The 57,671-nt window shown below is 61.0% G+C and carries 45 protein-coding genes, 2 tRNA genes and 3 pseudogenes (2 of these 50 only partly in view); 11 read left to right on the top strand and 39 right to left on the bottom strand.

All coding sequences use genetic code 11. The features are described from left to right. The 11 genes and pseudogenes from GJU48_RS02530 to rnr form a co-directional block, all read right to left on the bottom strand. Window positions 1-2,384, bottom strand: partial view of a circularly permuted type 2 ATP-grasp protein gene (locus GJU48_RS02530; protein WP_094950954.1) — the 5' portion only. The gene continues 103 nt to the left of window position 1, outside the view; the window shows 2,384 of its 2,487 coding nt (coding positions 1-2,384); its start codon is at window positions 2,382-2,384; its stop codon lies off the left edge, out of view. 158 nt (window positions 2,385-2,542) lie between these two features. Further along, the gene (locus tag GJU48_RS02525) at window positions 2,543-5,833 is read right to left on the bottom strand and encodes a transglutaminase family protein (RefSeq protein ID WP_094950955.1); all 3,291 of its coding nucleotides are present in this window, start codon (window positions 5,831-5,833) and stop codon (window positions 2,543-2,545) included. Between the two features lie 386 nt (window positions 5,834-6,219). Next, window positions 6,220-6,759 (bottom strand): annotated as a pseudogene (locus GJU48_RS02520) (NAD synthetase); the annotation flags it as partial. Window positions 6,760-7,125: 366 nt separating this feature from the next. Then, window positions 7,126-9,429, bottom strand: a complete 2,304-nt coding sequence (locus GJU48_RS02515) for a YgiQ family radical SAM protein (RefSeq protein WP_094950958.1) — start codon at window positions 9,427-9,429, stop codon at window positions 7,126-7,128. A gap of 180 nt (window positions 9,430-9,609) precedes the next feature. Beyond that, the gene (gene dnaB / locus GJU48_RS02510) at window positions 9,610-11,004 is read right to left on the bottom strand and encodes a replicative DNA helicase (RefSeq protein WP_064450415.1); all 1,395 of its coding nucleotides are present in this window, start codon (window positions 11,002-11,004) and stop codon (window positions 9,610-9,612) included. Window positions 11,005-11,114: 110 nt separating this feature from the next. Beyond that, complete coding sequence (rplI, locus tag GJU48_RS02505) at window positions 11,115-11,561, bottom strand: 50S ribosomal protein L9 (RefSeq protein ID WP_003171376.1); 447 nt, start codon at window positions 11,559-11,561, stop codon at window positions 11,115-11,117. Between the two features lie 18 nt (window positions 11,562-11,579). Further along, window positions 11,580-12,473 carry a YybS family protein gene (locus GJU48_RS02500; protein ID WP_094950959.1) on the bottom strand — a complete coding sequence of 298 codons (894 nt, stop codon included), beginning with the start codon at window positions 12,471-12,473 and terminating at the stop codon, window positions 11,580-11,582. A 36-nt stretch (window positions 12,474-12,509) separates the two neighbouring features. After that, window positions 12,510-12,740 carry a 30S ribosomal protein S18 gene (gene rpsR / locus GJU48_RS02495; protein ID WP_003171373.1) on the bottom strand — a complete coding sequence of 77 codons (231 nt, stop codon included), beginning with the start codon at window positions 12,738-12,740 and terminating at the stop codon, window positions 12,510-12,512. A 28-nt stretch (window positions 12,741-12,768) separates the two neighbouring features. Then, window positions 12,769-13,191, bottom strand: coding sequence for a 30S ribosomal protein S6 (gene rpsF / locus GJU48_RS02490; RefSeq protein ID WP_003217491.1), 423 nt, complete (start codon window positions 13,189-13,191; stop codon window positions 12,769-12,771). A 326-nt stretch (window positions 13,192-13,517) separates the two neighbouring features. Beyond that, a complete protein-coding gene (gene rlmB / locus GJU48_RS02485) occupies window positions 13,518-14,273 on the bottom strand; it encodes a 23S rRNA (guanosine(2251)-2'-O)-methyltransferase RlmB (protein WP_094950960.1) in 756 nt (251 codons plus the stop codon). Beyond that, entirely contained in the window at window positions 14,270-16,903 is a 2,634-nt protein-coding gene (gene rnr / locus GJU48_RS02480; RefSeq protein WP_094950961.1) for a ribonuclease R, read from the bottom strand. Before rnr ends, rlmB begins: the two co-directional genes overlap by 4 nt. Window positions 16,904-17,127: 224 nt before the next feature. On the opposite strand from rnr, the gene GJU48_RS02475 reads away from it, so the two are divergent. From GJU48_RS02475 to GJU48_RS02460, 4 genes are all read left to right on the top strand, one after another. Next, window positions 17,128-17,214 (top strand) — tRNA-Leu (locus GJU48_RS02475). Between the two features lie 176 nt (window positions 17,215-17,390). Then, window positions 17,391-17,477: transfer RNA gene (locus GJU48_RS02470), tRNA-Leu, on the top strand. Window positions 17,478-17,635: 158 nt separating this feature from the next. After that, window positions 17,636-18,661: an iron ABC transporter substrate-binding protein gene (locus GJU48_RS02465; RefSeq protein ID WP_094950962.1), complete on the top strand. Its 1,026-nt coding sequence runs from the start codon at window positions 17,636-17,638 to the stop codon at window positions 18,659-18,661. Next, window positions 18,661-20,226, top strand: a complete 1,566-nt coding sequence (locus GJU48_RS02460) for an ABC transporter permease (RefSeq protein WP_094950963.1) — start codon at window positions 18,661-18,663, stop codon at window positions 20,224-20,226. The genes GJU48_RS02465 and GJU48_RS02460 overlap by 1 nt, the downstream gene beginning before the upstream one ends. 83 nt (window positions 20,227-20,309) lie before the next feature. Here GJU48_RS02460 and GJU48_RS25580 read toward each other — a convergent pair. The 13 genes and pseudogenes from GJU48_RS25580 to GJU48_RS02400 form a co-directional block, all read right to left on the bottom strand. After that, window positions 20,310-20,825 (bottom strand): annotated as a pseudogene (locus GJU48_RS25580) (methyl-accepting chemotaxis protein); the annotation flags it as partial. Between the two features lie 390 nt (window positions 20,826-21,215). Continuing rightward, window positions 21,216-21,269: pseudogene (locus tag GJU48_RS25575) on the bottom strand (hypothetical protein); the annotation flags it as partial. 1,114 nt (window positions 21,270-22,383) lie between these two features. Further along, window positions 22,384-23,673 carry an adenylosuccinate synthase gene (locus tag GJU48_RS02450; RefSeq protein WP_094950965.1) on the bottom strand — a complete coding sequence of 430 codons (1,290 nt, stop codon included), beginning with the start codon at window positions 23,671-23,673 and terminating at the stop codon, window positions 22,384-22,386. A gap of 54 nt (window positions 23,674-23,727) precedes the next feature. Next, window positions 23,728-24,915: an ATP phosphoribosyltransferase regulatory subunit gene (locus GJU48_RS02445; RefSeq protein WP_094950966.1), complete on the bottom strand. Its 1,188-nt coding sequence runs from the start codon at window positions 24,913-24,915 to the stop codon at window positions 23,728-23,730. Between the two features lie 293 nt (window positions 24,916-25,208). After that, window positions 25,209-26,075, bottom strand: a complete 867-nt coding sequence (hflC, locus tag GJU48_RS02440) for a protease modulator HflC (protein WP_094950967.1) — start codon at window positions 26,073-26,075, stop codon at window positions 25,209-25,211. Continuing rightward, entirely contained in the window at window positions 26,075-27,250 is a 1,176-nt protein-coding gene (hflK, locus tag GJU48_RS02435; protein ID WP_094950968.1) for an FtsH protease activity modulator HflK, read from the bottom strand. The genes hflC and hflK overlap by 1 nt, the downstream gene beginning before the upstream one ends. Before the next feature lie 96 nt (window positions 27,251-27,346). After that, window positions 27,347-28,648, bottom strand: coding sequence for a ribosome rescue GTPase HflX (gene hflX, locus GJU48_RS02430; RefSeq protein WP_094950969.1), 1,302 nt, complete (start codon window positions 28,646-28,648; stop codon window positions 27,347-27,349). A 12-nt stretch (window positions 28,649-28,660) separates the two neighbouring features. Then, window positions 28,661-28,921, bottom strand: coding sequence for an RNA chaperone Hfq (hfq, locus tag GJU48_RS02425; protein WP_094950970.1), 261 nt, complete (start codon window positions 28,919-28,921; stop codon window positions 28,661-28,663). Between the two features lie 93 nt (window positions 28,922-29,014). Then, window positions 29,015-29,986, bottom strand: a complete 972-nt coding sequence (miaA, locus tag GJU48_RS02420; protein WP_094950971.1) for a tRNA (adenosine(37)-N6)-dimethylallyltransferase MiaA — start codon at window positions 29,984-29,986, stop codon at window positions 29,015-29,017. Then, the gene (gene mutL, locus GJU48_RS02415) at window positions 29,986-31,899 is read right to left on the bottom strand and encodes a DNA mismatch repair endonuclease MutL (RefSeq protein ID WP_094950972.1); all 1,914 of its coding nucleotides are present in this window, start codon (window positions 31,897-31,899) and stop codon (window positions 29,986-29,988) included. Before mutL ends, miaA begins: the two co-directional genes overlap by 1 nt. Further along, a complete protein-coding gene (locus GJU48_RS02410; protein WP_094950973.1) occupies window positions 31,899-33,320 on the bottom strand; it encodes an N-acetylmuramoyl-L-alanine amidase in 1,422 nt (473 codons plus the stop codon). The genes mutL and GJU48_RS02410 overlap by 1 nt, the downstream gene beginning before the upstream one ends. Window positions 33,321-33,337: 17 nt before the next feature. Continuing rightward, window positions 33,338-33,808, bottom strand: coding sequence for a tRNA (adenosine(37)-N6)-threonylcarbamoyltransferase complex ATPase subunit type 1 TsaE (gene tsaE / locus GJU48_RS02405; RefSeq protein WP_094950974.1), 471 nt, complete (start codon window positions 33,806-33,808; stop codon window positions 33,338-33,340). Further along, entirely contained in the window at window positions 33,796-34,656 is an 861-nt protein-coding gene (locus tag GJU48_RS02400) for an NAD(P)H-hydrate dehydratase (RefSeq protein ID WP_094950975.1), read from the bottom strand. Before GJU48_RS02400 ends, tsaE begins: the two co-directional genes overlap by 13 nt. Before the next feature lie 63 nt (window positions 34,657-34,719). Here GJU48_RS02400 and queG point away from each other — a divergent pair, with 63 nt between their 5' ends. After that, window positions 34,720-35,784 carry a tRNA epoxyqueuosine(34) reductase QueG gene (gene queG, locus GJU48_RS02395; RefSeq protein ID WP_094950976.1) on the top strand — a complete coding sequence of 355 codons (1,065 nt, stop codon included), beginning with the start codon at window positions 34,720-34,722 and terminating at the stop codon, window positions 35,782-35,784. Here queG and GJU48_RS02390 read toward each other — a convergent pair. Continuing rightward, the gene (locus tag GJU48_RS02390; protein ID WP_169875734.1) at window positions 35,781-36,398 is read right to left on the bottom strand and encodes a trimeric intracellular cation channel family protein; all 618 of its coding nucleotides are present in this window, start codon (window positions 36,396-36,398) and stop codon (window positions 35,781-35,783) included. The two genes, queG and GJU48_RS02390, sit on opposite strands and share 4 nt — an antisense overlap. A 190-nt stretch (window positions 36,399-36,588) precedes the next feature. Next, on the bottom strand, window positions 36,589-37,131 hold the full coding sequence (gene orn, locus GJU48_RS02385; protein ID WP_003188046.1) for an oligoribonuclease: 543 nt from the start codon (window positions 37,129-37,131) through the stop codon (window positions 36,589-36,591). 108 nt (window positions 37,132-37,239) lie between these two features. Here orn and rsgA point away from each other — a divergent pair, with 108 nt between their 5' ends. Beyond that, window positions 37,240-38,271: a small ribosomal subunit biogenesis GTPase RsgA gene (gene rsgA / locus GJU48_RS02380; RefSeq protein ID WP_094950977.1), complete on the top strand. Its 1,032-nt coding sequence runs from the start codon at window positions 37,240-37,242 to the stop codon at window positions 38,269-38,271. 49 nt (window positions 38,272-38,320) lie between these two features. Here the strand turns inward: rsgA and motB are convergent, their stop codons facing one another. Together motB and motA are read right to left on the bottom strand one after the other, a co-directional pair. Further along, complete coding sequence (motB, locus tag GJU48_RS02375; protein WP_094950978.1) at window positions 38,321-39,349, bottom strand: flagellar motor protein MotB; 1,029 nt, start codon at window positions 39,347-39,349, stop codon at window positions 38,321-38,323. Between the two features lie 3 nt (window positions 39,350-39,352). Further along, window positions 39,353-40,204, bottom strand: coding sequence for a flagellar motor stator protein MotA (gene motA, locus GJU48_RS02370; RefSeq protein WP_053254041.1), 852 nt, complete (start codon window positions 40,202-40,204; stop codon window positions 39,353-39,355). A gap of 166 nt (window positions 40,205-40,370) precedes the next feature. On the opposite strand from motA, the gene GJU48_RS02365 reads away from it, so the two are divergent. Genes GJU48_RS02365 through asd form a run of 3 tightly spaced genes read left to right on the top strand, consistent with a single transcriptional unit; the run spans window position 40,371 to window position 43,656 of the window. Continuing rightward, on the top strand, window positions 40,371-41,906 hold the full coding sequence (locus tag GJU48_RS02365; RefSeq protein ID WP_094950979.1) for an HDOD domain-containing protein: 1,536 nt from the start codon (window positions 40,371-40,373) through the stop codon (window positions 41,904-41,906). A 57-nt stretch (window positions 41,907-41,963) separates the two neighbouring features. Next, a complete protein-coding gene (locus GJU48_RS02360) occupies window positions 41,964-42,779 on the top strand; it encodes a rhodanese-like domain-containing protein (RefSeq protein WP_094950980.1) in 816 nt (271 codons plus the stop codon). A 16-nt stretch (window positions 42,780-42,795) separates the two neighbouring features. Continuing rightward, window positions 42,796-43,656, top strand: coding sequence for an archaetidylserine decarboxylase (asd, locus tag GJU48_RS02355; RefSeq protein ID WP_094950981.1), 861 nt, complete (start codon window positions 42,796-42,798; stop codon window positions 43,654-43,656). A 144-nt stretch (window positions 43,657-43,800) separates the two neighbouring features. Here the strand turns inward: asd and serB are convergent, their stop codons facing one another. Further along, on the bottom strand, window positions 43,801-45,015 hold the full coding sequence (gene serB / locus GJU48_RS02350; protein ID WP_094950982.1) for a phosphoserine phosphatase SerB: 1,215 nt from the start codon (window positions 45,013-45,015) through the stop codon (window positions 43,801-43,803). Between the two features lie 134 nt (window positions 45,016-45,149). Here serB and GJU48_RS02345 point away from each other — a divergent pair, with 134 nt between their 5' ends. Then, window positions 45,150-46,685 (top strand): AhpA/YtjB family protein, encoded by a 1,536-nt coding sequence (locus GJU48_RS02345; protein WP_094950983.1) that lies wholly within the window; start codon window positions 45,150-45,152, stop codon window positions 46,683-46,685. 192 nt (window positions 46,686-46,877) lie between these two features. Here GJU48_RS02345 and GJU48_RS02340 read toward each other — a convergent pair whose 3' ends face one another. From GJU48_RS02340 to GJU48_RS02300, 9 genes are all read right to left on the bottom strand, one after another. Then, complete coding sequence (locus GJU48_RS02340) at window positions 46,878-47,588, bottom strand: PqiC family protein (protein WP_094950984.1); 711 nt, start codon at window positions 47,586-47,588, stop codon at window positions 46,878-46,880. A gap of 173 nt (window positions 47,589-47,761) precedes the next feature. Further along, window positions 47,762-50,026 carry a DNA topoisomerase IV subunit A gene (parC, locus tag GJU48_RS02335; RefSeq protein WP_094950985.1) on the bottom strand — a complete coding sequence of 755 codons (2,265 nt, stop codon included), beginning with the start codon at window positions 50,024-50,026 and terminating at the stop codon, window positions 47,762-47,764. Window positions 50,027-50,039: 13 nt separating this feature from the next. Further along, the gene (locus tag GJU48_RS02330; RefSeq protein ID WP_094950986.1) at window positions 50,040-50,558 is read right to left on the bottom strand and encodes a retropepsin-like aspartic protease family protein; all 519 of its coding nucleotides are present in this window, start codon (window positions 50,556-50,558) and stop codon (window positions 50,040-50,042) included. Further along, on the bottom strand, window positions 50,555-51,550 hold the full coding sequence (locus GJU48_RS02325) for an esterase-like activity of phytase family protein (protein ID WP_094950987.1): 996 nt from the start codon (window positions 51,548-51,550) through the stop codon (window positions 50,555-50,557). Before GJU48_RS02325 ends, GJU48_RS02330 begins: the two co-directional genes overlap by 4 nt. After that, a complete protein-coding gene (gene parE, locus GJU48_RS02320; protein WP_094950988.1) occupies window positions 51,550-53,454 on the bottom strand; it encodes a DNA topoisomerase IV subunit B in 1,905 nt (634 codons plus the stop codon). The genes GJU48_RS02325 and parE overlap by 1 nt, the downstream gene beginning before the upstream one ends. 45 nt (window positions 53,455-53,499) lie before the next feature. Further along, window positions 53,500-54,108, bottom strand: a complete 609-nt coding sequence (locus GJU48_RS02315) for a YqiA/YcfP family alpha/beta fold hydrolase (RefSeq protein ID WP_094950989.1) — start codon at window positions 54,106-54,108, stop codon at window positions 53,500-53,502. A 194-nt stretch (window positions 54,109-54,302) separates the two neighbouring features. Beyond that, on the bottom strand, window positions 54,303-55,118 hold the full coding sequence (gene cpdA / locus GJU48_RS02310) for a 3',5'-cyclic-AMP phosphodiesterase (RefSeq protein ID WP_094953741.1): 816 nt from the start codon (window positions 55,116-55,118) through the stop codon (window positions 54,303-54,305). Window positions 55,119-55,217: 99 nt separating this feature from the next. Beyond that, window positions 55,218-55,667, bottom strand: a complete 450-nt coding sequence (locus GJU48_RS02305; protein WP_094953740.1) for a DUF1249 domain-containing protein — start codon at window positions 55,665-55,667, stop codon at window positions 55,218-55,220. After that, window positions 55,658-56,275: an NUDIX domain-containing protein gene (locus GJU48_RS02300; protein ID WP_094953739.1), complete on the bottom strand. Its 618-nt coding sequence runs from the start codon at window positions 56,273-56,275 to the stop codon at window positions 55,658-55,660. The genes GJU48_RS02305 and GJU48_RS02300 overlap by 10 nt, the downstream gene beginning before the upstream one ends. Before the next feature lie 194 nt (window positions 56,276-56,469). Between GJU48_RS02300 and GJU48_RS02295 the strand changes: the two genes are divergently transcribed. Continuing rightward, entirely contained in the window at window positions 56,470-57,216 is a 747-nt protein-coding gene (locus GJU48_RS02295; RefSeq protein WP_094953738.1) for an RsiV family protein, read from the top strand. Here the strand turns inward: GJU48_RS02295 and cytX are convergent. Next, on the bottom strand, window positions 57,185-57,671 hold the 3' portion of the coding sequence (cytX, locus tag GJU48_RS02290; protein ID WP_094953737.1) for a putative hydroxymethylpyrimidine transporter CytX. The gene runs 803 nt beyond the window's last position; only the last 487 of its 1,290 coding nucleotides appear in the window; the start codon falls outside the window, past its right edge — the gene reads right to left on this strand; the stop codon is at window positions 57,185-57,187. The two genes, GJU48_RS02295 and cytX, sit on opposite strands and share 32 nt — an antisense overlap.

Here is a 57,671-nt window from a genome sequence, read left to right as displayed (position 1 = left end):
AGGTCAGCCAGGCCATCCAACGCGGCACGCACGCTGGACTCGCCGAACAACGGGTTCTCCAGGCAGCCCAGGTCGAAACGCGCCAAGCGCTCCACCAACGGCGCCAGGCCAGTTTCCCGAGGCACGCCAAAGTCATCGTTGAGGCGACGCAAGGTGCGACTGACCAGTTTCAGCTGGAACAGCACCGCATGCGGGTTCTGCTCATCCAGCAGCAACAAGTCGAGCACCGGGATCAACTGCGGCACCGCCAAGTAGCGCGAGCGATAAGTGATGCTGCTGTTGCCCAACTCCAACAGCCACTCAAGCCCGGCCTGATCAAACACCGCCACGCCGCGCAGGAACGCCGCAAGGCTGCTGCTCAGGAATTGCAGACGCTCGATGCGCCGCCCCATCATCAAGAAGCGCCAGCCTTCGTCGCGGGTCATGTCGTCCAGGGCAAACCCGGAGAGCGCCGCCAGGGACATCACCAGACGGTTGAGAAAATCCAGCAGCTCACCGAAGTCCGGCGTTTCGCTTTCCAGCTCCATGGCTTCGCGTTGCAGCTCGACCAAGGCCTGCCAGTTTTCCCGGGACAACTTGCCGCGTACCTGAGACGCGGCCCACTGCAGGCGTTGCAGGTTGGCGCGCAGGCTCGACGGCCAATCATCGCCGAGCAAGGCGGCGAGCAGGCGCTCGGGCAATTCGCCCTCTTCCGGCAGCAAGCGCAGGGTCTCACCTAGCTCGACCGCCGCCTGCAACGCCAGTGGGTCGTCGCCGTCGACATAACGCGCCAGCACGATGCGCAGCCAGCGCGCACTGTCATCGCAGCGTTCGCAGTAACGGCCAAACCAGAACAAGTTCTCCACCACACGTGACGGCAGGTACGGATCGCGGCGCACCAAATCGTGGGCACCAATCGGCCGTTGCGCGCGCCATTGCTCGCCGCCGGCAGCGCGCTCGCCGAGCACCCAGGTGTCTTTGCTCGCGCCGCCGCGTTGCATCGACACTACTTCGGCATCGGCCTCGGCGGCCACACGGGTCAGGCCACCGGGCAGTACACGGTAGCCTTCATCGCTGGCCACCGCGTACACACGCATGCCGATGGCGCGGTGTTGCAAATGGTCATCGACGGTGTGCCACACCGGTGCCTGGGACAGTTGCGCCAGCTCCTGGGCGACATACGCGTAAGGCCGCGCACGCATGCGTTCGGCCAGGGCCTGGCGTTGTTCGTCGTTCAAGTCGCGGCCAAATACCGGCGTGAAGCTTTGCGACGGAAACGCGGGTTTGATCAGCAGCTCGGGCAGTTTCTCCAAAGCCTCAGCCAGCACTGGCGCCTCACCGCACCACCAGGTGGCGATGGACGGCAGGATCAATTCTTCGCCAAACAGGAACTGGTTGATCTTCGGCAAAAAGCCGAGCAAACCTGGGGACTCCAACATGCCACTGCCGAGGGCGTTGGCCACCAGTACATTACCTTGGCGCACCGCATCGAGCAGGCCAGGCACGCCGAGGGCCGAGTCGGTGCGCAGCTCCAGCGGGTCGCAGAAGTCGTCGTCCAGGCGGCGCATGATCGCGTGCACCCGGCGCAGGCCGCTGAGGGTTTTCAGGAACACTGTGCTGTCGCGCACGGTGAGGTCGCCGCCTTCCACCAACGGGTAACCGAGCTGGCGTGCGAGGTAGAGGTGTTCGAAATAGCTTTCGTTGAAACGCCCCGGCGTGAGCAGCACGATCAGCGGCGGCTGGTCGTCGCTAGGCGCCTGACGGGCCAGGGTCTCCTGCAACGTGCGGAAGAAACCGGTGAGGTGCTGCACTTGCAAGTCGCGGTACAAGTCCGGGAAGGCGCGGGACACGATGGTGCGGTTTTCCAACGCATAACCAGCGCCCGACGGCGCCTGGGTGCGGTCGGCGGTGACCCACCAACGGCCATCCGGGGTGCGCGCCAGGTCCACGGCATACAGGTTCAGAAATGCACCGTCGGGCGGCTGAATGCCCTGGCACGGCCACAGGAAGTTGTTGTGACCGAATACCAACTCCGCCGGCAACAAACCCTCTTTGATCAGGCGCTGCGGGCCGTACAAATCGGCCAACACCGCATTGAGCAGGCGCGCACGCTGGGCGATGCCGGCCGACAGGTGCTGCCACTCGTCAAAGGCCAGCACATGCGGCAGCAGGTCCAGTTCCCACGGGCGATCGGCGCCCTTGGGGTCGGCGTAGACGTTGTAGGTCACGCCGTTTTCCTGGATCTGCCGGGTCAGCAGCGCCTGGCGCTGGGCCAACTGCGCGGGCGTGCTGCGTTGCAGGTGATCGAGCAAGCGCTGCCAATGGGCACGCACCGCGCCACTGTCGTCCAGCAGTTCGTGATAGGTGCCCGCGGTCAGCGGGTAACGGTCGAGCAAGTCGGGCATGGAACGCTCGGCAGAGGCAAGGGAAGTCAGATTAACTCAAATTCACTGCAATCTAATGTGGGAGCTGGCTTGCCTGCGATGGCGGTTTTCCAGGCACTTGATTGGCTGGCTGATACACCGCTATCGCAGGCAAGCCAGCTCCCACATTTGGATTGGGTTCAGTCATTTTTATTGGGAAAACGCCGCAGATCCAGAGTCATGGGCAATTCGTCGTTGATCACTACGGTCGGCACCGCCAGCTTACCCGGGCTATGCCCCAAGCGGAAAAACCGCGCCATGCGCCGGCTCTCGGCTTCGTTGGCATTCACCGGCAAGCTGTCGTAGTTGCGCCCGCCCGGGTGGGCCACATGATACTGACAGCCGCCCAACGAGCGCTGCATCCAAGTGTCGAGCAAGTCGAACACCAGCGGCGCGTGTACCGCGATGGTCGGCTGCAGGCAGTTGGCCGGTTGCCAGGCGCGGTAACGCACACCGGCGACAAACTCACCGACACGCCCGGTCGGTTGCAGCGGCACCGGGATGCCGTTGCAGGTCAGCAGATACCGTTGCGGCGCCAACCCGCTCAACTTCACCTGCAAGCGCTCGAGCGACGAATCCACATAACGCACCGTGCCGCCCACTGCGCCCTCCTCGCCCAGCACGTGCCAAGGCTCCAGGGCCTGGCGCAGTTCCAGTTCGATACCGCTGACGGCGTAGTCGCCGACCTTGGGGAAACGGAACTCCAGGTGCGCAGCAAACCACTCGGCTCGCAGCGGGTAACCGGCGGCATTCAACTCGACAATCACGTCGGCGAAATCCTGCTCGATAAAGTGCGGCAACACGAAGCGGTCATGCAGCTCGGTGCCCCAGCGCGCCAGTTTCGGCGGCGCATACGGCTCACGCCAGAAGCGTGCGACCAACGCGCGCAGCAGCAATTGCTGGGTGAGGCTCATGCGCGCATGGGGCGGCATTTCAAAGGCGCGCAACTCCAACAGGCCCAGGCGGCCGGTGGCGCCGTCCGGCGAATAGAGTTTGTCGATGCAAAATTCGGCGCGGTGGGTGTTGCCCGTCACGTCGATCAGCAGGTTGCGCAGCAGGCGGTCCACCAACCACGGCGGGCATTCCTCGCCGGGTTCGGGCATTTGCGCGAAGGCGATTTCCAGCTCATACAGCGCGTCGTTACGCGCCTCATCCACCCGTGGCGCCTGGGAGGTCGGGCCGATAAACAGGCCAGAAAACAGGTACGACAGCGAGGGGTGGTTATGCCAGTAACTGATCAAACTGCGCAGCAGGTCCGGGCGACGCAGGAACGGTGAATCCTTGGGTGTAGCGCCGCCGAGCACAAAGTGATTACCGCCGCCGGTGCCGGTGTGGCGGCCGTCGATCATGAATTTTTCCGTGGTGAGGCGAGTTTGCCGCGCCTCTTCGTAGAGGAATTCAGTGCGCTCGACCAACTCGTCCCAGGTGGCGGACGGCTGCACGTTCACCTCGATCACACCCGGGTCCGGCGTCACCCGGAAGTTACTCAAGCGGGTGTCGAACGGTGGCTCGTAGCCTTCCAGCAATACCGGGCAGTGCAGTTCCTCGGCGGTCGCTTCGATGGCGGCCACCAGCTCCAGGTAATCCTCGACGCGCTCCAGCGGCGGCATGAACAGATACAGCCGCCCTTCCCGCGCTTCGGCGCACAAGGCGGTGCGGGTCAGCCAGTCAGCGGACTCATCGACTTTCGGTACGCGCTCATCGCTCGGCGCGGGCTCGCCGTGACTATGCAGTTGCTCGGTGGAGGGCAACTGCGGTTGATCCTGGTTCGGGTCGGTTGGATGCACAAACGGATACTCCGCCGCCGTCACCCAAGGCTGCGAGGCCAACGGCAGGCGATAACCCAACGGTGAATCCCCCGGCACCAGGCGGCAGTGGTTGTCGCGCAGGTACCAACGCCCGCTCTGCCAGCGATCATTGGCCGCCGTACGCGCCAGTGGCAGCACTTGGCCGATGACTTTATCCAGGCCCTGGCTGAACACTTTGCGCAGGCGTTCGCGCTCCAGGTCGTCGCTCAGGCGCGGGTCCTGGGCGGTGACGTTTTGCGGCAGCGCACCTTCGCGCCACAAGTAGTAAAAGTTGTCTTCGAAAGCCGGAAACACAAAGCGCGCCGGCAGTTTCAGGCGCTCGGCGACGCTGGCCAGGAAGCGCCCGGCCATTACACCGTCGGCGCCGTAATCCTCTTGCTCATCGGCGATCAGCGCGCTGTTGTGCCAGATCGGCACGCCGTCGCGGCGCCAGTAGCAGTTGAGCGACCAGCGCGGCAGTTGCTCGCCGGGGTACCACTTGCCCTGGCCGAAATGCACCAGCCCCTTGGGTGCGTAGTGCTTGCGCATGCGTTGGAACAGCTCGGCGGACAGGCGGCGCTTGTCCGGCCCCAGCGCAGCGGTGTTCCACTCGGCGCCGTCGGGGTCGTCGATGGAGACGAAAGTGGGCTCGCCGCCCATGGTCAGGCGCACATCGTCCTTGAGCAGGTCGGCATCGATCTGCCGGCCGAGGGCCTGGATCGCCAACCATTGCTCCTCGGTGTAGGGCTTGGTAACCCGAGGTGCCTCCCAGATGCGCTCCACCGACATTTCGTGAGTAAATTCGCACTCGCAGGGTTCCACCAGCCCACTAATCGGGGCGGCGGAAGATGGTTCGGGACTACAGGCCAACGGAATATGACCCTCACCGGCGAACAACCCGGAAGTGGCATCCAGGCCGATCCAGCCGGCGCCGGGCAAGTACACCTCGCACCAGGCGTGCAGGTCGGTGAAGTCCACCTCCGTGCCAGACGGGCCGTCGAGGGCTTTGACGTCGGCGGTCAGTTGGATCAGGTAGCCCGACACAAAGCGCGCCGCCAGCCCCAGGTTGCGCAGCAATTGCACCAGCAGCCAGGCCGAGTCGCGGCAGGAGCCGGAAGCGTTTTCCAGGGTGAATTCCGGGGTTTGCACGCCCGGTTCCATGCGGATCAGGTAGCCGATATCAGCGGCCAAACGCTGGTTGAGCCCGACCAGGAAATCCACGGCCGGCAAGGGTGTGCGGTCGATACCGGCCAGGTAGGCAGCAAACTTCGGCGTCAGCGGCAGGGTTTCCAGGTACGGCGCCAGCTCGCGCTGCTCATCGGTGGCGTAGCTGAAGGGGATTTTTTCGGCGTAGGGTTCGAGGAAAAAGTCGAACGGGTTGAACACCGCCATCTCGGCGACCAGGTCGACTTCGATGCGCAGTTCATCGGTCTTTTCCGGGAACACCAGGCGTGCCAGGTAATTACCCTGCGGGTCCTGCTGCCAATTGATGAAGTGCTGCTCGGGCAGCACGTTGAGTGCGTAGGACAAAATCCGCGTGCGGCTATGGGCCGCCGGGCGCAAACGCACAATCTGTGGGCCGAGTTCGACAGCGCGGTCATAGCGGTAATGCGTAACGTGGTGCAACGCGACATGAATCGACACGGCGGCCTCCTGCGAGCCAGGGCATGGAAACAAAGCGCGCAAGACTTATGCCAGAGCGGCCGTCATTGCGCTTTATCGTAAGACCCGGTGCAGTACAGCACCAAAACGGCGCCAACGTGGGGGCCGTGGTGCAAGGGTTGCACATATTTGTGGCGTGCGTGCGAGGCTGGGTGGTGAATCTACCCAGTCAAGCAGCCTTGGCCGCCGTCCGCAGGCGCCGCACCTCAACCAACTTCCTGACCATCGCCCGATAGCCCTTGCTGTTGATCAGCAACAACCCGAGCAATGGCCAGAACAGGCTTTCACTGTAGATAAACCAGTGAGGGTGAAATTGCAGCGTCGGAAGCACCACCAGCAGGCACACCACAAAAAAGCTGACCATGGGCCTGGTACCACTCCTCATTATCCAGATAGTCATTCATGCCAGGGTTGACGATCTCATTGCGGGTGCGAAATGCCCCCATCAGGCAGGACGCCGTGCTGGCGGTGGCGCTGGTGTAGCCAATGACCGTGATGACTGAACTGGCGCCACCGCTGAACGGCACCGCGATGGTGCCACTTAACATCACCAGCCAACCCAGCACCGCTCCTCCGCAGGATAAGGTGGTGTTGAAGGCTTCGCTGATCAACCGTGACTCGCGCGCATTGTTCATCACTTGGTCTGCAAACTGCGCCGGTGCGACGTATTTCTGCGCCTCACGCACAATGATGCGCTTGGGCTGAATGCTGCAGATGGGCTTGAACTCACGCAGGGTGACGACATTGAAGTCGGCGTCGATATACACCACGCCTGCACCGACGATGTTGGGGTCGGCGTCGATGGCGGCAAATATCCGCGGCAGGTTAAGTTCGCTTTCAATGCGCTGGCGCGCCATGAATTGCGAGCGGTTGGAGTCCATGCCGATGCTGAGCAGGGGGTTGCTCATAAGTGTTCTTCCTTGAAAGTGACGGTGGCCGGGCCGGCCCCATCGCAGGCAAGCCAGCTCCCACAGTTGACCGGGTTTCAACGTTGCAATGCGGTCCACTGTGGGAGCTGGCTTGCCTGCGATAGCAATCTAATGCGCGCCACCTTAAGTGTTCTTCCTTGAAAGTGACGGTGGCCGGGCCGGCCCCATCGCAGGCAAGCCAGCTCCCACAGTTGACCGGGTTTCAACGTTGCAATGCGGTCCACTGTGGGAGCTGGCTTGCCTGCGATAGCAATCTAATGCGCGCCACCTTAACAAACGGCCTACCCACCCGCTAGAAAGCAAAACGCCAGCACGAGGCTGGCGTTTTGCATGTTCAGGCTGCGATCAACGCGGCACGACCGGCTTGCGCGCAGGCTTGCCGCCCTTGCCCTTAGCCGCGTCGGCGCGCTCCTTGGCCGCCTGCTTGTTGCGCACCATGGCCGCAGCCTTGGCTTGTTCGCGCTTGTCCCACGGGTTGCTGCCGTCGCTGCCACGTGGCGGCAGGCCGGTGTGCTGGGTGAGGATCTTGGTGGTGGTTTCCTTGGCGACCTTGTGGCTGCCGGCCGGCGTCGAGTTCTTGCGACGGGCGCTCTGGTAGCTGTCGGTGGCCGGCTGGTGCAGCGGGATCAACTGGTCTTTGCCCGGCCCGATCAGGTCGGCACGGCCCATGCGGGTCAATGCTTCACGCAGCATCGGCCAGCCTTTCGGATCGTGGTAGCGCAGGAAGGCCTTGTGCAAACGGCGCTGCTCTTCGCTCTTGACGATGGTCACCGAGTCGCTCTTGTAGGTGACCTTGCGCAGCGGGTTCTTGCCCGAGTGGTACATCGCGGTGGCGGTGGCCATCGGCGACGGGTAGAACGCCTGCACTTGGTCGGCACGGAAGCCGTTGCCCTTGAGCCACAGGGCCAGGTTCATCATGTCTTCATCGGTGGTGCCCGGGTGGGCGGCGATGAAGTAAGGAATCAGGTACTGCTCTTTGCCCGCTTCCTTGGTGTACTTCTCGAACATGCGCTTGAACTTGTCATAGCTGCCGATGCCCGGCTTCATCATCTGGTTGAGCGGACCTTCCTCGGTGTGTTCCGGGGCGATCTTGAGGTAGCCACCGACGTGGTGGGTCACCAACTCTTTGACGTATTCCGGCGACTCGACCGCGAGGTCGTAGCGCAGGCCGGAGGCAATCAGAATCTTCTTCACACCCGGCAACGCACGGGCGCTGCGGTACAGCTGGATCAACGACGAGTGGTCGGTGTTCAGGTTCGGGCAGATGCCCGGGAACACGCACGATGGCTTGCGGCACGCGGATTCGATTTCCGGGCTCTTGCAGGCGATGCGGTACATGTTCGCGGTCGGGCCGCCGAGGTCGGAGATCACGCCGGTGAAGCCTGGCACTTTGTCGCGGATCTCTTCGATCTCGCGAATGATCGACTCTTCGGAACGGTTCTGGATGATCCGGCCTTCGTGCTCGGTGATCGAGCAGAAGGTGCAGCCGCCGAAGCAGCCTCGCATGATGTTCACCGAGAAACGGATCATGTCGTAGGCCGGGATTTTTTCCTTGCCGTACACAGGGTGCGGAACACGTGCGTAAGGCATGCCGAACACGTAGTCCATTTCTTCGGTGGTCATCGGAATGGGCGGCGGGTTGAACCACACGTCCACTTCACCGTGCTTCTGCACCAGGGCGCGGGCGTTGCCTGGGTTGGTTTCCAGGTGCAACACGCGGTTGGCGTGAGCGTAGAGCACCGCGTCGCCACGGACTTTTTCTACCGATGGCAAGCGGATCACGGTCTTGTCGCGGGTCATGCGCGGGCTGGCCAGGATCTGTACGACCTTGGCTTCCTCAGGATCATCCACCGGGCCCTTTTCCTGCTCGATGGCGCAGGCCTGGGTGTCCTGGGTATTCACGTACGGGTTGATGATCTTGTCGACCTTGCCCGGGCGGTCGATACGCGTGGAGTCCACTTCGTACCAGCCCGCCGGCGTGTCACGGCGAATGAACGCGGTGCCGCGCACGTCGGTGATGTCTTCGATCTTGTGGCCCCACGACAGGCGCTGGGCGACTTCGACGATAGCCCGCTCGGCGTTGCCGTACAGCAGGATATCGGCGGTGGCGTCGATCAGGATCGAGTTACGCACACGGTCCTGCCAGTAGTCGTAGTGGGCGATACGGCGCAGGGAGGCTTCGATGCCGCCGAGCACGATCGGCACGTTCTTGTAGGCTTCCTTGCAACGCTGGCTGTACACCAAGCTCGCGCGGTCCGGGCGTTTGCCGGCCATGCCGCCTGGGGTGTAGGCGTCGTCGGAACGGATTTTCTTGTCGGCGGTGTAGCGGTTGATCATCGAGTCCATGTTGCCGGCCGCGACGCCAAAGAACAGGTTCGGCTCGCCGAGCTTCATGAAGTCGTCTTTGGACTGCCAGTTCGGCTGGGCGATGATCCCGACGCGAAAGCCCTGGGCCTCCAGCAGCCGGCCGATGATGGCCATGCCGAAAGACGGGTGATCCACATACGCATCACCGGTGACGATGATGATGTCGCAGGAATCCCAGCCAAGCTGATCCATCTCCTCCCTGCTCATCGGCAGGAATGGCGCAGGACCGAAACATTCGGCCCAGTACTTGGGATAGTCAAATAACGGCTTGGCTGTTTGCATGACGATGACCGGTGTTGAGATGAAAAATCGCGGGCGCGGAATATAGCACAAATCTTGACCAATTCCGACCTTTGCAGTCGGAATTGGCGGGACGACTTTTTACTCGTCGTCGAAGTTATAGCTACCCGGCGCGAGGAGACCAATTCCGACCTTTGCAGTCGGAATTGGCGGGACGACTTTTTACTCGTCGTCGAAGTTATAGCTACCCGGCGCGAGGTTCTCGAAGCGGGTGTATTTGCCGATAAAGGCCAGGCGCGTGGTGCCGATCGGGCCGTTACGCTGTTTACCGATAATGATTTCAGCGATGCCTTTATGCTCGGTCTCCGGGTGATACACCTCGTCCCGGTATACGAACATGATCACGTCAGCATCCTGCTCGATCGCTCCGGATTCCCGCAAGTCGGAGTTGATCGGGCGCTTGTTCGGGCGCTGCTCCAGGGATCGGTTGAGCTGCGACAGGGCAACCACCGGGCAGTTGAATTCCTTGGCCAGGGCCTTCAACGAGCGGGAAATCTCGGAGATCTCGTTGGTTCGGCTGTCACCGCTGGAACCCGGGATCTGCATCAACTGCAGGTAGTCGATCATGATCAGGGCAATGTCGCCGTGCTCGCGCACCAGGCGTCGGGTACGCGCGCGCATTTCCGAGGGGCTGATGCCCGCAGTGTCGTCGATAAACAGCTTGCGGTCGTTGAGCAGGTTGACCGCCGAGGTCAGCCGCGGCCAATCGTCGTCTTCCAGGCGACCGGCACGCACCTTGGTCTGGTCGATGCGGCCCAGGGACGACAACATACGCATGATCAGCGATTCACCTGGCATCTCCAAGGAGTAAACCAGTACGGCCTTGTCGCTGCGCAACACGGCGTTCTCCACCAGGTTCATCGCGAAGGTGGTTTTACCCATGGATGGACGGCCAGCGACGATGATCAGGTCAGACGGCTGCAGGCCGCTGGTCATGCCGTCGAGGTCGGTGTAGCCGGTGGACAGGCCGGTGATGGCGTTGTCGGTATTGAACAGGGTATCGATACGGTCGATCGCCTTGGTCAGCAGGTCGTTGACGCTGACCGGGCCGCCGGTTTTTGGCCGAGCCTCGGCGATCTGGAAGATCTGCCGCTCGGCCTCATCAAGAATCTCTTCAGCGGTGCGGCCTTCCGGGTTGAACGCGCTGTCGGCAATCTCGGTGGCGATGCCGATCAACTGGCGCAACGTGGCCCGCGCACGAACGATCTGCGCATAAGCCTTGATGTTGGCGACCGATGGCGTGTTTTTCGCCAGTTCGCCCAGGTAGCCCAGGCCGCCGACTTGGGAGGTCTGGCCTTCCTTGTCCAACTGCTCGGCCAGGGTCACCACGTCGATTGGCGAGTTCTGGTCGGCCAGCTTGGCGATGGCGCGGAAAATCAGGCGGTGGTCATGGCGATAGAAATCACCGTCCGAGACTTGATCCAGCACGCGTTCCCAGGCGTTGTTGTCCAGCATCAAGCCACCGAGCACGGCCTGTTCGGCCTCGATGGAATGCGGCGGCACCTTCAGGGCAGCGGTTTGCAGATCATATTGCTCAGGAGCTGAAATATCGTTCATGGCCACTTGGAATTGGGGAATCGTAGAAAAACAAAAGGCACGACCTGTAAACAGGATCGTGCCCGATGTTAACCGGCTGACACGCGAGGTGCCAGTCAGTTAGGTGCGGCTTAAGCTGCTACCACTACAACGCGTACGGTGGCTTCAACTTCGGCGTGCAGGTGCACGGCTACATCGAATTCGCCTACGTTGCGGATGGTGCCGTTCGGCAGACGAACTTCGCTCTTCTGCACTTCAACGCCGGAGGCGGTCAGTGCATCAGCGATGTCGTGGGTGCCGATCGAACCGAACAGCTTGCCTTCGTCACCGGCGGTGGCAGTGATAGTCACTTCCAGCTCAGCCAGTTGGGCAGCGCGAGTTTCGGCCGAAGCTTTTTTGTCTGCTGCTGCTTTTTCCAGCTCAGCACGACGCTCTTCAAACGCAGCCAGGTTGGCAGCGGTTGCAGCGGTGGCTTTGCCGTATGGCAGCAGGTAGTTACGACCGTAGCCGGCCTTAACGTTCACTTTGTCGCCCAGGTTGCCCAGGTTGGCGACTTTTTCCAGAAGGATCAGTTGCATGTGAAAATCCTCTAACTTTTAACCTTCACCGTTCGCGTTATCGGCGTCTTTCGACGCCAGACGACCGCGAAAATCAATCAGGCCGTCGACAATGGCCAAAACCACGAGTAACGGATAGATCAGCTGCATGAACAGCAACAGCGTCACGTACAACCCCACCAGCCAAAACTTGGCCAGGCGCTTTCGCGCCACCAGCCCATGAATCAGGGCCAGCCCGGCAAACACCAGCGGTACACTGCAAATCGGCGCCAGCACGGCCATCTGTGGGCCGAAGTTCGGCCCGACAACCATGCACGCCAGCAGCAACATCGCCGGCCCCGCGGGGATTCTGATACTGCGAAACTCGCGACCAAAACCACCCGGGTTGTACAACAACGCCTGCCAATAACGCCCAAGAATCAGGCTCAGCACGCTGACGATCTGCAACAATGCCGCAATCAGGCCGGTCAGGACCGGGGCAATCAGTGACGCAAACCGCGCTCGCTCATCTACCGACAATTGCTGGTAGAGATCCCCGAGGGCCAGCGGCAGGATCTTGACGATTTCCTGCGACAGCGCCTCGATTTGCGGGCGGAAAGCCGCGCCAAGCATCACTGAGTACACCAACCCCAATGCCACGCTGACCAGCAGCGTGCGGGCCCAGGACTCACTTGCGCGCAAAACCAACGCAAGGCTCGATGACCCCAGCAGTACCAGAAGTACCCGTGGATCACCCATTTGCAGCCACCAGATCAAGGCCGGCAACAAACCCAGGGCAAGAACGCCAAGGGCGTCCTTCAAACCGCGCCGCAGCAGCACAAGGCAACCCGCGGCAGCACCCAACCAATAAAGCAACGGCAATGCCGCACATCCAGCCACTACCAGAGTGGCCTGCAGGCGACCGCGCATGATGAACTCAGCTAAGGCGCGCATGCATTCAATCCCTTACTACTTGTCGACTGCCCGGTCTCAGCGGCCGTGGCTGTCGGTGTAGGCCAGCAGGGCCAGGAAGCGGGCGCGCTTGATAGCGGTGGCCAGCTGACGCTGATAACGTGCTTTAGTACCGGTGATACGGCTTGGAACGATTTTGCCGGTCTCGGATACGTAGGCTTTCAGAGTGTTGAGATCTTTGTAATCGATCTCCTTCACTTCTTCAGCGGTGAAGCGGCAGAATTTACGACGACGGAAGAAACGTGCCATTTGATAGGCTCCTTAAAAGGTCCGTGGATTACTCGTCAGCGTTGTCGCTGTTGTCGCTGTCATCACTATCAGCGCTTTCAGCGCCTTCGTGCTCAGGACGGTCGCGACGCTCACGGCGCTCACTGCGGTTTTCTTCAGCCTTGAGCATCTCGGATTGGCCGGTAACGGCTTCTTCGCGACGGATGACCAGGTTACGGATCACTGCATCGTTGTAGCGGAAGTTGTCTTCCAGCTCGGCCAGGGCCTTGCCAGTGCACTCAACGTTCAGCATCACGTAGTGAGCCTTGTGAACATTGTTGATTGCGTAGGCCAGTTGACGACGGCCCCAATCTTCCAGACGGTGGATTTTGCCGCCGTCTTCTTCGATCAGCTTGGTGTAACGCTCAACCATGCCGCCGACTTGCTCGCTTTGATCCGGGTGGACCAAAAAGATGATTTCGTAATGACGCATGAATGCTCCTTACGGGTTGTAGCCTGCCGCTCAAAAACGGTCAGACAAGGAGTGAATGACACTTATGGATCTTGCCGCAGGGAGGCACATAGGTGCCTGCCAGGAAGGCAAGGGGCGCAATTGTAGAGAAGGGGGAGAAACCGCGCAAGGTGATTGGTGATTATTTGAACAATCACCACGCGCTCAGGCGATCGTTTCCACGCTCTGCGTTGGAACGCCGCCCTGGATGCTTCGCGTGCGCATCAAAAGCATGACGCGAAGCGCCAAAAACGCGAGCGTCACAAGAGGCATTCCCACGCAGAGCGTGGGAACGATCACTGACAGGCTTACTTCTTGGCTTTAGCCTTGACACCACGCTGACGCCGGGCTTCGAACAGGCACACGCCCGTCGCAACCGACACATTGAGGCTGCTGACGCTACCGGCCATCGGCAGGTTCACCAGGTAATCGCAATGCTCACGGGTCAGGCGACGCATGCCTTTGCCTTCGGCGCCCATGATCAGGATGGTCGGGCCGGTGAGGTCCTGGTCATAAATGCTGACCTCAGCCTCGCCCGCCGTGCCCACAACCCACAGGCCGCGCTGCTGGAGCTTCTCCAGAGTGCGCGCCAGGTTGGTCACCGCCACCAGCGGAATCACTTCCGCCGCGCCGCAGGCCACTTTACGCACAACCGGCGTCAGGGTGGCCGACTTGTCTTTAGGCACGATCACTGCCAGCGCACCGGCAGCATCCGCCGAACGCAGGCAAGCGCCGAGGTTGTGCGGGTCGGTCACGCCGTCCAGCACCAGCAGCAGCGGCGCGCCTTCGGTGCGATCGAGCAGCTCGTCGAGCATCGCCTCGCCCCAGACCTGGCTCGGGCTCACGTCCGCTACCACGCCCTGGTGAACGCCTTCTACCCACACGTCCATCTCACGACGCTCGGCTTGGCCGATGGCGACTTTATTCTGGGTCGCCAGCTCGACCAGCGCTTGTACGCGCGGCTCGCTGCGACCTTCGGCCAACCACACTTGCTTGACGCGCTTAGGGTGGTGACGCAGTAGTGCTTCTACGGCGTGCACGCCGTAGATTTTTTCCAGACTCATGACTTGGCCTTAGGTTTGCGCGACCCGCCGCTTTTCGCGGGAGCCGAACCCGCTTTTGGCGGGCCTTTACGATGTTTGCTCGGCTTGCTCGACGGCTTTTCCGCCCCCTGGGACTTTCCCCCTGACGCCGCTTTACCACCGCTTTTGGCTTCGCTGAGCAACTGCTGCTTCAACTCGCGGCTCTTGCGCAGCTCGGCGTTTTTCGCCGCAGCGTCGCTTGGGCGGTAGGCTTCAGGGGCTTTGTCCTTGGCCGACGAACGACGACCGGCCTTGGCTGGCGCAGGCTCGGCAGCCGCTGCTTTGGCAGGAGCGCCTTTGCCTTTGGCGGCCGGTGCGGCGGTTTCGCTGCCACGTTTTTTGCGGCCAGACGGTTCGACTGGCTTGTCAGGCATGCCGAAGTCGATCTTGCGCTCGTCGAGGTCGACGCGCATGACCTGCACTTCCACGGTATCGCCCAAACGGAAGCTGCGACCGGTGCGCTCGCCCGCCAGGCGGTGATGCACAGGGTCGAAGTGGTAGTAGTCACCCGGCAAGGCGGTGACGTGCACCAGGCCTTCGACGTAGATGTCGGTCAGCTCGACGAACAGACCAAAACCGGTCACGGCGGTGATCACGCCCGGGAACGACTCGCCCACACGGTCTTTCATGAACTCGCACTTGAGCCAGTTCACCACATCGCGTGTGGCTTCGTCGGCACGGCGCTCGCTCATGGAGCACTGCTCGCCCAGCTGTTCCAGGGCCGCTTCGTCGTACGGATAGATCCGTGCCTTCGGAATGGTCATGGCACCGGCACGCTTGACGTGCGGGGTGTTCTGCTTGGAGTGGATCACGCTGCGGATTGCGCGGTGCGTGAGCAGGTCCGGGTAACGGCGAATCGGCGAAGTGAAGTGGGTGTACGCCTCGTAATTCAAGCCGAAGTGGCCTTGGTTGTCGGCGCTGTACACCGCCTGGCTCAAAGAACGCAGCATCACGGTCTGGATCACGTGGTAATCCGGACGGTCCTTGATGCTCGCGAGCAGTGCCTGGTAGTCCTTCGGCGTCGGGCCGTCCTTGCCTTTGTGCAGGGACAGACCGAGCTCGCCGAGAAACGCGCGCAACTTCTCCAGACGCTCCGGCGGCGGGCCGTCGTGCACCCGGTACAGGGCAGGAATCTCGTGCTTTTTCAGGAACTCGGCAGTGGCCACGTTGGCCGCCAGCATGCATTCCTCGATCAGCTTGTGAGCATCGTTACGCGTGGTCGGGGTGATCGCCGCGATCTTGCGCTCGGAGCCGAAGACAATTCGGGTTTCCTGGGTTTCAAAGTCGATCGCGCCACGTACATGACGAGCGCCCAGCAATACTTTGTACAGCGAATACAGCTGCTTGAGGTGCGGCACGACATGGCCGTACTCACCGCGCAGGGCTTTGGCTTCGCTGGTTTTCGGCTGTTCCAGGATGGTGCTGACCTTGTTGTAGGTCAGGCGCGCCTGGGAGTGGATCACCGCTTCGTAGAACTGGTAGTCGGTCATTTCGCCGGTTTTCGAGATAGTCATCTCGCACACCATGGCCAAACGGTCGACTTTCGGGTTCAGGGAGCACAGGCCGTTGGACAGCTGCTCAGGCAGCATCGGGATCACGCGCTCAGGGAAGTACACGGAGTTACCGCGCACCTGGGCTTCGTTATCCAAGGCCGAACCGATCTTCACATAGCTGGACACATCGGCAATCGCGACGAACAACTTCCAGCCGCCGGAGAACAGGCGCAGTTTGCCAGGCTTGGCTTCGCAGTAAACCGCATCGTCGAAGTCGCGGGCATCTTCGCCGTCAATGGTGACGAACGGCAGATGGCGCAAGTCGATGCGTTTTTCTTTGTCTTTATCTTCCACTTCCGGCTTGAGCTTGGCGGCTTCTTTGAGCACAGCCTCAGGCCAGACGTGAGGGATATCGTAGGTGCGCAGCGCAACGTCGATTTCCATGCCCGGCGCCATGTAGTTACCGACCACTTCAACGATATCGCCTTGCGGCTGGAAGCGCGCGGTTGGCCAGTGGGTGATTTTCACCTCCACGAACTGGCCGACCTTGGCGGCGCCGTTGCGGCCCGGGGTAATCAGCACTTCCTGCTGGACCTTCGGGTTATCTGGCACAACAAAGCCGATACCGCCTTCTTCGAAGTAGCGGCCGACGATGGACTCGTGGGCACGCGACACCACTTCGACGATCACGCCTTCACGGCGACCACGACGGTCCAGGCCGGAAACGCGCGCCAGGGCACGGTCGCCATCGAACACCAGGCGCATTTGTGCCGGGCTCATGAACAGATCGTCGCTGCCGTCATCCGGGATCAGGAAGCCGAAGCCATCACGATGGCCGGCGATGCGGCCAAGGATCAGGTCTAGCTTATCCACGGGCGCGTAAGTGCCACGGCGGGTGTAGATCAGTTGAGCATCGCGCTCCATGGCACGCAAACGGCGGCGCAGGGCTTCGAGCTGGTCTTCGGTGGTCAGACCGAATTCCTCAACCAACTGCTCGCGGCTAGCAGGCGAACCACGATCGGCGAGGTGCGCCAGGATCAGTTCGCGGCTAGGAATAGGGTTTTCATATTTTTCCGCTTCACGAGCGGCCTCGGGATCGAGGGACTGCCAATCGGCCATTAGAGAGTTTTCACCTTGTCTATATGCGGGTTAGTTTGGCATACGCGTATTGAAACGGGAAATTTCAGGCATCAACAAGCGTTTAAAAGGCTTTTGTCGCCCCCGGAACACACCTTGCACGACCATTGGCGAAATTTTCCAGGATTTTTTCATACCAGGGCTTTACAGCTCAAAATCGCCTCCGTATAGTGCGCGCCATCGACGACGGCAACGTTGTTGATGCTGCCCAGGTGGTGAAATTGGTAGACACGCCAGCTTCAGGTGCTGGTGATCGCAAGGTCGTGGAAGTTCGAGTCTTCTCCTGGGCACCAATTTCAAACTCAAGGTTATGCCTCGAGTCTCCAAAAACCCGCGAAAGCGGGTTTTTGCGTTTCAGGCCTTTGATTTTTAACAAGAATCCTGATTTATATTTTTGAATCAGGGGTTTACAGATCAAAAAGCCCTCCGTATAGTTCGCTCCATCAACGGCGCAAGCGTTGTTGATAATGCCCAGGTGGTGAAATTGGTAGACACGCCAGCTTCAGGTGCTGGTGATCGCAAGGTCGTGGAAGTTCGAGTCTTCTCCTGGGCACCAAATTCAGATCAAACCCGCGAAAGCGGGTTTTTTCGTTTCCGGGGTTTGAAAACATCCTCGGCGATTTCCCCTCCCGTGCGCACTTGAGAAGTTTTATCGTTTATCCTGCCCGTATAAATCGGCAACGATTTGTTGCATTTAAACGAGGAAAACTTCGGATGATGATTAGCAATACCCGTCTCAAGACATCCCTTCTGCGTGGCCTGACCCTCACTCTGCTCAGCCTGACCCTGCTCTCGCCCGCCGCCTATTCCGCCGACAAGGTGTCACTGACCCTGTACAACGGCCAACACAAAGAAGTCGGCGATGAACTCGCCAAGGCCTTCGAAGCCAAGACCGGCATTCACGTCAACGTGCGCAAAGGCAGCAGCAACCAGCTGGCCAGCCAAGTCGTCGAAGAAGGCGACCGCTCCCCCGCCGACGTGATCTACACCGAAGAATCGCCGCCGCTAAACAAGCTCGGTGAACAAGGCCTGCTGGCCAAGATCGATGCCAGCACCCTCGACGTATTGCCCAAGGATTATGTCGGCAGCAACGGCGACTGGATGGGCGTCACCGCACGCACGCGCGTTGTAGCGTTCAACCCCAAACTGATCGCCGAAAAAGACCTGCCCAAATCGGTACTGGATTTCGCCGGCCCCGAGTGGCAAGGCAAAGTCGGCTTCGTACCCACCAGCGGCGCGTTCCAGGAACAAGCCGTGGCAATCATCAAGCTGCACGGTCGCGAAGCCGCTGAAGAGTGGCTGACTGGCCTGCGCGCCTTCGGCAAGGTCTACAGCAACAACATGGTCGCACTTAAGGCCGTGGAAAACGGCGAAGTGGCCACCGTGCTGGTGAACAACTACTACTGGTTTGCGCTCAAGAAAGAAAAAACCAACCTGGATTCGCAGCTGCATTACTTCACCAATGGCGATGCCGGCGGCCTGATCACTGTGTCTTCGGCTGCCGCGCTGAAATCCAGCAAGCACCCGAAAGAGGCCCAGCAATTACTCGCCTTCATGACCAGCGAAGAAGGCCAGCGTGTGATCACCAACACCTCGGCCGAATACCCGCTGCGCAAGGGCATGGAATCGAACCGCGGCCTCAAGCCTTTCAGCGAGCTGCAACCGCCGAAAGTCACCCCTGCGGACCTCGGCAACGCCGAAGAAGCCCTGGACCTGGAACGTGACGTTGGCCTGAACTGATGAACCCATCGCTCCCCGCCCCCGCCTTGCGCGGGGGTTTCAGCCCGCGACGCAAGCGCCCGTCAATCTGGCTGCTGATCCCCGTCCTATTCCTGGTTGGCCTGAGTCTGCTGCCGTTGGTGTATGTCGGGACCAAAGCCTGGCAGGCGGGCTGGGCGCAAGCGGTGCATCTGCTATGGCGGCCGTATGTATTCGGGCTGCTGCGCAACACCCTGGCGCTGATGATTGGCGTGACAGTGGCCTGCGGCGTGATCGGCCTGTCCCTGGCCTGGCTGCTGGAGCGCAGCAACCTGCCGGGTCGGCGTATCTGGGGCGTGATCCTGTGCCTGCCGTTTGCGGTGCCGGCGTTTGTCAGCAGCTTTACCTGGGTGTCGCTGAGCGCCAACTTCGAAGGGCTGGGCGGTGCGATCCTGGTGATGACCCTGTCCAAATACCCGCTGGTGTTTCTGCCGGTGGCGGCGACCCTGCGCAACCTCGACCCGTCCCTGGAAGAATCGGCCCGCACCTTGGGGCTGAATCGCTGGGGCGTATTTTTTCGCATCACACTGCCCTTGCTGTGGCCTTCGCTACTGGCCGGGGCACTGCTGATTGCCTTGCATATGCTGGTGGAGTTCGGTGCGCTGTCGATCATCGGCCTGCAGACCTTTACCACCGCGATCTACCAACAGTTCGAACTGGAATTCAGCAATGCCAATGCCGCGATGCTCTCGGCGGTGTTGCTGGTGATGTGCCTGACGCTGCTGTGGCTGGAGCTGCGCGTACGCGGCAAGGGCCGGCATGTGCGCATCGGCCAGGGCGCGGCGCGGCATGCTGAACAGGTTCAATTGGGCAAATGGGCGCCGCTCGGTCAACTCTATTGCCTGGCGCTGGCGATCATTGGCAGCGGCATTCCTTTGGGGATGCTCGGGTACTGGCTGGCGGTGGGTTCGTCGGCGGCATTTCCCGTGGCCGAAATTGGTGAGGCACTGTTGTCTTCGCTGGCACTGTCCTTAGGTGGCGCGGCGCTGTGCTTGGTGCTGGCAGTGCCGGTTGGGTTGCTGGTGGTGCGCTACAAAGGCCAACTGGCGATCTGGGCCGAGCGCCTGCCGTACCTGTTGCATGCCCTGCCCGGCCTGGTGATCGCACTGACGCTGGTGTATTTCGCCCTGCATTATGTGCCAGCGCTGTATCAGACGTCGGCACTGCTGCTGATCGCTTATGCGCTGTTGTTCCTGCCACTGGCCCAGGCGCCGATTCGTACGGCCTTGAACAAGGCGGCGCCGCAGCTGGAAGAGGCCGCGCGCACGTTGGGCGCATCGTCGTTCAGCGCATTTTGCCGGGTGACCTTACCGATTATCTTCCCAGCACTGGGCGCGGCGTTCGCCTTGGTGTTTCTGGATGCGATGAAGGAGTTGACGGCGACGTTGCTGCTCAGCCCGACCGGGCTGAATACCCTGGCAACCGCCGTTTGGGCGCATACCTCGAATGTGGAGTTTGCAGCGGCAGCGCCTTACGCGGCGCTGTTGATTCTGGTGTCGGGGTTGCCGGTGTATCTGCTTACGACTCGGATGTATCTGAGCCGCTGAGACCGCAATCGCAGGCAAGCCAGCTCCAACGCTGGAGTAATGTGGGAGCTGGCTTGCCTGCGATTGCGCCGAAACAGGCGACGCTAAGCCCGAAACTGCCCCAGGCTCGCCTTCAACTGCGCCGCCAACCCATCCAGCACCTTGCCACTGGCCGTGGTTTCCACCACCGCCTGCGCAGCACGCTCGGCCTGGGCATGAATCACCTCGACCCGCCCACGCACCGCATGCGCGCCCTGGGCCTGATGCTCAGCCGCACGCGTCGCCAAGCCAATCGCTGCATGCACCTGCTCCACCGAAGCCTGCACCGTCTGCTGCAGGCGCACGCTGTCGCGCAGCACCAGCAAGCCTTCGCTCGCCTGACGACCCGCCTTGCCGATGGTTTCCACCGCCTCACGTGCGCCCTGCTGCAACGCCACGATATGCGCCTGGATATCACCCGTGGAACTCTGGGTTTTGCTGGCCAGGGCACGCACCTCGTCGGCCACTACCGCGAAGCCACGCCCGGTCTCACCGGCACGCGCGGCTTCAATCGCTGCGTTAAGTGCCAGCAAGTTGGTCTGCTCGGCAATGCCGTGAATCACCGTCAGCACCACTTCAATTTGTTCGCTTTGCTGAGCCAGGCGCTCAATAACCTGAGAACCTGCCTGCACCTGCCCCGCTAACGCTTCGATCAAGCTGCCGACCTCTGCTGAAGTGCGCGAGTTTTCATCCGTCGCCCGGCGGATTTCCACCACCTGTTGCAACGCCGCTTGCATCGCATGACTTTCAGCCTGGGCCTCGTCTGCCATTTGCGACAGCGCGCGCAAGCTCTCGGCCACTTCATCACGCTGCAAACCGGCCGCCTTGTCGGCACCGGCATTGCGCAAGGTCATGGCGCCGATTTCCACACCGGTACGCTGAGCCACATCCCCCGCCTCACGCACGATCGGCTGCAACTTATCCACAAAGCGATTGACCGCCGAAGCCATGTCGCCGATTTCATCCTTGCTGCTGATCTGCACGCGCTTGGTGAGGTCGCCCTCGCCCGCCGCCAAGTCATCCATGGCTGCGATCAGCAACTTCAGGCGATTGACCACACGCCGCCCCAGCACGATAGCGATCAGCAGCAATACGCCGAACCCCACCACTGCGAGCCCCATGCCGATGCGCCAGCGCAAAGTGCCTGCGGCGTCTTGTACGGCACTGGTGGTGTTGGCGGTCATCTGGGTGGCGGTGGCTTGCGCCGATTGCAGGCGCGCGCCCATGGCGGCGGCGCTGTCTGCGGCAGCGCCCTTGAGGCTGTCGCCTACCAGTTGATCACTGCTGGCGATCAGCGCGGCAAAACGCTTGTCCAGCGCAGCCAGGTCCGCCTCTACCGCCGTGGTTGAGACACCCATGCGGACCTTGCCAATCTCTACGCCGTTGGGGCTGATGGACGCTTCGACGTAGAACACGGAAGGATCATTTTTCGCCGCATCCAAGACTTTATCCAGGGCCCGGTCGCCCTGACCTTTGGCCAGCAATGCCTGGTTGATCGGGTTGTCACGGTTCAGATAACGGGTCAGATGCTCCCCGGCCGCATCGTCGTAGACCACGAACAACACGTTGGGATTGCGCTGGGCACGCCGGGCAAACTCCGACAGCGTCGGCACGTCGCTGTCCCACATGGCGCGCGGCGCCACCGAGGCCAGCAGTTGCGCCATGTCGTTGGCCGAGTCTTGCAGGTCTTTTTCCAGGGTCGCACGCAGTTGCTTCTGCTCCTCCTGCAGACGCGTGGAAAGCCCTGCGGTCAGACGCTGACGGGTACTGGAAGACAGGCTGTCCAGACTCGATGTGACTTCCTTGCCGGCTTGCGCCAGTTCACCGGAGAGTTTCTGGCTGTCGATACCCAGGCGATTGCCCAAATCAGCTTCCAATGCAGTGACCGTGCTCCTCGTCAGAGCGACAGCCACCAGCACTTGCACCAAAAGAGCGATACCTAGGGTAACGAACACCGGCCGCAACAGCCGGCTTTGTAACAATGAGAGAACGGCAGACACTGGGAATCCCTCCACCACGGGTGCCATTAATTTGATAGCACCGCGAAAGAAAGAACCATAGCAAGGGTCGTGCCGTTTGCCAGACAGATACGACAAAGGGCTCCCGAAGGAGCCCTTTGCTTTTTACATCAACAGCTTATTAAGCGAACGGGTGACGCAGAACGATAGTCTCGTTGCGGTCCGGGCCCGTCGAAATAATGTCGATTGGCGCGCCGATCAGCTCTTCAACGCGCTTGATGTAAGCACGGGCGTTGGCCGGCAGTTCTTCCAGGGTTTTGGCGCCCACGGTCGATTCGGTCCAGCCCGGCACTTCTTCGTACACAGGCTGCAGGCCCACGTAGCTGTCAGCGTCGGTCGGAGCAACGTCCTTACCGTCTGCATCTTTGTAGCCGACGCAGATGTTGATGGCTTCCAGACCGTCGAGTACGTCCAGCTTGGTCAGGCAGATGCCCGAGATGCTGTTCACATCGATAGCGCGACGCAAGATAACGGCGTCGAACCAGCCGCAACGACGTGCACGGCCGGTGGTAGCGCCGAACTCGTGACCTTGCTTGGCCAGGTGTGCGCCGACTTCGTCGAACAGCTCAGTCGGGAACGGGCCAGAACCTACGCGCGTGGTGTAAGCCTTGGTGATGCCCAGGATGTAGTCCAGGAACATCGGGCCAACACCGGAACCGGTGGCTACGCCGCCAGCGGTGGTGTTGGAGCTGGTCACGTACGGGTAGGTACCGTGGTCGATGTCCAGCAACGAACCCTGGGCGCCTTCGAACATGATGTCTTTGCCGGCGCGACGCAGGTCGTGCAGCTCGGCCGTCACGTCCAGCATCAGCGGCTTGAGCAGCTCAGCGTATTCTTTGCACTCAGCCAGGGTCTTTTCAAACTCGATGGCTGGCTCTTTGTAGTAACCAACGAGCATGAAGTTGTGGTAATCCACCAGCTCACGCAGCTTGTCTTCAAAGCGCGGCATGTTGAGCAGGTCGCCCACACGCAGGCCACGACGTGCAACTTTGTCTTCGTACGCCGGGCCGATGCCGCGACCGGTAGTACCGATCTTCAGCTCGCCACGGGCCTTTTCACGGGCCTGGTCCAGCGCAACGTGGAAGGACAGGATCAGCGGGCAGGACGGGCTGATACGCAGGCGCTTGCGCACCGGTACGCCTTTCTCTTCCAGTTTGGTGATCTCACGCAGCAGAGCGTCAGGTGCAACCACCACGCCGTTGCCGATCAGGCACTGCACGCCTTCGCGCAGCACGCCCGACGGGATCAGGTGCAAGACGGTTTTTTCGCCATCGATGACCAGGGTGTGGCCAGCGTTGTGGCCACCTTGGTAGCGCACTACGGCGGCAGCATGTTCGGTCAGCAGATCAACGATCTTGCCTTTGCCCTCATCACCCCATTGGGTGCCCAGGACTACGACATTCTTACCCATAACACTTGTCCTCATTCGCGCAAACTTGGTGCCGGCGATGGCCGGCAGGAAAACTCAAGAAGCCAGTGGCGAAACTTGCCAAAGCCCGTTCTGCAGAATCAATTGCCGGTCGCAGTCCGCTTCACGGGCGGCGGCCAATGGCTGCCCAGGCAGAGCCTGGACGACACGCTGACCCTCACTGCGCAACTGGCAAACCTGCTGCCAGAGTGCTGCGTCCGTACTGTCGGGCATCCAGACGCCACCAGACGGCAGCTCGACCTCAGCACGCCCCAGGGTCACCAGGGTTTTCAAATCGGTGGAAAAGCCAGTCGCCGGACGCGCGCGACCGAAGTCAGCGCCGATATCGTCATAACGACCGCCTTGGGCAATGGCTTGGCCAACACCCGGTACAAATACGGCGAACACCACACCGGTGTGGTAGTGGTAGCCGCGCAACTCACCCAGGTCAAAATACAGCGGCAGCTGCGGGAACCGCGCCGACAAGCGCTCGGCAATCGCCAGCACGTCATCCAACGCCGCCAATACAGGCGCCGGCGCATTCGCCAGGCGCTCACGTGCAGCCACCAACACTTCAGGGCCGCCGCACAGGTTGACCAGTGCGCGCAGCATTTCGGCGAGGTCTGCCGGCACACCTTCGGTGAGGGCGATCACTTCATCGATAGCCTTGCGTTGCAGGGCATCAAATAACTGCTGCTCCACTTCACCGGACAAACCGGCCGCTCGCGCCAGGCCACGGTAGATACCGACGTGCCCCAGGTCCATGTGCACATCCGGCACGTCAGCCAGTTGCAGCATGGCCAGCATCAAGCTGATCACTTCAACGTCGCTGCTCGGGCTGGCATCGCCGTACAACTCGGCGCCCAGCTGAATCGGGCTACGGGACGACGACAAGGCTCGCGGTTGCGCATGCAGCACGCTGCCGGCGTAGCACAGGCGGCTCGGGCCTTCGCGGCGCAAGGTGTGCGCATCGATGCGCGCCACTTGCGGCGTGATGTCGGCACGAAAGCCCATTTGCCGGCCCGATTGCGGGTCGATGACCTTGAAGGTGCGCAGATCCAGGTCCTGGCCCGCGCCGGTCAGCAGGGATTCCAGGTACTCGATATGGGGAGTCACGACAAACTCGTAACCCCAGCTCTGGAACAGATCCAACACCTGACGACGCGCTACTTCAATGCGCGCAGCTTCTGGTGGCAGTACTTCTTCGATGCCATCTGGCAGCAGCCAGCGGTCTACCGTTGCCATTACGCCATTCCCCTATGATCCGGGCGACCAGCCTTCGGCCGAGCCCTGAGTGAAGCAGAAAATGCCCGGCCCCTGCATAAACAACGCGCAAGAACGACGTGACGAATGGCCTGCAAACGGCCTCGTCGGGCACTTTCCTCGAAAAACCTGTCACGCCTGCCGAATCAAACATGCAGACGCAAAAAAGCCGGGAATTTCCCGGCTGCCGCATCATACACCCGTTTTCTGAAAGGATCACCCCGCCCGGCATTTTAGCCGCCCGACGGAGTGGGTCCTACAGAATCACCGGCTGGTTACTTGGACTTTTCCAGGTAGCGGAAGAAGTCGCTGCTTGGGTCCAGCACCATGACGTCGGTTTTGTTCGCGAAGCTTTCACGGTAGGCACGCAGGCTACGGTAGAACGCGTAGAACTCCTGGTCCTGGCCATAAGCCTTGGAGTAGATCGACGCCGCTTGAGCATCACCATCACCACGGGCCTCTTCAGACTCACGATAGGCTTCTGCCAGCAGTACACGGCGCTGACGGTCGGCATCCGCACGGATACCTTCAGCCAACTCGTTACCCTTGGCGCGATGCTCACGGGCTTCACGCTCACGCTCGGTGCTCATACGCTCGAACACGCTGCGGTTCACTTCCTTGGGCAGGTCGATCGCCTTGACCCGAACATCGACAACTTCGATGCCCAGCTCTTTTTCAGCCATGGTGTTCAACGAACGCGTGATGTCAGCCATCAGCGCATCACGCTCACCGGATACCACCTCGTGCAGGGTGCGTTTACCAAACTGGTCACGCAGGCCTGATTCCAGACGGCGCGACAAACGCTCGTCGGCAATCTGCTTGAGGCCGGAAGTCGCGGTGTAGAAGCGCTCGGCATCCTTGACGCGCCATTTGGCGTAGGCGTCAACCATCACGGCTTTCTTTTCCAGGGTCAGGAAGCGCTGTGTCGGTGCATCCAGGGTCATCAGGCGGCCGTCGAACTTGCGCACCTGGTTCACGTAGGGGACTTTCACATGCAGGCCCGGCTGGACATCCGCCTGGACCACACGACCGAATTGCAGCAACACCGCGCGCTCGGTCTGAGCCACGATGTAGAAGCAGTTCCAGGCAGCGATGACCACGACGACGCCCACAATCAGGGCGGTCAGCGATTTATTGCTCATCAACGACTCTCCCTGGTACGTGTTTGCTGTTGCAGCAAGTCAGCGGCCGCACGGGCGCTCGCTTCGTTGGCAGCAGCCGTTGAACCGGAGGCCGGTGCGCTGGTGCTGCTACGACCACCTTCGATCATCTTGTCCAGCGGCAGGTACAGCAGGTTGTTCTGCCCACCTTTGCTGCCGGTCACGAGAACCTTGCTGGTGTTGCTGAAGACTTCCTGCATGGTGTCCAGGTACAGACGCTCACGCGTGACTTCCGGAGCCTTGCGGTACTCGGCAACCAGCTTGGTGAAGCGATCCGCCTCACCCTTGGCGCGGGAGACCACTTCATCGCGGTAACCGTTGGCATCCTCAAGGATACGCTGGGCCTGACCACGGGCTTCCGGCACAACACCGTTGGCGTAGGTTTCAGCCTGGTTGCGCGAACGCTGCTCGTCTTCACGGGCGCGGATCACGTCGTCAAAGGCTTCCTGCACTTCGCGCGGTGCGGCTGCGCTCTGTATGTTGACCTGAGTAACAGTGATACCGGTGCGATAGGTGTCGAGGAACCGTTGCAGACGTTCCTTGATCTCGCTGGCCATCAACTCACGACCTTCAGTCAGCACCTGGTCCATGGCGGTGGAACCCACCACGTGGCGCAGGGCACTTTCAGTCGCCTGCTGCAGACTGATTTCAGGTTGATCGACGTTCAGCACGAAATCCTGAAGATTGCTGATCTTGTACTGCACGGTCAGCGGCACTTCGACGATATTCTCGTCTTCGGTCAGCATCTGGCCCTGTTTGGTGTAGGCACGCTCACGCGTGACGTTCTCCATGTACTTTTTGTCGATCGGGGGGAAGTAGATGTTCAGACCCGGGCCGACAGTCTCGTAGTACTTGCCGAAGCGCAGCACTACGGCTTGCTCCTGCTCGTCGACTACGTAAACCGCGCTGTACAGCCACACGGCTGCGAGCACGACAAGACCCAGGCCCAGCAGGCCATAGCCACCGCCCTTGCTTGTGCGACCGCCGTCGTCACCACCACGTTTTTTCCCACCACCGAACAACCCATTCAGGCTTTCCTGCAGCTTTCGGAAGGCCTCGTCGAGATCTGGTGGCCCCTTGCGGTCGCCATTATTGCGGCGTTTACCACCCCAAGGATCCTGATTATTCGAGTTGCCACCCGGCTCATTCCAAGCCATAGCGCTCTCCATCTGATAAAGCAAAGACGCACCCACGGCGCGCCGACCAATGCTACAGAATGCCTGCTGCCGCGGCACAACCGCTTTAGGAGGCTTTTATTGCAAAGTGTGTTGCTCGATAAACTCCGTCGGCACCACACCTTCACGGCTAACCAGCCGATTCAGCTCCGAGCGCGGCAATCGAACGGTCAGCAAGCTGACACCTTCTTCGTCGTATTCTTCTTTCTGTACCGCGCCCAACTCAAAAAACTGTGCACGCAGTCGAGCAAAACGCTGAGGCAAGCGCAAGGTGCCGACAAACAAATCGCCGCCCAGCAACTCGGCAATGGCCTGTTCAAGCAACTCCAAACCACTGCCATCACGCGCCGACAGCCAAACCCGCCGGGGCTTGCCGTCTTCGTCGCGCTGGATTTGTGGCTCAACGCCTTCAAGCAAATCGAGTTTGTTATACACCTCAAGGATCGGCAAGTCCTGTGCACCAATCTCGCCCAGCACCACCATCACCTGTTCAATCTGCAACATGCGATCCGGTTCAGCCGCATCGATCACGTGCAACAGCAGGTCGGAGTTGCTCGACTCTTCGAGCGTAGACCGAAACGCCTCGACCAGCTTGTGAGGCAGGTGACGAATGAAACCCACGGTGTCGGCCAGGACAATCGGCCCCAGGTCGTCCAGTTCCAGACGGCGCAAGGTCGGGTCGAGGGTGGCGAACAGTTGGTCGGCCGCGTACACGTCCGATTTCGTCACGTTATTGAACAGCGTGGATTTGCCGGCGTTGGTATAGCCCACCAAAGACACGGTAGGGATATCCGCTCGCATACGGCCACGACGCGATTGTTCGCGCTGGCTGCGCACTTTTTCCAGGCGGCCCTTGATCTGGCGCAGGCGAACTCGCAACAGACGGCGGTCGGTTTCCAGCTGGGTTTCACCCGGACCGCGCATGCCGATACCGCCACCTTGGCGCTCAAGGTGAGTCCAGCCGCGAACCAACCGGGTGCTCATGTGGTCAAGCTGAGCCAGTTCTACCTGGAGCTTGCCTTCATGGGTACGGGCGCGCTGGGCGAAAATATCGAGAATCAGACCGGTGCGGTCGATCACGCGACACTCGAAAACACGTTCGAGGTTACGTTCCTGACTGGGCGTGAGGGTGTGATTGAAGATCACCAGATCGGCTTCTTCAGCATGGACCAGGTCGCGCAGTTCCTCGACCTTGCCGCTGCCGATCAGGAATTTGGCGGTTGGCCGATGACGCGGCACGTTAAAAAACGCAACGGTCTCGGCGCCGGCCGAATTTGCCAACTCCTGAAACTCCTGCGGATCTTCGCGCGCCTCAGGGTCCTGTCCATCCAAGTGAACGAGGATTACTCGTTCACCACCACCGTGGCGCTCAAAGAACAAAGGAGACTCCTATCAGGCGTTACCTGGCTCAGCGTCACCCTGTTCGGCATCAGTTGCGCTAGGCAGACGGATAGGACGAACTGGAACTACTGTCGAGATAGCGTGCTTGTAAACCATCTGGCTGACGGTGTTTTTCAGCAGGATTACGAACTGGTCGAACGACTCGATCGTGCCTTGCAGCTTGATCCCGTTGACCAGGTAGATGGAAACCCCCACTTTCTCTTTACGTAAAGTATTCAAGTAAGGGTCTTGTAGCGAATGCCCTTTTGACATGTGCCGCACTCCTTTAAGGATCAATAATAAAATTCGGAAAATAGATAGCTTATGGCCGTCACACCCCCAAGGATAGACGGCAATTGCAAGGACTCAGCTCAATATGGAGACCGTTCCCAAGTATTTCAAGGCGCGTGACAGATTGTCGCTGTCCAGGCTGTCCAGCCAGTGCAAATCGCTCCAGCTGCGCAACCAGGTGAACTGGCGTTTCGCCAATTGGCGCGTGGCAATGATGCCGCGCTCCTGCATTTCGGCTGACGTCAGCTTGCCATCCAGATGATCCCAGACTTGGCGGTAGCCAACAGCACGTATCGAAGGCAACCCAGCGTGCAGGTCTCCTCGTGAACGCAGTGCTACGACCTCATCCACAAACCCCTGTTCCAACATAATTGTGAATCTTTGTGCAATTCGTTCATGCAGCACCTGACGATTTGCCGGAGCGATGGCCAGATTCGCCACAGTATAGGGCAATTGTGCCTGTCCAGACGCGCCTGCATCAGCACTTTGCGCAGTTTGTTTCAGCCGGTGTTCAGTCATGGTCTGCCCGCTGACCCGCCAAACTTCCAGAGCGCGCGTGAGGCGCTGAGGGTCATTGGGGTGAATGCGCGCGGCAGACACCGGGTCAATCGCCGCCAACTGGTCGTGCAGGGCTTGCCAGCCAAGGCGTACAGCCTCTTCTTCAAGTTCGGCGCGCACCTGGGCGTCGGCCGGCGGCATATCCGCCAAGCCTTCCTGCAGAGCCTTGTAATAGAGCATCGTACCGCCCACCAGCAGCGGAATATTACCCCGTGCGGTGATCTCGGCCATGGCGGCCAGTGTATCAGTGCGAAAATCCGCTGCGGAATAGCTCTGCGCCGGGTCGATAATGTCGATCAGCTTATGCGGATACTCGGCCAGCAGCGCTTTTGAAGGCTTGGCGGTGCCGATGTCCATGTCCCGGTAAACCAGGGCAGAGTCGACACTGATCAGCTCGCACGGCAACACCTTGGTCAGCTCGATGGCCAGGTCGGTCTTGCCGGCGGCCGTGGGGCCCATCAGGAAGATCGCGGGGGGCAAGGCACTCATCAACGGCCGCGCAAGAACAGTTTGTCCAGATCGTCCAGGCCCATTTGGGTCCAAGTCGGCCGGCCATGGTTGCATTGCCCGCTGCGCTCAGTGTTTTCCATGTCGCGCAGCAAGCCGTTCATTTCCGGCAAGGCCAGGCGGCGGTTGGCGCGAATGGCACCGTGGCAGGCCATGGTGCCGAGCAGCTCGTTGATGTGCGCCTGGATACGGTCACTGGTGCCGTATTCCATCAGGTCCGCCAGCACGTCGGCGACCAATCGGTTGGCTTCGGCTTGCTTGAGCAGCGCGGGAATCTGGCGGATTGCCAGAGTTTCCGGGCCCAGGCGCTGCAGTTCAAAGCCGAGCTTCTGGAACACGCTGTGGTGCTCCTCTGCGCAATCGGCTTCACGCTGGCTGACGGCCAGGGATTCCGGCACCAACAGCGGCTGGCCGCTGAGGCCTTCGCTGGCCATGGCGATCTTCAGGCGCTCGTACATGATGCGCTCATGGGCGGCGTGCATGTCCACCAGCACCAGGCCATGGGCGTTTTCCGCCAGGATGTAGATGCCCTTGAGCTGTGCCAACGCATAGCCCAGCGGCGGGATATCCCCACCGCCCTCCGGCAACGCGACAGCGCCGGGCTCGGCACCCGGCAGCGGCGCGAAAAACTCGCGATAGGCCGCCTGGGCTTCGGCCACCGGCACCGCCGATTGCGGACGCGGTGTGTATTGATACTGGTAACCCGCACCCGACCCGGAACCCGGCGCCGTATAAGCAGGCTGTGGCTGCGGCGATTGCAGCAAATTGGCCGCCAGGCTCATTTCGCCTTGCGGGCCAAACTCACCGGCCTCCGGGCCACTCGGCCGCACCACCGCCGTCACGATCGGCGCCGATAGCTGATCATCCGGGCGCACATCGCCGAGGGCACGGTGCAAGGTGCCATAAAGGAAGTCATGCACCATGCGCCCGTCACGGAAGCGCACTTCGTGCTTGGTCGGGTGCACGTTGACGTCAACCACCGATGGGTCGACCTCAAAAAACAGTACAAAAGTCGGATGCCGCCCGTTGAACAACACATCGCGGTAAGCCTGGCGCACCGCGTGGGCCACCAGTTTGTCGCGCACCGCGCGGCCATTCACAAAGAAGTACTGCAAATCTGCCTGGCTACGGGAGAAGGTCGGCAACCCGACCCAACCCCACAGACGCAGGCCGTTGCGCTCGATTTCAATCGGCAACGCCTGCTCCAGGAACCCAGCGCCACAGATGGCCGATACACGTCGAGCACGCGCGGCGTCGTCATGGGCTTCATGCAGGCTGAGGATGGTCTTGCCGTTGTGACGCAGGTGAAACGCCACGTCAAAGCGCGCCAAGGCCAGGCGTTTGATGACTTCTTGCAAGTGATCGAATTCGGTTTTTTCGGCCTTGAGGAATTTACGCCGCGCCGGGGTATTGAAGAACAGGTCGCGCACTTCCACCGACGTGCCCACCGGGTGCGCAGCCGGCTGGACCCGAGGCGCCATGTCGCGGCCTTCGGTTTCCACTTGCCAGGCTTGCTCGGCGCTGCGGGTGCGCGAGGTCAGGGTCAGGCGCGCCACCGAGCTGATAGACGCCAGGGCCTCACCGCGAAAGCCCAGGCTCATCACCCGTTCAAGGTCTTCCAGGTCACGAATCTTGCTGGTGGCATGACGCGCCAGGGCCAGCGGCAGGTCATCGGAGGAGATGCCGCTGCCGTCATCGCGCACGCGCAGCAGCTTGACGCCGCCCTGCTCCACGTCGACATCAATGCGCTTGGCGCCGGAATCGATGCTGTTTTCCAGCAGCTCCTTGATCACCGACGCCGGGCGCTCAACTACTTCGCCCGCGGCAATCTGGTTGGCGAGGCGTGGGCTGAGCAGTTCGATGCGCGAACCGCTGTTGAGGACAGATTCGCTCATTACTGCGCCGCCAATTCGGTGCCAGGGATGGTCAACACCTGGCCAACTTTCAATTCATCGGTTTTCAGGTTGTTGGCGCTGCGCAAGGTAGCGGCCGACACCTGGAAACGCACGGCCAGCATGGCCAGGGTGTCGCCGGGCTGCACGCGATGGTCACGTGGGCCCTGAGCGATTTTCCCAGAGTCACGCAGCCAGGCGATGTAAGTGCCCGGCGGTGGGTTCTGCTGGAAGAACTGGCGAATACCGGCACTGATCGAACGCGCCAGCGCCTGCTGGTGGCTGGCGCTGGCCAGCTTCGAGGCTTCGTTGGCGTTGGAGATAAACCCGGTTTCCACCAGGATCGATGGGATGTCCGGCGACTTCAACACCATGAACCCGGCCTGTTCCACACGTTGCTTATGCAAGGAAGTGACGCGGCCGATATTGCTCAAGACCTTCTGGCCCACGTTCAGGCTGGAGGTCAACGACGCCGTCATCGACAGATCGAGCAGCACGCCGGCGAGCATTTTGTCTTTGTCATCGAGGGACACGTTGCCGGCCCCGCCGATCAAGTCGGAACGGTTTTCGCTGTCGGCCAGCCAACGCGCGGTCTCGGACGTGGCGCCGCGATCGGACAGGGCAAACACCGAGGCGCCGAAGGCGGCGGTAGAAGGTGCGGCGTCGGCGTGGATCGACACGAACAGGTCGGCGCCCTTCTTACGCGCGATTTCGGTACGGCCGCGCAACGGGATGAAATAGTCGCCAGTACGGGTCAGCTCGGCGCGATAGCCTTTCATGCCATTGACCTGACGCTGCAGCTCACGGGCGATAGCCAGTACCACGTCTTTCTCATGCTGGCCGCGCGAGCCGGAGGCGCCCGGGTCTTCACCGCCGTGGCCGGCGTCGATCACCACGATAATGTCGCGCTTGCCCGCAGGCGCCGGTGGTGGCGGCGGCAGCTTGACCTGTGGCTGCGCCGGGCTGACTGGCACGGCCGGCACAGTGGCCACACTTGGCGTCGGCGCAGGCGGCGGCGCGGCATCGGCGGCATTGTCGAACAGGTCGACCACCAACCGGTTGCCGTATTGGGCGTTCGGGGGAAGCACAAAACTTTTCGGGGTTACGACCTTTTTCAGGTCGATCACCACACGCAGGTCGGTCGGCGTGCGCTGGGCGGAGCGCATCGCAGTAATCGGCGTGTTGGCGGTGGAGACTTTCAGCGGCGCGGCCAGGGTCGCACCGTTGATGTCGATCACCAGGCGATCAGGCGCCGTCAGGGTAAAGACGCTGTGCTGGACCGGGCCAGACAGGTCGAACACCAGTCGCGTGTTATCCGGCGCTCGCCACAGGCGAACACTTTTCACCTGTGAAGCAGCCAGAGCATTGAAAGTCATTGCCGCAAGCAACACCCCTACGACAGCAACCATCGCGCGAAAGCGCATACCTAACCCCACCAATTTTATTTGAATTCCAGTGCCAGAGCGGCGCACCACGACTGGCCTCGCGCACTCTGGGGCAACAACTTCAGCTGACGTCCGTGATCACGCGGCGTAATGGTAATGGTCAGGTCCGGCTTTGGCAAAAAGCCTGTGCCTTTATCTGGCCATTCAATCAGGCACAGCGCGTCTTCGTCGAAATAATCACGGATGCCCATGTACTCCAGCTCTTCGGGGTCTACCAGGCGATAGAGGTCGAAGTGAAAGGCGCGAATCTCGCCAATCTCGTAGGGTTCGACCAAGGTGAACGTCGGGCTTTTGACCGCGCCCGTATGGCCCAACCCGCGAATAGTCCCGCGCGACAGCGTGGTCTTGCCCGCCCCAAGGTCGCCTTCGAGAAAGATCAGCCCTGCGCCGGCCGTAACCTGGGCGATGCGATGACCCAACGCGACCATCGCGTCTTCATCGGCCAGAAAAAGAGTTACTTCAGACACGGCGACTGTTCCTCCAGCAATTGACGAATGGCAGGTATCAGGTCGCTGGCAGCCAACCCGCGACCAAAGGTGCCTTGGCGATCCCCGGCCGTGGCGTGCAACCACACGGCCAGGCAGCTTGCCTCATAGGCTGGCATGCCCTGGGCCAGCAACGCGCCCACCAGACCGCTCAATACATCACCCAACCCTGCCGTGGCCATCGCCGGGTGGCCCTGGTCACAGCGCGAAACACGTCCGTCCGGGCTGGCAATCAAACTGCCAGCCCCCTTGAGAATAGCCACTGCATTGAATTTCTGGCTCAACGCGCGCGCAACCTTAGAGCGATCGGCCTGAACCTCGGCTGTCGAGATCCCCATCAAACGCGCAGCTTCACCCGGATGTGGCGTGATCACCGAGTTCGCCGGCAGGCTCACGCTGCCGATAGACAATTGATTCAAGGCATCGGCGTCCCAGACCTGCGGCTGCTTGGCATTGGCGGCAACGGACAACAGGCTTTTGCCCCAGGAAGCCTCTCCAAGGCCCGGGCCGATGACGATGACCGAGATTTTTTCCAGCAACCCCATCAACTGGTTGGCCGAACTCACGCCAACGGTCATGACTTCCGGCAAGCGCGCCAGCGCGGCGGGGATGTGTTCGGGGCGGGTCGCCAGCGAGACCATGCCCGCGCCACTGCGCAAGGCACTTTCTGCGCTCAATAGCGCGGCGCCGCCAAAGCCGCGGTCGCCGCCGATGACCAAGAGGTGGCCGAATTGGCCTTTATGGGCCTCCGGGGAACGTGCAGCCAGTTGCGGCAAATGGCCGTGCAACAGGGGCTGTACGTCGGTTATTGCGTGTTTTGTCTGCGGCATGCGTCTTCAAGCTCCGATGTCTGGCAGAATTATACCTATCTAACCTGCGGTTTCCCTTGTCTCATGCCTGCCATCACCACCGATCTGCCCGCCCTCGCCCAATCGATCAAAGACTGGGGCCGTGAGCTGGGCTTTCAACAAGTCGGCATCAGCGGCCTGGACCTGGCCGAGCATGAACAGCACCTGCAACGCTGGCTCGACGCGGGCTACCACGGCGAGATGGACTACATGGCCGCCCATGGCAGCAAACGCTCGCACCCCGATGAGCTGGTGCCCGGCACTTTGCGCGTGGTGTCGCTGCGCATGGATTATCTGCCAGGCGACACCCAAATGGCGCAGCTGCTGGCCAAGCCAGAAAAAGCCTACATTTCCCGATACGCCCTAGGCCGCGATTACCACAAGCTGATCCGCAAACGCGTGCAGCAACTGGCTGACCGTATCCAGGCGCAAATCGGCCCGTTCGGCTTTCGCGCGTTTGTTGACAGCGCGCCGGTGCTCGAAAAAGCCATCGCCGAACAAGCCGGCCTCGGCTGGATCGGCAAAAACACCCTGGTGCTCAATCGCAAGGCCGGCAGCTATTTCTTCTTGAGCGAGCTGTTTGTCGATTTGCCGCTGCCGGTAGACCCACCCCACTCCACCGAACATTGCGGCCGCTGCACGGCGTGCCTGGACATCTGCCCTACCAATGCCTTCGTCGGCCCCTATGTACTGGACGCGCGACGCTGCATTTCCTACCTCACTATCGAACTCAAGAGCGCAATCCCGGAAGACTTGCGCCCACTGATCGGCAATCGCGTGTTCGGTTGCGATGACTGTCAGATCGTTTGCCCGTGGAATCGTTTCGCTCGCCCCACCGCCGAAAGCGATTTCAAGCCGCGGCACAATCTGGATAACGCCGAGCTGGCCGAACTGTTTATGTGGGACGAGGACAAATTCCTCAGCAGCACTGAAGGTTCGCCGCTACGCCGCGCCGGTTACGAGCGTTGGCTGCGCAACCTGGCCGTGGGCCTGGGCAATGCGCCCTCGAGCATTCCAGTACTGGAGGCCTTGAAGGCGCGCCGGGATTACCCCTCGGAGCTGGTGCGCGAACACGTGGAGTGGGCGCTCAACCAACACGCTACGCGCTAGTGCACGTCGTCGTTGTAGACGAACTTGGGCATTTCCCAGTGAAAACGAATCGCCAGCAGGCGCAATAGAAAGCCGCTGAACAGGGTCAGCAGAATCGCCTGCTCGCTGGGCAGTTCCAGATAAAGGCAGAGCATGTAGAACCAGGCGGCCAGGAACGACACGCTGGCGTACAGCTCCCGACGGAAGATAAGCGGAATGTCGTTACAGAAGATATCCCGCAGGATGCCGCCGAACACCCCGGTGATTACGCCGCTGACCGACGCCACCAACATACCGTGGCCCATTTCCAGGGCGGTCATGCAGCCGATCAGGGTGAACGCCACCAGCCCCACAGCATCCAGCGCCAGGAACAGCGAGCGCAGATGGCGCATCAGCGGTGCGATAAAGATCGTCACCAAGGCAGCGATGGAGGTCAGCACCAGGTATTCCGGGTGTTTGACCCACGTCAGCGGGTAATGCCCCAACAGCACGTCGCGCACCGAGCCGCCGCCCAGGGCGGTGACGCAGGCGATCAGCACCACGCCAAACCAATCCATGCCGCGCCGCCCGGCAGACAGCGCGCCGGTCATGGCTTCGGCGGTGATGGCGATGAGGTAGAGCATCAACAGCATGATGGCGATCCTTGCAAAGAGGCGCGCAGTCTAATCATTTGGTGATGGCACCAAAAGGGGGCGCTTGGCGAAAGACCGAGGCGCGCCTTCGCGAGCAAGCCCGCTCCCACATTTGACCGAGTTCCACCTTTGGAATGCAGTCGAATGTGGGAGCGGGATTGCTCGCGAAGGCGCCAGGCCTGGCACTACATCTTCAAGCCTTGATGAAATGCTTACGGTAATGCTGCAGCTCAGCGATCGATTCGCGAATGTCATCCAACGCCAAATGCGTGCTGCCTTTATGGAAGCTATCTTTAACTTCCGGCGCCCAGCGCGCGGCCAGTTCTTTCAAGGTGGACACATCCAGGTTGCGATAATGGAAGTAGCTTTCCAGCCCTTTCATATGCGTATAAAGGAAACGGCGGTCCTGGCAGATGCTGTTGCCACAGATCGGCGACTTGCCCTTGGGCACCCACTTCTCCAGGAAAGCGATGGTTTGAGCCTCAGCTTCAGCCATGCTGATACGGCTGTCACGCACGCGCTGGGTCAGCCCGGAGTTGCCGTGGGTGCGGGTGTTCCACTCGTCCATGGTGGCGAGCACGGCGTCGCTGTGGTGAATGGCGATCACCGGACCTTCGGCCAAGGTGTTGAGGTTGCTGTCGGTGACAATCGTCGCCATCTCGATGATGACGTCAGTGTCGGGGTTCAGACCGGTCATTTCCAGATCGATCCAAATCAGGTTCTGTGGGTTTTGCATGGCTTGATTCTCTTTGCACCTTGGCGTAGCTGCGCAGTTTAGCAGGCGGGGCCGTGCTAGACTCGCGACCGTTTTACCTAACCTTTGTATTATCGACACGGAACACCAATGGCCAAACGCCAGCTCAATCGTCGCCAAAACTGGCGCATCGAAAAGATTCAAGGTGAACGCGCCGCTCGCGCCGCCAAACGTGAATCCTCCGCCGTGGAAGCGCTCGAGGGCGGCGACCTAGGCCCTGAACAAACGGGCTTGGTGATCGCGCACTTTGGTGTGCAGGTCGAAGTCGAGGCGCTCGAAGGCGAACTCGCAGGCTCTGTTTCCCGTTGCCACTTGCGCGCCAACCTGCCTGCGCTGGTGACCGGCGACAAGGTTGTGTGGCGTGCCGGCAACCAGGGTATCGGCGTGATCGTCGCCCAGTTGCCACGCACCACCGAACTGCGCCGCCCCGACAGCCGTGGCCAGCTCAAGCCGGTGGCCGCTAACGTCGACATGATCGTGATCGTGTTCGCGCCGCTGCCCGAGCCGCATGCCAACCTGATCGACCGCTATCTGGTCGCAGCCGAGCATGCCGGTATTCGCCCGCTGTTGCTGCTGAACAAATTCGACCTGATCGACGAGCAGAACGCCCCGGCGCTCAACGCGTTGCTGGCGGTCTACCGCACCCTGGGTTACCCGGTGCTGGAAGTCTCGGCGCATCACGGCAACGGCATGGAACAGCTGCAACAGCAGTTGGACGGGCGCATCAGCGTGTTCGTCGGCCAGTCGGGCGTGGGCAAGTCGTCGCTGGTCAACAGCCTGCTACCGGAAGTCGACACCCGCGTCGGCCCACTCTCAGAGCTGTCTGGCCAGGGCACTCACACCACCACCACCGCGCGGTTGTTCCACTTCCCCGGCGGCGGTGAGCTGATCGACTCCCCAGGCATCCGCGAATTCGGCCTCGGCCACGTCAGCCGCAGGGATGTGGAAGCGGGCTTCATCGAGTTCAACGACTTGATCGGTACCTGCCGCTTCCGCGACTGCAAACACGACCGCGAGCCGGGCTGTGCGTTGCTCAAGGCCTTGGAAGACGGCCGCGTGCAGCAGCAGCGGATGAACAGCTATCGGTCGATTATTGCGAGCTTGCCTGAGAGCAGTTACTAAACCGCACTGACAAAAAGGCCGCGATCATCGCGGCCTTTTTGCATGTGGATTACGACCCGGGCGCCGGCGCAGGCGCCGTCGGGTCTTTCACCCCGCCATCATCAAACAGGTTCAGCTTCTGGCGCAGCTCATGCGCCGGCAACGGCTCCTGCCCCGGCGGAATGGCGTTCGGGTCGGCCGGCACTTCGCCTGGCGCACCTTCGCCTTGGGTCGGTACCGGCGGCGCTGCGCCTTGATCGCCTTCAATCGCGCGCTGGGCCTTTTTGGTCAGCACGACGATATCAATCCGACGGTTGATCGGGTTGAACGGGTCTTTAGGATCAAACAGCTGCGAGGAAGCAAAACCCACCACACGCGCCACTTGCGGGTCGGGATAGCTGCCTGCCACCAGCGCACGGCGCGCGGCGTTCGCGCGGTTGGCCGAGAGTTCCCAGTTGCCGAAGTCGCCCTGGCCCGAATACGGCTTGGCGTCGGTGTGACCGCTGATGCTGATCTTGTTCGGCACCGCCTTGATGGTGTCGGCCATGGCCAGCAAGATGTCTTCAAAGTAGGGCTTCAGGCGCGCGCTGCCGGAGTCGAACATCGGCCGGTTGGCAGCGTCGGTGATCTGGATGCGCAGACCTTCAGGCGTGATTTCGAAGGAAATCTGGTCCTTGAATTTCAGTAGCTGCGGGTTCTCTTCAACCTTGGTCTGCAGTTCCTGCAGCAACAACTCGAGGCGCTCTTTCTCGACCTGATCGGCCATGCTCTCGACAGTTTCGCGCTCAATCGGGATGTTTTCCTGCGGCGATTCGGTCTTGACCTCGGGGTTGATGGTGCGCTCAGGCGCCAACTGCGGCGAGCCGCCCAGGTCGATCACAAACGGCGTACCGCTTTCCGAGAAGCCAATCGGGTCTTTGAAATAACCGGCGATGGCGATTTTCTGTTCGGGCGTGGCGGTCGACATCAGCCACAGCACCAGGAAGAACGCCATCATCGCCGTCGCAAAGTCGGCGAAGGCGATTTTCCAGGCACCACCATGGTGCCCCGCAGCGAAGCGCTTGACGCGCTTGATGATTATCGGCTGGTTGTTTTCCATGGTTTAGCGACCGCGAACCGCTTGTTCCAGCTCGGAAAAACTTGGGCGATGTTTCGGGTACAGCACCTTGCGCCCGAACTCCACCGCCAGCGATGGCGGCATACCGGACGCCGAAGCCACCAGGCACGCCTTAATCGCCTCGTAGAGGTTGACCTCTTCCTTGGCATCGTGGGCCAGGCAGGTAGCGAGTGGGCCGAAGAAGCCATAGGCCGCAAGAATACCGAAGAAGGTACCCACGAGGGCCGCACCCACGTGCATACCAATGGCCTTCTGGTCGCCTTCGCCCAGGGACGCCATGGTCACCACAATACCGAGTACCGCCGCGACGATACCAAAGCCGGGCATGGCGTCGGCAACGCCGGTCACGGCATGCGAAGGGTGCTCCAACTCTTCTTTAAGGCTGAACAGCTCCATGTCGAACAAGCCTTCGAGCTCGTGCGGCGCCATGTTGCCGGAGGACATGATGCGCAGGTAATCACAAATGTAGGCGGTCATGCGCTCATCTTTGAGCACGGCCGGGTACTTGGCGAAAATCGGGCTAGCCGCGGCGTCTTCGATGTCGCCTTCGATGGCCATCATGCCTTCACGGCGGCTCTTGTTGAGGATCTCGTAGACCAGGCCCAGAACCTCCAAGTAGAAGGTGTGGGAGAAGCGCGAACTGAACATGCCCAGCGACTTTTTGATCACATGCATGGTCATGTAACCGGGGTTGGCCTGCAAGAATGCACCTAAGGCCGCACCGCCGATAATCATCACTTCGAAGGGCTGGATCAACGCAGCGATTTTACCGTGGGAAAGGACGTACCCACCGAGCACGCTTGCGAAGACGACGATGATGCCGATAATTTTAGCCATAGGGGATTGGTACTTGCGCCGTCGGGTTCATGGACATATTGGGTGCAGCCGAAAACTCTTGTTCTACTTATCGGCAAAACTGCGCCAGACTATAGCCCGTTAAGGCGAAAAGCCAATTCGGCCCGTTCCGGGCATGTAGAACGCAAGTGATGATCGCGCCCCACTCATGGCTAATGAAACGACAGTACCCACTGCAAAACCCACCACACTCGCCGCTTGGATCAAGCGCCTGGACGACGTGCTGCTGCCTGTTCCCCAAGCCAGTCACGAGCGTGTGTGCAAAGCCATTCGCAATAGCCGCAGCTCATTGCGAGATATTGCCGAGCTGATGCAACACAGCCCCGCGCTCGTGCTCAGCGTGATACGCGAGGCCAATAGCCAGGCCCACGGCAGCCTGTCGGGGCCGGCGGAAAACCTCGAAGTGGCACTCAACCGCCTGGGCCTTAAACGCGCCGAGGAATTGTTGGCGCGCCTGCCTTCGGTGCCGGAAAAAGACATCCCCGTGGCCCTTCGCCAACTGCTGCTGGTGAGCCAACACGCGTCCCAGCAGGCCAACGGTTTGTTCGCCAGCCGCCTGGCGCGGCTATGGCAAGACATTCATTGGGGCAGCCTGCTGTTTCTGTCGCCGCTGTGGCCGATGGCCGTCGCCTACCCCAAGCTCTTGGAAGAATGGGAACTGCGCGTTATCCACAAAGGCCAGTCGGCGCGCAAAGTCGAGCAGGAATTGTTTGGCGTGCGCCTGCTGGACGTGTGCCTCGGCTTGACCGAGGCCTGGCACCTGCCGATCTGGGTCTCCCAAGGCTACAACTTGCTGCTCACCGAGCAACGCTTGCTGGTCAAGACGCTGCACATCGCCCGCGAAGACGACGCCCTGCGCCACCAGCAATTGCTCGATGCCGCCCCCAACCTGCGCCGCTGGCTGAACCAGCCGGCCAACACCGTGCTACTGGCCAACGGCCTGGCGATGTCGGCACAGGAATCCTGGACCTGCCCGCACACCGAGCGCTGGCAATACCTCACCGCGCTGTACCTGCAAGAACCGTTGAGCGACGTGCAGCAACAGGTTCACCAGCAAGCGGTGACCAGCGCACGCACCACCTTGATGCCGGACCTCTGGCACCCGGCGTTATCGCTGATCTGGCCGTGGCATGTGCAGAAAGTCCATCGCGGCCTGTTGCCGGCGCCGCCGCCCACTGCCGAATCATTGGCCGTGTGGCGCAATCGCTGCACTGAGCTACTGGTAGAACCGAGCCGTTTTGCCAATGCCATGCACCTGACCACCTGCGCCAAGGAAGCCTTGGTCGCCAGTGGCATGCAGCGAGTGTTGCTGTTTATGGCCGACCGCACCCTGAGCACCTTGCGTGCGCATCAAGCAGACGGTTTGCCTAAGGACGCCGCCAACCTGAGCCTGGACGTGGTCAACAGCACGCTGCTGCAGCGCCTGCTGGAAAAGTCCGCCCAGGTGCGCCTCACGCCAGACAATCACGCGCAGTTCTCGGCACTGCTGCCGCCGACCCTGCGCCGCCTGTTCACCGGCGAACACCTGTTGCTACGCTCCTTGAGTTGCAACGGCAAGGTGGTGATGCTGATGGTCGCCGACCAGGGCGGCGGGCCGTTCTCGGAAACCACCGTGCAAGCCTTCGGCAAAACCGCTCAATGCATCGAGAAAGCCCTGCACTGCTTTACCAACCGCAGCGCTTGATGCTTGCGCTACAATCGCCCTCTTTTATCGCCAACATTTGTGCCCAGGAGACCTCACATGCCTGACTTCTCTGGCTTGCCGCTGGTGATCGAGTCCAGCGACCTGCTCGGTCAACTGGATGCCGAACACCTGATTCTGGTGGACCTCACCAGTGCCGCCCGCTACGCCGAAGGGCATATCCCCGGCGCGCATTTCGTTGACCCCAAGCGCACCCAACTCGGCCAGGCGCCCGCGCCCGGCCTGCTGCCGCACAAGGCCGAGCTGGAAAAACTCTTCGGCGAACTGGGCCACACCCCAGATGCCACCTACGTGGTCTACGACGACGAGGGCGGCGGCTGGGCCGGGCGCTTCATCTGGATGCTCGACGTGATCGGCCACCAGAAATACCACTACCTGGACGGCGGCCTGCTGGCCTGGCTGGACGGTAAACACCCCGTGTCCACCGAGGTGCCCGCCCCGGTCGGCGGCCCAGTCAGCCTGACCTTGCACGATGGCCCCACCGCCACGCGCGAGTACTTGCAAAGTCGACTCGGCGAGGCCGACCTGGGCATCTGGGATGCACGCGGCCCGTTGGAATATTCCGGCGAGAAGGTCCTCGCGGCCAAGGGTGGTCACATCCCTGGCGCTGTGAACTTCGAATGGACCGCCGGCATGGACAAGGCACGCAACCTGCGTATCCGCCGCGACATGCCACAGATCCTCGAAGACCTCGGCCTGACCAAAGATAAAGAAATCATCACCCACTGCCAGACCCACCACCGCTCTGGCTTCACCTACCTGGTGGCCAAGGCGCTCGGTTATCCGCGAGTCAAAGGTTATGCCGGTTCCTGGGGCGAATGGGGCAACCACCCCGACACCCCCGTTGAGATTTAAGGTTTAAGGACAGTTAATGAAAAAGCAGTTGTTTATCCTCAGCCAGTACTTGCTGCCGCACCACTTGCTCTCGCGTCTGGCCGGCTGCATTGCCGAGTGCCGCGTACGCTGGTTCAAGAATGCCTTCACCGCCTGGTTCGCCAAGCGCTACCAAGTGGACATGTCCCAAGCCCTGGTTGAAGACCTGACCGCCTACGAGCACTTCAACGCCTTCTTCACCCGCGCCTTGAAAGACGGTGCGCGCCCGCTGGATCAGACCCCAGGCGCGGTCTTGAGCCCGGCCGACGGTGCTGTCAGCCAGCTCGGCCCGATTGAACACGGCCGGGTGTTCCAGGCCAAGGGCCACAGCTTCAGCGTGCTGGAACTGCTGGGCGGCGATGCAGCGTTGGCGGCCCCCTTCATGGGCGGTGATTTCGCCACCGTCTACCTGTCGCCGAAGGACTACCACCGCGTGCACATGCCATTGGCCGGTACGCTGCGTGAAATGGTCTACGTGCCGGGTCGGATTTTCTCGGTAAACCAGACCACCGCTGAAAACGTGCCTGAGCTGTTTGCACGTAACGAGCGTGTTGTCTGCCTGTTCGACACCGAACGCGGCCCGATGGCGGTGGTGTTGGTGGGTGCGATGATCGTCGCGTCGATTGAAACCGTGTGGGCCGGGCTGGTCACTCCGCCCAAGCGCGAGCTGAAAACCTTCCGCTACGACGAAGCCGCGCGCGCGCCGATTCACTTGGAGAAGGGTGCTGAACTGGGCCGCTTCAAGCTGGGTTCGACGGCAATTGTGCTGTTTGGGCCGGATCAGGTTAAGTGGGCTGAAGAACTGGTGGCGGGTACGCCAGTGCAGATGGGCCAAGGCATCGCATCGCCTAAAGCCTGATTCGAAGCCGATACTGATCATTCCCACGCTCTGCGTGGGAATGCATCCTGTGACGCTCCGCGTCGCGACCTTAAGGCTGACGCAGAGCGTCAAGGCCGGCATTCCCACGCAGAGCGTGGGAACGATCGGTCCGCGTATCTACAGTTACAGCTGACTGTCGCGGTCGCGAAAGCCCAGCAGATACAACACACCATCCAACCCCAACGTCGAAATCGCCTGCTTGGCTGACTGCTTGACCAGTGGCTTGGCGCGGAACGCCACACCCAGCCCGGCAATCGCCAGCATCGGCAAATCATTCGCGCCGTCGCCGACCGCGATGGTCTGCTCCAGACGCAAACCTTCCTTGTGGGCCAACTCCTTCAGCAAGTCCGCCTTGCGCTGCGCGTCGACAATCGGCTCCACCGCCACGCCGGTCACCTTGCCATCCACCACTTCCAGCTCGTTGGCGAACACGTAGTCGATGCCCAGCTTGGCCTGCAACTGCTTGGCGAAGTAGGTGAAGCCACCCGACAGGATTGCGGTTTTGTAGCCCAGGCGCTTGAGTTCGGCGAACAGGGTTTCAGCGCCTTCGGTCAGGCGCAGCGAGGCACCGATCGAGTCCAGCACGCTCACATCCAGGCCTTTGAGCAAGGCCAGGCGCTCCTTGAAGCTGGCACGAAAATCCAGCTCACCGGCCATGGCGCGCTCAGTGATTTCGGACACCTGCTCGCCCACACCGGCGGCCTTGGCCAATTCGTCGATGACTTCGGCTTCGATCAGCGTGGAGTCCATGTCGAACACCGCCAGGCGGCGGTTACGGCGGAACAGCGAATCTTCCTGGAAGGCGATATCGACATTCAGCTCTTGGGCCACGCTCAAGAACTCGGCGCGCAGGGCTTGAGGGTCCGCCGGCTCGCCGCGCACGGAGAACTCGATGCAGCCCTTGCCCTTGTCGGCTGGCGTGTCCAACGGCATGCGTCCCGACAGACGGTCAATATGATCGATATTCAAACCGTACTGGGCCGTGATCGAGCTGACGCGCTGCAATTGTTCGGCGGTTACCTTGCGGGTCAGCAAAGTGACGATGTGGCGTTTTTTGCCCTGGCCTTCCACCCAATGCTGATAATCGGCTTCGGAGACCGGGGTGAAACGCACCTGTTGATCCAGCTTATACGCCGTAAACAGGATGTCCTTTAGCACCGACGAGGCCTGTTCGGTGCTCGGGATTTCCACGAGGATGCCGAACGACAGGGTGTCGTGGATCACTGCCTGGCCGATATCGAGAATGTTCACACCACCCTGGGCCAGAACACCGGTAATGGCTGCCGTAAGACCCGGGCGGTCTTCGCCAGTGATGTTTATCAGGACAATTTCGCGCAAAGCGCACCCCCAGGCTGGAAAAAAACCGCATTCTACCCACTTTCAGTGACCATCGGGCACAGCCAGCGCTTTGCCGGTCCTAGGCCTGTCGCTATACTGCGCGTCAACTTCACGGACTAAAGAGCCGAGCTCAAGTGAACCGGCCTACGCCAATAAAAACCGACAACTTCTTCCTGCTGATCTTCCGGGCACTGCGCCACCGCCGTGTACCGATCGCATTACGCATCGCCAGCCATAACGTGATCCTGGTCGCTCTGGCCCTGGTGATCTACGCCTGCGTGATGGGTTTGCAATTCAAGCAGGCCATGCACGAGCAAGCCGACGCCCTGGGCGAGAGCTTGACCACTCAGACCGCCACCTCGGCGACTGAGCTGCTGGTGTCCAATGACATCCTCAGCCTCAACGTGCTGCTCAACAACCTGACCAAGAACCCGCTGGTGGCCCACGCGGCTATCTATAGCGTGGACAACCGGATCATGGCCGAAGCCGGGCAGCGCCCGAAAAACGGCCTGCTGGGTGAAGCCGAAGGCCTGTATCAGAGCAATATCACGTTTCAGGATGTGAAAGCCGGCCAACTGCGCATCAGCCTCGACATGCAGCAGTTCCAGCAGCCGATGACCATCAGCCTGCAGAGCATGGGCATCCTCAGCGCCATTTTGCTGGCATTGGCCCTGGCCTTGAGCTTGCGCCTGGGTCGGCATATCTCCACGCCGCTGATGCAACTGCGCATCTGGCTGCGCGATATCGACGAACACACCCCGGCCACTGATCGTCAGGATGAAATCGGCGACCTCGCCCGCCAACTCCACGCCAGCTTCGCCCCGGAACCGGTGGTGCCCGAGGTTGAACCCGAGCCTGAGTACGACGACACCGATTACGACGACGAACCCGAGTTTGAAGTGCGCGACCTGCGCGACCCGGGCTTTGACGAAAGCGCGCCGGTGGCCGGCCTCAAGCCCGCGACACGCCAGGCGATCAGGGCCGAAGAAGATGAACTGGACGATGAAGACCCGTTCTCCGATTTGCGCGACACGTCGGCCGCCGCCCCTGCCGTCGCTCCCAAGCCTGCGCCAGTGAAGAGCAGCGAACCCCAGCACAGCGCCGTCTTGGCCGTGCAACTGGGTGCCCAGGACCAACTGCGTCGCCTGCCCCGCGCCCGCCTGACGGAGTTGCTAGAACGCTACCGCGACTGCCTGGACCAGGCTGCTTCGCTGTATCAGAGCGAGCTGCACACCCTGAACGATGGCAGCACGTTGATGCTGTTCCACAGCGAAGACAGCGGCGAAGATTATCTGACTAATGCAATCTGCTGCGGCGAGTTGTTGCGCGCCTTGGGCCACGCCCTGCAGATTGAAGTGGCCGACAGCGGCATCACCTTGCAACTGCAGCTCGGCCTGACGGTGGGCGATGATCTGTTCGGCATGAGCCAGATCGACCTACTGCTCACCGAAATCGCCCAGGACGCGCTGGCCTTGTCGCAACACAGTCGCAACCTGCTGCTGGTGGAGCGCAAGATCAGCGAAGACACGTTGATCCGTCAACGCGCGCGTATCCGCCCGATTGCCAGCCCTGAAGGCGCGAGCTGCGTGGAGCGGCTGATGGAGCCGTATCCGTCGATGCTGGAGCGGCAGTTGGCACGCATGCATGAGACCCGCAACAAGCCTGAATAACACTGCTAGACCAATGATCGCTCCCACGCTCTGCGTGAGACGCCTCTTGGGACGCTCCGCGTCCTGCCAGGCCCAAGCCATGTACAAGGGTGACGCAGAGCGCCACAGGCTGCATTCCCACGCAGAGCGTGGGAACGATCAAACAAAAAGGCCCGCTGAGTAAGCGGGCCTTTTTTGTGAGTCGGTTTCAGATCAAAACCTGAACACTTCCATATCCGTACGAATCGGCGTAGCCATCGGCATCTTCGGCTTTTCCGGCGCTGCCGGTTTGGACTGTGCTGGAGCCTGTTTGCGCGGCGCCTCGGCGACCGAAGGCTGGTTGGCCAACGGTTTGAGCGCCACCGACAACTGCTGAGCCAGATGCTGCAACAACACGCCCTGGGCCTGGACCTGAGACGCGGTGGTGCCAGCGTGCTCTTCCTGCAGGTGCACAATGCGGTTATCGCGCACTTGGCCACGGCGGTCGATCAAGCGCCACTGTGCATCCAGGATCGCCGGCTGCGAAGTACCCGAGTCGAGTCGGGTAATCGTCAGCAATACCTGCACATCCGGCGTGAAGCCGGTCGGCGCAGGCGCGAGCACCACACGCTGGCTGTCCAACTGGCCCGCCACCTGGCGCAACATCAGTTGGTTGATATCGGACGACAAGCTGCCCGCCCAACGACCATCGGTGGAACCTTGCAGGCTGCCGTCGTTCTGACGTTGCAGCAGGGTTTCGCGTTGCAGGTAGTCAGCAACGACTACCGGGCCCAACAATACGGCCATGCCAGCGGTTTGTGCTGGCTGAGCCGGACTTCCGCTGTCCAGCTGGTACAGCGACACCGGTTGGTGCGTGCTGCAACCCGCCAGCCCCAAAAGGCCAGCGAGCATCAAAAATAGAGGAAGGCGTGGAGCAGTCATCATCCCATCCAGGTGGCTGCCACAAGGCGAACCACAATGTAATACTAAAAATAACCTAAACACGCTCGGCCACGCCGACGCTGGAAAGGGCATATCATCCGTGAATATTCGCCATGACTCCAGCGCGAAAGCGTCGATCTACGCGTTAAATCGTAGATCGAGGGCTCTAATTCGCTTCAAACGGGTGTTTCCACCAGTAACGCATCCACTCGCTGGAAGCCACGCGGTAATTTGTTACCGCGACGGCCACGTTCACCCTTGTAATGTTCCAGGTCGTCGGGGCGCAGCGACAGTGTGCGTTTACCGGCCTGGAGCACCAAGGTTGAGCCTTCCGGGATCACGGCGATGTCGGTCACGTACTCTTCGCGACTGGCAACTCGATCCCCAGCAATCCCAATAATCTTGTTGCCCTTGCCTTTGCCCAACTGCGGCAGGTCACTGATCTTGAACACCAGCAAACGCCCTTCGGTGGTCACCGACGCCAGCCAGTTGCTCTCACGGTCTTCCACCGTACGCGGCAGGATCACCTTGGCGTTGTTCGGCAGGCTCAACAACGCCTTGCCCGCCTTGTTCTTGGCCTGCAGGTCTTCACCCTTGACCACAAACCCGTAACCCGCGTCGGAGGCGATCACATACAGCGAATCGTCGTCCGGCAGCAGCACGCACTCGAAACTCGCCCCCGGTGGCGGTGTGAGCCGCCCGGTCAGCGGCTCGCCCTGGCCACGGGCCGACGGCAAGGTATGCGCCGGCACCGAATAGCTCCGCCCGGTGGAGTCGATAAACACCGCAAACTGGTTGGAACGCCCGGCGGCAGCGGTCTTGAAGCCATCACCGGCCTTGTACGAGAGGCCAGTGGCGTCAATATCATGCCCTTTGGCGGAACGAACCCAACCCTTTTCCGACAGAACGACGGTAATTTTTTCGTTAGGCAACAGTTCGGTTTCTGTAAGAGCTTTCGCTTCAGCGCGCTGAACGATTGGCGACCGACGGTCATCACCATAGGTCTCTGCGTCTTTGATCAGCTCGGTGCGCACCAGCTTCTTGAGCTTGGCTTCGCTGCCCAGCAGGGCTTGCAGCTTGGCTTGTTCCTTGAGCAGTGCATCCTGCTCGTCACGCAACTTCATCTCTTCCAGTCGCGCCAACTGACGCAAGCGGGTATCGAGGATGTAGTCGGCCTGGATCTCGCTCAGCTCGAAACGCGCGATCAGCTCGGCTTTCGGGTGCTCGGCGGTACGAATGATATGGATCACTTCGTCCAGGTTGAGGTAAGCAATCAGCAAACCGTCCAACAGGTGCAGGCGACGCTCGACCTTGTCGAGGCGGAATTGCAGGCGGCGGCGCACGGTCTGTACGCGAAATTCCAGCCACTCCACCAGCAAGTTGCGCAGGTTTTTCAGCTGCGGCTTGCCGTCCAGGCCGATGATATTGACGTTGACCCGGTAGCTGGACTCCAGGTCGGTGCTGGCAAACAGGTGCTGCATCAGTACTTCGTGGTCGACCCGGCTGTTGGTCGGGATGATCACGATACGGCATGGGTTTTCGTGGTCGGACTCGTCACGCAGGTCGGCAACTTGCGGCAGTTTCGACGGTTTGGCCTGCATCAGCGCGGCGATTTGCTCCAACACCTTGGCGCCAGACACCTGGTGCGGCAGCGCGGTGACGATAATGTCGCCGTCTTCGATGTGGTACACGGCGCGCATACGCACCGAGCCCTTGCCGGTTTCGTACATCTTCAGCAGGTCGGCGCGCGGCGTGATGATTTCCGCTTCGGTCGGGTAGTCCGGGCCCTGGATATGCTCGCAGAGCTGCTCGACCGTGGCCTTGGGCTCATCCAGCAAGCGCACGCAGGCGGCGGCGACTTCGCGCAGGTTATGCGGCGGCACGTCGGTGGCCATGCCGACCGCAATGCCGGTGGTGCCATTGAGCAGGATATTCGGCAAACGTGCCGGCAACACCAAAGGCTCCTCCAACGTGCCGTCGAAGTTCGGGCCCCAGTTCGCGGTGCCCTGGCCCAATTCGCTGAGCAGCACTTCCGAATACCGCGACAAGCGCGCTTCGGTGTAACGCATGGCGGCGAAAGACTTGGGATCATCCGGCGCACCCCAGTTACCCTGGCCGTCTACCAGCGTGTAGCGGTAGCTGAACGGCTGGGCCATCAGCACCATGGCTTCGTAGCACGCCGAGTCGCCGTGCGGGTGGAACTTACCGAGCACGTCACCGACGGTACGCGCCGACTTCTTGTGCTTGGAATCAGCGTCCAGGCCCAACTCACTCATGGCGTAGATAATGCGCCGTTGTACGGGCTTCAGGCCGTCGCCGATATGCGGCAAGGCACGGTCCATGATCACGTACATGGAGTAGTTGAGGTAGGCACTTTCGGTGAAGTCAGCCAGCGACCGGCGTTCTACGCCATCTAAGCTGTCTGCGAGGATGTCACTCATGCGGGCCTCATCATTATTTGGTCTGGCGCAGCAGCAATGTGCCGCTGCGCTGGGTAAATTCAAGTTGTTTCAATGCACTCATGCCCAGCAACACCTGTTCCCCGTCCAAGCCCGGCGCCACCAGTGCGCGGACGTCCTGCAGGACGATATCGCCCAGTTTCAGGCGATCGAGGTGGGTACGGTAGCCCTGGCTACGCCCGTTGGCGGTGCTCAAGGTCACCGGCAAGCCACGTTTAAGTCCGAGGCGGTCAGCCAATTCGGCCGGAACCGCCACATCGGTCGCGCCGGTGTCGAGCATAAACTCCACCGGCTGCCCGTTGATCTGGCCGCTGGCAACAAAATGCCCTTGGCCGTTGCCCAGCAATTTCACTTCGATGTAACCCTCGTGTTGCTCCGAGGTCACCACGGCATTGGGGTTTTCCTGACGCGCTTCCCATTGCCCAAAAAAACGTGTGGCCAAAAACAGTCCGGCCCCCCATGCCAAAAACATCAATACACGTCCGGCACGCTTGCCGGGCGGTTGTGCACTCATGGCTGGGCGCTCCAGCCACCGGCAGGGGCGGCGAAACGATAGACCACAGGCCGTTTTTCACCATCGGCACGTGGGCCAAAATTATTGTCGATGCCCAACCACGCACCGTCAGCATCCACCACCAGGGCTTCGGCCAGGCCGTAGGGCTGGGGATAGCGCCGGTTCGGCGTCAGGGTTTCGTCGGCAAACGACCAGCACAGCTCGACTTTGGCTGTGACCGCATCGCGCCGGCAAATCTGGAACGCATTGCGCTCCAGGGTAAACAGCTTGCCGTTGAACAGCGCCAGGTCGGCAAAGTCCTTGGACACTGCCTTGGCGTTGGTGAACTGCGCCGGCTGCACTTCCTGGCCGGCCTCGCTCAACAACACACAGGGGCCCTCACAATCCCAGACGCTCTGCCCGCGCTTGATCGAGATCAAGCCACGCCGCTCACGCTCTGCCGCCAACCAAATCTGAGTGCCTTGCGGGTTCACCGTCAGGCCTTCAAACAACGCATTAAAATGCAGCAACATGCCGCTGGCACGGGCTTCACGCACCATGCCAGGGGCGATTTTCAACCACTCAGGCGCACCACTCACCGGTACCTGCAGCACGGCCGCGTGGGCTTCGCTGACGATGTAACGGTTGCCGACGGCATCACAGGTGATGCCTTCAAAATCCAGGTCGCCACCGCGAATAAACGAAGCAGCCTTGGTGCGCGAACGCAAACCCCAGGGCAAGCCGGACTCGGGCACCGGCGGCACGTCGATCTTCACCGTTTCGGCTTGCCAGGTCGGCGCGCTGATATCAAGGCGGTAGATCTGGTCGTCATCGCGGTCGGAAACCGTCCACAGGTCCTTGCCACACAAGGCCAGGCCCGAGAGGTTACCGCCGCGCATGCCGTCCACCGGGTGCTCGGACACGAGTTTGAGTTCTGCCACGGGCGCGGCAACCACCTCGGTGGCCGCCAACCCGCTCAACATCAGGATCGCCAGGGCGAAACCTGTGCGCATCAGCCTAGAACCTCGGCCAGGTTGCCTTTAGATTCCAGCCAGGCTTTGCGATCCGGTGCACGCTTCTTCGCCAGCAACATGTCCATCATTTCCGAGGTGCCGGCGAAGTCTTCCAGGGTCAACTGCACCAGGCGCCGCGTGTTAGGGTCCATGGTGGTTTCGCGCAGCTGCGGCGGGTTCATCTCACCCAGGCCTTTAAATCGCGTGACCTGTGGCTTGCCGCGTTTTTTTTCGGCGACCAGGCGGTCGAGGATGCCATCGCGCTCGGCTTCGTCCAGGGCGTAGAAAATCTCTTTGCCCAGGTCGATACGGTACAGCGGCGGCATGGCGACGTAGACATGACCGGCATCCACCAATGGGCGGAAGTGCTGGACGAACAGCGCACATAGCAAGGTGGCAATGTGCAAACCGTCGGAGTCGGCGTCGGCGAGGATGCAGATTTTGCCGTAGCGCAGTTGGGCAATATCAGCCGAGCCTGGATCGACACCGATGGCCACCGCGATATTGTGCACTTCCTGGCTGGCCAGGACTTCGCTGCCATCGACTTCCCAAGTGTTGAGGATCTTGCCGCGCAACGGCAGGATCGCCTGGAATTCCTTGTCCCGCGCTTGCTTGGCGGAACCACCGGCGGAGTCACCTTCCACCAAGAACAGCTCGGAACGCATCGGGTCTTGGCCGGCGCAATCGGCCAATTTGCCCGGCAGTGCCGGGCCAGCCGTAATGCGCTTGCGCTCGACCTTTTTGCTGGCTTTGAGGCGACGGCCGGCGTTGTTGATCGCCAGTTCCGCCAGGGCCAGGCCCAGTTCCGGGTGCTCGTTGAGCCACAGGCTGAACGCATCCTTGACCACACCGGAGACAAACGCTGCGGCCTCGCGGGACGACAGGCGTTCTTTGGTCTGGCCGGAGAATTGCGGCTCCTGCATTTTCATCGACAGCACGAACGCGATGCGCTCCCACACGTCTTCCGGCGCCAGCTTCACGCCGCGTGGCAACAGGCTGCGGTATTCGCAAAATTCGCGCATGGCATCCAGCAAGCCTTGGCGCAAACCGTTGACGTGGGTGCCGCCCTGGGCGGTGGGGATCAAGTTGACGTAGCTTTCCTGCACGCTGTCGCCACCTTCGGGCAACCACAGCAGCGCCCAGTCGACGGCTTCTTTATTGCCGGCCAGGCTGCCGCAGAACGGCTCGTTGGGCAGGCGCTCGAAGTCGCTGACGGAGTCTTCTAGGTAGGAGCGCAGGCCGTCTTCGTAATGCCACTCGACCTTCTCGCCGGTGCCTTTGTCTTCAAAGCTGACCAGCAAGCCCGGGCACAACACAGCCTTGGCCTTGAGCACGTGCTTGAGGCGGCTGATGGAGAATTTGGGGGAATCGAAGTATTTCGGGTCCGGCGCGAAGTACACGCTGGTGCCGGTGTTGCGCTTGCCAACGGTGCCGATCACTTCCAGGTCGGTGGCTTTGTAGCCATCGGCGAAGGTCATCTGGTACTCGTTGCCGTCGCGCTTGACCTTGACCCGCACATGGTTCGACAGGGCGTTGACCACAGAAATACCCACACCGTGCAAGCCACCGGAGAACTGGTAGTTCTTGTTGGAGAACTTGCCGCCGGCGTGCAGCTTGGTGAGGATCAGCTCGACGCCCGACACACCCTCTTCGGGGTGGATGTCCACCGGCATGCCGCGACCATCGTCGGACACTTCCAGGGAATGGTCGGCGTGCAGGATGACTTGTACCGACTTGGCGTGCCCGGCCAAGGCTTCGTCGACGCTGTTGTCGATGACTTCCTGGGCAAGGTGGTTCGGCCGGCTGGTGTCGGTGTACATGCCTGGGCGTTTACGCACCGGGTCGAGGCCCGAGAGGACTTCGATGGCGTCGGCGTTATAAGAGCTAGCGCTGGGAGTGGCCATGGGGTCTCGTCGTGAGTCGTTCGATTAAAAAGTAACCTGCGATTCTTACAGTGAAGAAAAATCGAAGGATTGATACTGATCTGCGCCAATGCCGGCAAAGCTCAACATGGCCGGTATTTGCTGGGCAAAGCCCTGGTAACCGTGGTCGCCACCGGCCTGGATGCGTAAAGCACAGGCCCGGTAATACTGCTGGGCGAGGCGATAGTCCAGGGTTTCATCCCCGGTTTGCAACCATACCTGGTAACGCGAGGCGTCCTGCGGAGCCGGCACTTCCAGTTCGGCCAGGGCCTCGACGTGGTCGTGGGTCAGTTCCCAGGTTTCATCGGTGTAGAGGTTCTTCTGGGTGCCCAGGTAACCGTCAAACATCCGATGCGGGCTGACCGCCGGGTTGACCAGCAGCGCCTTGAGGCCATGGCGTTCGGCAAGATGGGTTGCATAGTAGCCGCCGAGTGAGCTACCTACCAGCAGTGGCCGCCCCAGTTGCTCAATGGCTTCCTCCAATTGAGGAATCGCCTGACGCGGATGGTGATGCAGGGCCGGCACGCGTAATTGGTCGGCCAGGCCGAGGCTGTCCATCACGGTGCTCAACTGGCTGGCCTTGTTGGACGCAGGCGCGCTGTTGAAACCGTGGATATACAAGATCGAAGCAGACATGCCGGGCTCTCCGTGCGTCAGCCAAAGAGGCGCAGTTTACAGGGATCGCAGGGGTGTGTGAGGCCCTCTATCTAAAGGACACAGAAGATCCACTGTGGGAGCTGGCTTGCCTGCGATGGCGGTGTATCAGTCACACATTGGCCATACGATCGCAGGCAAGCCAGCTCCCACATTTTGATCTGTGTTTGCAGCGTTTAATAGCCGTTGCTGCCGTAATCGATGGTGAACGCAAAGCCTTTGACCCGCTCTACCCCGGTCTCTAACCGTCCGTCGGCATGCAGGCGCAGCCACCGGTAACCCGGCGCTTGCTCGCTGACCTTGAAATCCTCGCTGCCCGGCGCGAACTGGATACAGGTAGACGGCGACGCCAGCAGGCGCACGCCGTTGCGGTCGCGGTCGATCTCCTGGTGCACATGGCCCCAGAGCACGGCCTTGACCTGCGGGAAGCGGTCGAGCACGGCAAACAAGGCCTCGGGGTTACGCAGCCCGATCGGCTCCATCCACGCAGACCCGATGGGCACTGGGTGATGGTGAAAGCACACCAGATGGTGCTGGCCCGGCGCTTCGCTCAAGGCTTGGGCAAGCAATTGCAGTTGCTGGTCTTGCAGGTAGCCCGGCACCGAGCCGGGCACGGCGGAGTCGAGCAGGGTGACGCGCCAGTTACCGATGTCGACCACCGGCTCCAGCAGATCACTGTGCACAGCGGCATGCGCCATGATCTGCGGCTCATCGTGGTTACCGGGGATCCAGCGCGCCGGGGCGTCGATCTGCCGGGTCAGGTCGCGAAACTGTTGATAGGACTCAAGCGTGCCGTCCTGGGACAAGTCCCCCGTGGCCAGCACTAAATCGATGTGCGGCTGCTGCTCGCGCACCAACTCGATCACCCGCTGCAGGCTTTCGCGGGTGTTCATACCCAGCAGCGTGCCATCGGCCTCGGCAAACAGGTGGCTGTCGGACAATTGCACCAGCAGCGCCGGCGCATCAGGGTTCACGGTGGATACGCGGGACAAGGCGCTCTCCCAAGACAATCACAGGAAATGGACGTTTGGCGCGATTATGCTGGGGCAGGACACAAAGAGGAAACCCAAGGAAGCAGATGCAGTTCACATCTACCGCACGACTTCGAACTCATGACCTAAGGCCAGGCAGTGGCTCAACCATTCACCGAGGAACACATTGAGCTGTGCTTTCTCATCGGGCTGGTGCATGAACACGTTCGGGTAAGGATAGATGCTGCGAAAGCGTCGCGCATGTTCGGCGCTGATCACTTCGGCCATGCGCGCATCGTGGTAAACCTGCACTTCCAGTTGCGGCACCGGCAGCCACGGTAGACTGTGCTCCTGGCGCACGCGCAAGGTGGTGGTGTACGGGCAGTTGACGATGACCTCCAAGTTCAGCACGCCGAGCATCTGGTCGCCGTGGGTCACCGCAATGCGCCGCGCCTCGGGCGTGTGGCGCATGTCGGGGAGCAAGCGCATCAGCCGCGCATAGTTGGCCTCGCAGGCGGCTTGCAACCCGATCAGGTCGACTCGATAACGTTCCCGTGCCTTTACTGCCATAACCCCCTCACTTCCGCGCGATTAAGCGCAAGCCATTGCAGGGCGATAATGCTGGCTGCGTTGGAAATTTTGCCGTCACGCACCGCCTGCAGGGCATCTTCGAACGCCCAGGTGGTGACGCGGATATCTTCTGCCTCTTCTTCCAGTCCATGGACGCCACCCGCCCCGGCGCTGTCGCAGCGGCCCAGGTACAAGTGCACGAATTCAGTACTGCCACCGGGCGACGGGAAATATTTAGTGATCGGCCACAGCGCGGAGAATGTCAGCCCAGCTTCCTCCTCGGCTTCGCGGTGCGCAACCTCCTCCGGCTCTTCATCCTTGTCGATCAGGCCAGCGACCATTTCAATCAACCAAGGGTTGTCGGTACGGCCCATAGCGCCGACACGGAATTGCTCGATCAGCACCACTTCATCGCGCTGCGGATCATAAGGCAGCACGCACACTGCGTCATGACGAACGAAGACTTCGCGATTGATCACCCGGCTCATGCCGCCATCGAATTTTTCGTGGCGCAGCTGCACGCGATCGAGCTTGTAGAAGCCCTTGTAGGCATTGTCGCGCTGAACAATCTCGATGGTGTTCGGCGTCGATTTGGCAATGTCCGTCATATTCTTCCTCGTTAAGGCCGTGCAATTGGCGCCATCCTAACGCGCCCATGCCGGTTGGTGCAGCCCCTTTGCAGTTGCCGAGATAGACGGCGAGCGTCAAACTCACTCTAATCAGCTTAGTGGCGAACTGACGGCTTTGTTCGCAGTCGAAGCGCTACTCTTTTTCGCTTTCCATCGATTTCCGAAGGACGCACATGTCGCTTTTAAAAATCGCCTCCATGGCCTGTATTGCCTTGACCCTGGGTGCTTGCCAGAGCCTGTTCCAGCCAAGCTACCTCAAGCCGCTGGACACCCAACAAGATGCCTCTGAGCAGATCAAGCCTGGCTGCGGCAGCCCCGACTGCCCGTTAGTGAACATTGATACCGTGCACTTCCCCAGCGAGCCGCAGCTCGACAGCCTGGTGGAACAACGCCTGCTGCAGATGACCCGAACCACCCCCGGCGCCAGCGTGCCGCCGACCCTGAACGCTTACCGGGACACGTTCCTGCGCGAGTCTGCCGACCGCCACAGCATGTACTTGCAGGCCAAGGTACGTGAGCAGCATGACGGACTGGTGATCATTGAAGTCTCCAGCTACCTCGACACGGGTGTCGCCCAAGGCCAGCCCGGCCGTGGTTTCATCAACTACTCACGCGTGCTGCACAAAGAGCTAAGCCTGAACGACATGCTGTTGCCGGGCCAGGAGCAAGCGTTCTGGAACGCCGCCAAAGTCGCCCACAACAGCTGGCTGATCAACTCGCAGATGGACCGTGACCCGGCGTTCGTGAAGAACTGGCCGTTCCAGAAAACCCCGAACATCGCCCTGACCAGCAGCGGCGTGGTGCTCAAGTACAACGTGTCGACCATTGCGCCTTACGCATTGGGGCTGATCGAAATGACCATCCCCTATGCGCGCCTCACCGGCGTACTCAAGCCTGAACTGGCGCCCGCGCGCCACTGAAGGCCCGGCCCAAGATCAGTTGCAACAGCCCTGCCAGCACCAGCGCCGGCAGGGTTGCGCCGATGTCCGGATACAGGTTTGCCAGCACGTGATACGTAGCGATGCCGCCCAGCCAGGCCACCAGCGCTGGCCTTTGCAGGTGGGCGACCGCGCTCTGGCCACGGCGGCGCAGGATAAAGTGATCCACCAGCACCACGCCGAACAACGGCGCAAACACTGAGCCAATCAGCAGGAGGAAGTTCTGGTACTGCGCCAACGGTGCAAAGCAGGCGATCAGGGTGCAAATCACACCGATGGCCAGCGCCAGGTGCTCGACCTTCCAACGCAGCAAAATCCCGCTGGACACCGCCGCCGAGTGAATATCGGCAAAGGCATTTTCCGACTCGTCCAACAGGATCAGCAACAGCGGAATGCCCAGGCCCGCACCCGCCAGCGCCAGCAACAACGCATTCACC

The organism is Pseudomonas sp. IB20, assembly GCF_009707325.1.
GTDB lineage: Bacteria > Pseudomonadota > Gammaproteobacteria > Pseudomonadales > Pseudomonadaceae > Aquipseudomonas.
The sequence above is the reverse complement of the archived record's forward strand: the minus strand, read 5'-3'. Positions and strand labels throughout refer to the sequence as shown.

Bases quoted from the DNA above. Each gene is read 5' to 3' on its own strand.
- GJU48_RS02315 (WP_094950989.1), bottom strand. From the start codon at position 54,108: ATGTCTGCTTCGATCTTGTATATCCACGGTTTCAACAGCGCGCCTGCG.
- rlmB (WP_094950960.1), bottom strand. From the start codon at position 14,273: ATGAGTCTGGAAAAAATCTACGGCGTGCACGCCGTAGAAGCACTACTG.
- dnaB (WP_064450415.1), bottom strand. From the start codon at position 11,004: ATGAACGATATTTCAGCTCCTGAGCAATATGATCTGCAAACCGCTGCC.
- GJU48_RS02340 (WP_094950984.1), bottom strand. From the start codon at position 47,588: ATGATGACTGCTCCACGCCTTCCTCTATTTTTGATGCTCGCTGGCCTT.
- GJU48_RS02445 (WP_094950966.1), bottom strand. From the start codon at position 24,915: ATGGCAACGGTAGACCGCTGGCTGCTGCCAGATGGCATCGAAGAAGTA.
- queG (WP_094950976.1), top strand. From the start codon at position 34,720: ATGCCTGCCATCACCACCGATCTGCCCGCCCTCGCCCAATCGATCAAA.
- GJU48_RS02295 (WP_094953738.1), top strand. From the start codon at position 56,470: ATGTCGCTTTTAAAAATCGCCTCCATGGCCTGTATTGCCTTGACCCTG.
- GJU48_RS02450 (WP_094950965.1), bottom strand. From the start codon at position 23,673: ATGGGTAAGAATGTCGTAGTCCTGGGCACCCAATGGGGTGATGAGGGC.
- GJU48_RS02365 (WP_094950979.1), top strand. From the start codon at position 40,371: ATGGCTAATGAAACGACAGTACCCACTGCAAAACCCACCACACTCGCC.
- GJU48_RS02360 (WP_094950980.1), top strand. From the start codon at position 41,964: ATGCCTGACTTCTCTGGCTTGCCGCTGGTGATCGAGTCCAGCGACCTG.
- rplI (WP_003171376.1), bottom strand. From the start codon at position 11,561: ATGCAACTGATCCTTCTGGAAAAAGTCGCCAACCTGGGCAACCTGGGC.
- rpsR (WP_003171373.1), bottom strand. From the start codon at position 12,740: ATGGCACGTTTCTTCCGTCGTCGTAAATTCTGCCGCTTCACCGCTGAA.
- motB (WP_094950978.1), bottom strand. From the start codon at position 39,349: ATGGAAAACAACCAGCCGATAATCATCAAGCGCGTCAAGCGCTTCGCT.
- parC (WP_094950985.1), bottom strand. From the start codon at position 50,026: ATGAGTGACATCCTCGCAGACAGCTTAGATGGCGTAGAACGCCGGTCG.
- rnr (WP_094950961.1), bottom strand. From the start codon at position 16,903: ATGGCCGATTGGCAGTCCCTCGATCCCGAGGCCGCTCGTGAAGCGGAA.
- hflK (WP_094950968.1), bottom strand. From the start codon at position 27,250: ATGGCTTGGAATGAGCCGGGTGGCAACTCGAATAATCAGGATCCTTGG.
- GJU48_RS02305 (WP_094953740.1), bottom strand. From the start codon at position 55,667: ATGGCAGTAAAGGCACGGGAACGTTATCGAGTCGACCTGATCGGGTTG.
- orn (WP_003188046.1), bottom strand. From the start codon at position 37,131: ATGCAAAACCCACAGAACCTGATTTGGATCGATCTGGAAATGACCGGT.
- asd (WP_094950981.1), top strand. From the start codon at position 42,796: ATGAAAAAGCAGTTGTTTATCCTCAGCCAGTACTTGCTGCCGCACCAC.
- GJU48_RS02300 (WP_094953739.1), bottom strand. From the start codon at position 56,275: ATGACGGACATTGCCAAATCGACGCCGAACACCATCGAGATTGTTCAG.
- GJU48_RS02515 (WP_094950958.1), bottom strand. From the start codon at position 9,429: ATGCAAACAGCCAAGCCGTTATTTGACTATCCCAAGTACTGGGCCGAA.
- rpsF (WP_003217491.1), bottom strand. From the start codon at position 13,191: ATGCGTCATTACGAAATCATCTTTTTGGTCCACCCGGATCAAAGCGAG.
- rsgA (WP_094950977.1), top strand. From the start codon at position 37,240: ATGGCCAAACGCCAGCTCAATCGTCGCCAAAACTGGCGCATCGAAAAG.
- miaA (WP_094950971.1), bottom strand. From the start codon at position 29,986: ATGAGTGCCTTGCCCCCCGCGATCTTCCTGATGGGCCCCACGGCCGCC.
- GJU48_RS02460 (WP_094950963.1), top strand. From the start codon at position 18,661: ATGAACCCATCGCTCCCCGCCCCCGCCTTGCGCGGGGGTTTCAGCCCG.
- GJU48_RS02325 (WP_094950987.1), bottom strand. From the start codon at position 51,550: ATGCGCACAGGTTTCGCCCTGGCGATCCTGATGTTGAGCGGGTTGGCG.
- motA (WP_053254041.1), bottom strand. From the start codon at position 40,204: ATGGCTAAAATTATCGGCATCATCGTCGTCTTCGCAAGCGTGCTCGGT.
- GJU48_RS02330 (WP_094950986.1), bottom strand. From the start codon at position 50,558: ATGAGTGCACAACCGCCCGGCAAGCGTGCCGGACGTGTATTGATGTTT.
- hflC (WP_094950967.1), bottom strand. From the start codon at position 26,075: ATGAGCAATAAATCGCTGACCGCCCTGATTGTGGGCGTCGTCGTGGTC.
- GJU48_RS02465 (WP_094950962.1), top strand. From the start codon at position 17,636: ATGATGATTAGCAATACCCGTCTCAAGACATCCCTTCTGCGTGGCCTG.
- GJU48_RS02400 (WP_094950975.1), bottom strand. From the start codon at position 34,656: ATGCCGCAGACAAAACACGCAATAACCGACGTACAGCCCCTGTTGCAC.
- GJU48_RS02410 (WP_094950973.1), bottom strand. From the start codon at position 33,320: ATGCGCTTTCGCGCGATGGTTGCTGTCGTAGGGGTGTTGCTTGCGGCA.
- GJU48_RS02500 (WP_094950959.1), bottom strand. From the start codon at position 12,473: ATGCGCGCCTTAGCTGAGTTCATCATGCGCGGTCGCCTGCAGGCCACT.
- parE (WP_094950988.1), bottom strand. From the start codon at position 53,454: ATGGCCACTCCCAGCGCTAGCTCTTATAACGCCGACGCCATCGAAGTC.
- mutL (WP_094950972.1), bottom strand. From the start codon at position 31,899: ATGAGCGAATCTGTCCTCAACAGCGGTTCGCGCATCGAACTGCTCAGC.
- hfq (WP_094950970.1), bottom strand. From the start codon at position 28,921: ATGTCAAAAGGGCATTCGCTACAAGACCCTTACTTGAATACTTTACGT.